Raw genomic sequence first — 45,675 nt, 5'->3', positions numbered from 1 at the left:
GGGCGGGAGCACTCCGATGTGGATGTTTCGATCTTTGCTGCTGATGTGCCGGCGTTTCGGGGGCATGTGGGTGAGCGGTGGCATTTGTGGAATCTTGCGGGCGGGGATATGCGTCCATTGACCGACGAGCATCCGGAGGTGTTCGGGCCGGCGAGTCAGGTGTGGGTGCGCGAGCACGGGGATGCGCCGTGGGCGATTGATGTGCCGCTGACGCCGGATACCGACGGGTTGTGGACCAACAAGTACTTTCCTGAGCACACGGCTCGGCTCGACGACGTCACGTGGGTGGCGGACGACGGGATCCGTTATCTCAATCCCGAGGTAGTGCTGCTGTTCAAGGCGCGTCTGCACCGCAGCAAGGATCGGCACGACCTGGACCGCACCTGGCCGCTGTTGCCGGCTGACAAGCAGCGGTGGCTGCGGGAGGCGGTACGGCGCTATCTCCCGGACTGTCCATGGAAATTCGTGTGACAGGGCTGGCGGTTCGGAGGATCGTGGGGGGTTCTGGTTTCGTGAGAGGGATGGATGCAGGCGGGGATTTCGGTTTCGGCGGGGGAACTGCCGGGGGTATTGCTGCATGTGGCTGTGGTTCGGCCGGTGTTTTTGTGGGGGGCTCCGGGGATTGGGAAGAGCAGTTTGGTGCGGGCTTTTGCGAAGTCGCTCGGGCTGGAGTGTGTGACGCTGCTGGGGACTCAGCTGGCGCCTGAGGACCTGATCGGGGTGCCGCAGATTGTTGATGGGCGGAGCCGGTTCGCTCCCCCGGTGGCTATTGCCCGGGATGAGCCTTATTGCTTGTTCCTGGATGAGCTGAATGCGTCCTCGGCCGAGGTGCAGAAGGCGTTCTACTCGCTGATTCTGGATCGGCGGATCGGTGAGTACGAACTGCCGGAGGGATCGGTGGTGATCGGCGCCGGTAACCGGGCGACCGACAATGCATTGGCGCGGCCGATGGCCAGTGCGCTGATCAACCGGCTGGTGCATGTCCATCTGCGGGCTTCGGCGAGTGACTGGTTGCAGTGGGCCGGTACGGCGGGGATTCACCCGTGGGTGCTCGATTATCTGCGCAACCGGCCGGACCACCTCTGGACTGCGCCGCCGAAGACGGAGGAGCCGTTCTCGACACCGCGGAGCTGGCACATGCTGTCGGACGCACTGCACTCGTACGGTGAAGGTGTCACCGACGAGACGTTGCGAGTGCTTGCCTTCGGCACCTTGTCGGCGGCACACGCTTCCGCGTTCCGGGCGTTCGTGAAGACGGTGCGGAACGCGTTCGGCCTGGAGGCGGTGCTGAAAGGTGAGGCGGGCTGGCCGTCCGCTCCGGAGGACCGCGACCTGCTGTACTTCCTGGCCGAGACCTTCCGGGCCCGACTGGTCAAGGAGCTGCCCGCCGACAAGAACTCCGGCAGCCCAGCTGCGCGTCAGCTCGCGCACCGCGGCAAGGCGCTGCTGGTGGAGCTGGCTGAGATCTCGCTCGAGATCGCGCAGGTGGTGATCGCCTCGGACGACGACGGGCGGCCGGTGCTGCCGACGTGGTTCCTGGTCGAGGTCAGCCGCGACCTGCCGCGGCTGGTCGCCGCACGTGCCTGACCGGCGCAAGACCCGCAAGGACCCGGCCTGGGAGGCGATCCAGGCCGGCTGGGCTGCCGCTGAACACCATCCGCTCTTCGCACCCATGGCGGACCGGATCGCCGACCCAGCCCGCAGCAACTCGGTTCCACGCGACGGCTGGGCCACCATCGACTCCAACGGCCGGATCCTCACGCACTCCTCCCGCCGAGCCACTCCAGCCGAGTGGACGTGGGTATTCGCGCACCTGCTCATCCACCTCGGCCTCGGGCACGCAGAACGCGACAGGCCAGCCCCCGACCACGCTGCGAGTGCCGCCTGCGACACCGCGGTCAACCACTTCCTCCACTCACTCAAACTCGGCACTCCGGTCGTGGAACTCCCCACCGAGTACCCGACCACCGCAGAGGACGAGCTGGCCCGCCGGTGGCGCCGTACCGCCGTACCTGCTGAGTACGCCGGTCTCGGCGTCGCAGGCGGGCAGTCCGACGTACTGATCGAGCGGTGGAACGGTTGGGGCAAGCCACCGGACTGGAGCGAGCTGTTCGCCGCCGGACTGTCAGATGCGGCGGCCGCTGCGGTAGACGTAGCCGGTGGTGCGCGGTCGTCGCTGATGGATCGCGGTGCGAGCCGGAACGAGTGGGACCTCGCCCTGGGTTGGTTCGTCTCGTCGTACCCGTTGCTCGGCGCGCTCGCCGCCACCATGACGATCGTGGCCGAGGCTGAGCTGGCGCGTGGCTGGGACATCCAGGTGGCGGCCGTGAACGCCGCAGCGGGCGAGATCTACGTCAACCCGCTCACCAGCCTGACGCAGAACGAGTGGCGCTTCGTCATGGCGCACGAGATGCTGCACGCCGCACTGCGGCACGGTGAGCGCGTCGGCGGACGCGATCCGTACCTGTGGAATGTCGCGGCCGACCTCGTCATCAACGGCTGGCTGCTGGAGATGGGCGTCGGTGCCATGCCGGACGGTGCGCTACATGACCCAGTGCTGAAGGGCATGTCCGCCGAGGAGGTCTACGACCGCATCGCCACCGACCTCCGCCGCTACCGCAAGCTGGCCACTCTCCGCGGTGCCGGGCTGGGCGACGTACTGGGCCATCCGCTGCCGCACACCGGCGAGGCTGCCCGCGCTGCCGGCCTGGACGACATCTACCGCCGCGCACTGAACACCGGCCTCGCCTACCACGACCAGTCGCGGGGGCTGCTCCCCGCGGGCCTCGTAGAGGAGATCCGCGCACTCGACCACCCACCGCTGAGCTGGGACGCACAGCTGGCGCGCTGGTTCGAAGAGCACGTCCCCGCCGTACAACGCACCCGCACCTACGCCCGAGCCTCCCGCCGCCAGGCCAGTACGCCGGACATCCCGCGGCCCGGCTGGATCCGACCGGTCGAGCTGCAGCAGCTCCCGACGTACGGGGTGGTGCTGGACACCTCCGGTTCGATGGACCGCGTGCTGCTCGGTAAAGCACTCGGCGCCATCGCGTCGTACTCCCGAGCACGTGATGTCCCTGCTGCCCGCGTCATCTACTGCGACGCCGCCGCGTACGACGCCGGCTACGTGCCCGTCGACGACATCGCCGGCCGCGTCCAGGTCCGAGGCCGCGGCGGCACCGTCCTGCAGCCCGGCGTCGACCTCCTCGAACGAGCCGACGACTTCCCCGCCACCGGCCCCATCCTCCTCATCACCGACGGCCAGTGCGACGTAGTCCGCCTCCGCCGCGACCACGCCTGGCTCCTCCCCCGCGGCGCCACCCTCCCCTTCACCCCGCGCGGCCCGGTCTTCCGCGTCGAGTAGTCCGACTAGCCTTGGAGCGTGCCTGACTACCCCTCGCCCATCCGGGATGGCGTGTTCGTGGACCAGGACGGCGTGAGCTGGCGGCTGCGTGGCGGCGAGGTGCGGTGGACGCGTGTACGGCGCCTGATCCAGGACCCAGCTGTGCAGGTGCTGCACGTTTACCTGGACGACCTCCGCACCGTCCCGACCAGTGAACGCAGCGACCTGTTGAGGCAGATCGCGCCGTACGTCGAGAACCCGCGGAAACGCCCCGAGGACCACACCGACTTCCTGCTGGCCGAGTTCAAAGCCGGCACCCGCTCCATGGTCGTAGTCGAGGAGACCTGCTAGTGGACGGTCCTACCGCCCCGGCATCGGCCTCCGCCCCGGCGGCGAGCGCCCCGACCTCGAGCCGCTCGTCGTGACCCTGTACGCCGCCATGTACGACGCGATCGCCGCCCACAGCCGGCTCGGTCTCAATGTGGTCGTCGACGCCGTGCACCACGATTCCTACTCGGCCCCGCTCGGGATCCTCCCTGCCTGCCTGCGCCGGCTCGACGGGTTGCCGGTGCTGATCGTCGGTGTGCATTGCCCGATCGACGTCGTACTGGAACGTCGCCGGGCGACCTGGGGCGGCGTCGGCTACAACCAGGGCGGCACCGTCACCGACCCGGTCGGCCTGTGGCATGAGGCGGTGCACACGCCGGGTCTGTACGACGTCGAGGTCGACACGTCCGTGCACAGTGCCGACGAGTGCGCGGAGATCATTCGGGAGCGACTGGAGAGCCGTTAGGGTCTGCGGGTGGCTCAGATCGGGGACGGTACGACGCGGCTTGTGGTGGTGCGGGGGAATTCGGGGTCGGGGAAGAGCAGTACGGCGCAGGAGATTCGGCGGCGGCTCGGGTACGGCGTGGCGTGGGTGGAGCAGGACTATGTGCGGCGGACCCTCTTGCGTGAGCACGACAAGTTCGGGCAGCCGAATGTCGGGTTGATCGACCTGACGGTGCGGTATGCGCTCGACCACGGGTATCACGTCGTACTGGAAGGCATCCTGAACAACCGCACGTACGGCGAGATGCTGCGGCGGCTCGTGGCGGACCACGCCGGCGTGACAGGGGCGTACTACTTCCAGCTGCCGTTCGACGAGACCATCCGGCGACACTCGACGCGGGAGCTGTCGAAGGTGGTCACGGCGGAGCAGATGCGCGACTGGTACCGCGACATCGACCTACTGGGTGTTTCTGGTGAGCAGGTGATCGGTATCGACAGCACGCTGGACCAGACGGTCGACCGCATCCTCACCGACCTCGACTGGACCTCCGGCGGGGCAATCAACGAGCCGATCCAGTAACCACCTCACGAAGCGCTCTGGCGTGGCCGGCGTGCTGGGCGGTTTCGGTGGCCATCGTGAAGAGCAGGAAGCCCAGTGTGGTCTCGTGATTCTCCCAGTGGGCGACCTGGCCAGGACTGTCCAGGTCCAGCGACAGGATGACCTGATCGGAGTGCGCGGCCAGCTCTCGGTAGACGCCGGTGATGTAGTCAGTGGACTCGTCCGGCTCAGCCCACATGTCGTGCTCTTCGTACGGGTCGTCACGAAACCAGGTCGGCCGCAGCGCTGGTGTGCGACCAAGCGCCTCACCCAAGTACCCGTGCTCTTCACCGGCCAGGTGCTTGACCAGACCAAGCAGATTCGTCCCACTGGGCACCAGAGGACGTCGACGGTCGTACTCCGACAGCCCGTCAACCGCAGCAAGTACCTCCGCACGGCTACGCCGAAGACTCTCCAACAACTCAAGCTTCATCAGTGCACGGTATCGGCGCCCACCGACTAGCCGAGGGTTTTGATGGTGCGGAGGGGTGATAGCGCGGCGATCAGTACCCCGATGAGCATGCCGGCGGTGGAAAGCAGGAGGGTGGGGCGGAGGCCGAGGGCGGTGCCGAGTACACCGGCCAGTGCGGCGCCCAGGGCTTGGCCGCCGATGACTAGAGTGCGCCAGGTGGCTGTGGCTTGGCCTAGTTGGTGCGGTGGGATGCGGGACTGCCGGAGTGTCCGTTGCGGGATGCCGAACAGTGCCATGCCGAGTCCGGAGACCATCTGCCCCAGGTAGATCACGGGTACCAGCCCTGTAGCCAGTGCGGCACCGGACACGACAGACAGGAGCTGTCCGGACAGATACGCGCGACCGATGCCGACGCGGTGGCACCAGGCGGTCGCTAGCAGAGTGCCGACCACGGCTGCGGCTCCGGACGCTGTGAGAGCAATACCGACGTACGCCGGGGACCAGTGCAGCTCGCGGACCAGATACAGCACCACAAGCGGCCCCTGCATGGCGCCGAAGAGCGAGGCGACAGTCGCCGACAGAGTGAGCGGACCGAGCACGCGGTCGGCGAACAGCACCCGCAGCCCGGTCGACAGCCGCACCGGCATCCGCTCCGGCGCCTCGACCCGCGCAGGCTCCCGAATCAGGTACGACGTCACCGCCGACACCACGAACGACAGCGCGTCGACCAAGATCGCGAACGGTGCACTCACCGCCTGCACGAGAAAGCCGGCCGCCGACGGCCCGGTGGTCGACGCCACGTTGGTCGTGAGCAGCGACGCGCTGTTCGCCCGCATCAGCTCCGCACGCGACACCAGCGCCGGCAACAGCGTCTGAGCTGCTGTATCAGCAAGCAGAGTGATCACTCCAGCCAGTACGGCGACGCCGTACAGCTGGCCCATCTCCAGCACCCCCGCAGCAGCCGCAGCCGGAATCGACCCGAGCAGTACGGCGCGCCCGACGTCCGCCCACACCAGGAGCCGTCGCAGCGACACCCTGTCGACCACCAGCCCCGCAGGCAGTCCGAACACGAGATGCGGCAACACAGTCAGCGCGGACAGCAACCCCATCTCCAGCGGCGACGCCTGCAACGTCAACACCGCCACCAGCGGTAGCGCAACCGTCGTGATCGAACTCCCGGCCGCCGACACCATCTGCCCGACCCACAGCTTCCGAACCTCACCCCGCACCAGCCAACCCATGCCGAGCAACCTGTCACCCGGCGCCGTCGTCGACTACCGCTGTTCGCCCGGAGCGCAGCGCGTTCACTCCGCGCGAACTGGGAAGTCGTACATCCTGCGGAGCGGCTGCCTGCACAGCTGCGTCAACGACAGCGCCGCCACCGCCGAGCACAACGCCAGTGCGACCACCATGCTCGGAAACGCATCGGCCACCACCCCACCGAGCACAGCACCGATCGGAATCGTGCTGAGGTTGATTGTCCGGGCTGTTGCCTGCACACGGCCCAGATAGGCCGACGGAGTGAGCTGCTGGCGCAGGGTGATGACCGTGGCGTTCCACACCGGCAGCCACAGCGACGAGACCAGCATCAGACCGACCACCCAGACCACAGCGCCTCCAAACAGACTGAGCGGCACCAGCAGCCAGACTGCGCCCTCGAGCCCAGTCAGCAAGAGTGTTCGACCCACACCGAGCCGACGGAGCAGCCATCCGGTTGCAGCGACGCCGGCAAGTGCGCCGACAGCGCCCACCGTGAACAGCACCCCGACAGCACCAGCTGAGAGGTCCAGGCCGCGGTACAGGAACACGATCAGCACCGTGCGGTTCGCATTCATCCCGAGATTGCGCAGTGCCGCCGAGAGCGTCAGCGGCCGCAGTACCGGGTGTCCCCAGACGAACGCGAGCCCGTCGCGGATATCACGCCAGAGGCGCCGACGCGTGGGTGGAGTGGGCGCCTCCTCCGGTGTGCGGATCGCCGCGATGCCCAGAAGAGACGCCACGAACGAGGCCGCGTTCACACCGAAGCCGACCGCGACCCCGCCGTACTGCAGCAGCAGTCCGCCGAGCGAAGGACCACCGAGCCGCGCAAGTGAGTTCGACAACTCCAGTCGCACGTTCCCCCGCGCCAGCTCAGAGCCTGTCAGCAGGGAAGGCAGGTAGGTCTGGTAGGCGATGTCGAAGAACAGCGTCGCCACACCGGCCAGCGCGGCAACGACGTACAGGAGAGGCAGCGACAACCACCCCAGTGCTGCGCACAACGCCAGTACACCGAAGCAGCCGATCCGGATCGCGCTCGCGGCGAGCAGTACCGGCCGCCGCCGTACCCGGTCCAGAACGGCTCCAGCGACCAGGCCGAGCACCGGGTAGGTGATGCTGCCGACCGCGTTGAGTGCGCCGACCTGCGTCGCGGACGCGCCCAGGACCAGGACTGCGGCCGTCGGGAGGGCCAGCGCCGAGACCTGGTCGCCGAGCAGGCTGACCGACTCGCCGAACCACAGGGAACGGAAGTCGCGACGGCGCTGCACCCGGCTCAGCCTGCCGCAAGGACACACACGGCGTCCCCGAGATTGCAGGAAGGTGCAATCCGAAGGGGGGACCTATCGCGGTTCGTAATGACTGTGACCGCGGTCACCGCTTGGGTCCGGTGACGGCCTATTGCAACAAGCTGTAATTCATCCACGGGGAATGGAATTGGCACGACAAGCGCTTACCTACTGAGCGATACTGGAAAGTGCGCCGTCTTCCGGTTGCGACCCCCCTGCCTAGTTGATGATGGGAAGTGCGCCCGTCCAGATGCCCTCAGAGCACCCTGTCCAAGCTCCCTCGATCCCTGCTCCCTCAATAGCAGCTCCGTCTTCCCGAACACCCGAACGCAGCCGCAACCTCTGGCGACTCCGGCCCTATCTGCGGCCACACCGCTGGCGGCTGGTGTTGATGTTCTCCACGGCCATGCTGGGCGTCGGAGTCAGCCTCTCCGTTCCCCTGGTCACCCGATCCATCATCGACGGGCCGGTCACCCGCCGTGAGCTGGATCTGCTGGTCCCTCTGGCCTTTCTGGCGCTCGGGCTGAGCATCGCCGAGGTCCTGCTGGTCTGGATCCGCCGGATGGCCCAGTCCCGCACCGTCTCCGATCTGGAGGCATCGCTCCGGCACGACCTGTACGTCCGTCTGCAGTCCCTGCCGATGGAGTTCCACACCCGGTGGCAGAGCGGTCAGCTGCTGTCCCGGGTGACCACAGACTTGTCCACCATCCGCCGGTTCATGGGCTTCGGCCTGCTGTTCCTGGTGATGAACATCCTGCAGCTGGCCGTCGTCACGATCCTGCTGCTGCGGCTGTACTGGCCGCTCGGCATCGTCGTGCTCGCGGCCGCCGTACCGATCGTCACGTTGTCCATGCGGTTCGAGAAGAAGTACCTGAAGATCTCCCGTCAGGTCCAGGACCAGCAGGGCGACCTGGCCACCCGGATCGAGGAGTCGGCGCTCGGCTTCCGGGTCGTGAAGGCGTTCGGGCGCCGCCGGCATGTGCAGCAGCAGTTCGACGGCGAGGCGATCAGCCTCTACAACACCACCGTCGACAAGGTCCGGCTCGCCTCCCGGTTCTGGAGCTTCCTCGGCGTCATCCCGAACCTGACCCTCGTGATCGTGCTGCTGCTCGGCGCGCTCGCGGTCGGCCGGGAATCGATCACCCTCGGCACGCTGGTCGCGTTCATCACGCTGATGCTGTCCCTGGTCTGGCCGGTCACCTCGCTCGGCGGGATCCTCGCGATGGCCCAGGAAGCGATGACCGCGGCAGACCGGATCAGCGAGATCCTCGACACCCACTCGGTGATCACGTCCGGCCCGCTCGAGCTGACGAACTCACGCGGTCACCTCCGCTTCGAGCACGTCGGCTTCCAGTTCTCCGACGACTCCTCGGAGATCCTGCACGACATCAACCTCGATCTCACCCCCGGTACGACGCTCGCCCTGGTCGGGGCCACCGGGTCGGGCAAGACCACGCTGACCGCGCTGGTCCCCCGCCTGTACGACGTCACCGCCGGCCGGATCACCATCGACGGGCACGACATCCGGGAGCTCACCCTGAACTCGCTGCGGACGGCGGTCGCCTCGGCGTTCGACGACCCGACGCTGTTCTCGATGAGCGTCCGGGAGAACCTCACCCTCGGCCGCCCGGACGCGACGGACGCTGAGCTCCAGGAGGCACTGCAGGTCGCCCAGGCCGAGTTCGCCAACGACCTCCCCTGGGGCCTGGACACCCGGGTCGGCGAGCAGGGCATGTCGCTGTCGGGCGGCCAACGCCAGCGGCTCGCACTAGCCCGCGCAGTGCTCGCCAGGCCGGCCGTTCTGGTGCTGGACGACACCCTGTCCGCGCTGGACGTCCACACCGAGGCGCTGGTCGAGGAGGCGCTCCGCAGGGTGCTGGCCGACACCACCGGCATCGTGGTCGCCCACCGCGCGTCCACGGTGATGCTGGCCGACCAGGTGGCCCTGCTGCAGGGCGGCACGATCACCCACGTCGGTACCCATCAGGAGCTGCTCGCGACAGTACCGGCGTACCGGCATCTGCTCGCGGCCGAAGAAGAGGAGGTGCACGCATGACGACGACCCAACAGCAGACACCTCCTCAGGAGGACGAACCGGACAAGCCGGAGCAGTCCTGGCGCGGGGTGTACGAGGACGAGGGCAGCAAGGAGTTGTCGAAGGCAACGACCGTGCGGCTGAAGGAGGACTCGCGCAAACTGCTCGGGGAGCTGCTCCGGCCGTACAAGAAGCTGATCTGGATCCTGGTCGCGATCGTCGTGATCGAGAACGCGGCCCGGCTCGCGGTGCCGTACCTGGTCCACCTCGGGATCGACAACGGCATCCCGCCGATCCTCGCCGGGGACGGACCGAGAGCACTGATCACAGTTGTGAGCGCTGTCCTCTTCAGTGCACTGCTGCAGGCGTTCACCCGGCAGATCTTCCTGATGCGCTCGGGCCGGCTCGGGCAGACGATCCTGCTCGGTCTGCGCCGGCGCGTGTTCGACCACTTCCAGCGGTTGAGCCCGGCGTTCCACGACAAGTACACGTCCGGCCGGGTGATCTCCCGCCTGACCTCCGACGTCAGTGTCATCGACGAGCTGCTGGCCAACGGGTTCGACGGTCTGGTGACCGCCGTGCTGACGCTCTTCGGCACGATGATCCTGCTGCTGGTGCTCGACCTCAAGCTCGGTCTGATCGCGCTGCTGTCGTTCCCGATCCTGCTGTTGCTGACAGCGTGGTTCCGGAAGCGGTCGGCGGTCGTCTACCGGCGGACCCGCGAGGCCGTCGTACTCGTCATCGTGCACTTCGTCGAGTCGATGACCGGCATCCGCGCCGTCCAGGCCTTCCGCCGGGAGCCGCGCAACGAGGAGATCTTCGCCGGCGTCAACGAGCAGTACCGGGAGGCGAACTACGAGTCGTTCCGGTTGAACGCGGTCTTCATGCCGTCGATCAAGGGCGTCGGCAACGTGACGATCGTGGCGATCCTCGCGTACGGCGGCTACCAGGCCTACCACGGTCATGTCACCGTCGGCGTCCTGACCGCGTTCCTGCTCTACCTGCGGCAGTTCTTCGAGCCGCTGCAGGACATCTCGCAGTTCTACAACACGTTCCTGTCCGCGAGTGCCGCGCTGGAGAAGCTGTCCGGCGTACTCAACGAGGAGCCGGACGTGCCCGAGCCCGCCAAGCCGGTCAAGCCCGCGAAGGCCCGCGGTCACCTCGAGCTGCGCGGTGTGCAGTTCCAGTACGTCGACGGCGTACCGGTGCTGCCGGGTCTCGACCTGGACGTGCCGGCTGGTCAGACACTGGCACTGGTCGGTACGACGGGAGCCGGGAAGACGACAATCGCCAAGCTGGTCTCGCGTTTCTACGACCCGACCGGTGGCCGCGTACTGCTGGACGGCCAGGACCTGCGTGACCTGACCGAGGACGACCTGCGCGAGCGGGTCGTGATGGTGACCCAGGAGAACTTCCTTTTCACCGGCTCGGTCGCCGACAACATCCGCTTCGGCAAACCGGAAGCCACCCTCGACGAGGTGGTCGAGGCAGCCAAGGTGATCGGTGCGCACGACTTCATCACCGCACTCCCCCAGGGTTACGAAACCCAGGTGGAGAAACGAGGCAGCCGCCTGTCCGCCGGCCAGCGCCAGCTGGTCGCGTTCGCCCGCGCCTTCCTCGCCGACCCGGCCGTCCTGATCCTGGACGAGGCCACCTCCAGCCTCGACATCCCCAGCGAACGCCTCATCCAGCGAGCCCTCCGCACCATCCTCGCCGACCGCACCGCCATCGTCATCGCCCACCGTCTCTCCACCGTGGAAACAGCCGACCGGGTCCTGGTCCTCGAACACGGCCGCATCCTCGAAGACGGCCCACCACACATCCTCATCACCACCGGCGGCAACTACGCCGGCCTCCACCAAGCCTGGGAAGACTCCCTGGCCTAAGCCGGTCGGCGCGTGGCTCACCCCCCACGCGCCGACCACACCCCCGTACGCCGATCAACCCCACGCACGGGCGGTTGGGCCGGACCTCCACCACCGTCCAACGGGCTGCAGAGCGGCCCAGGCAGGGCGTGCCGAGCGTGAACCGCGGGCGCCACGCAGAGTTGGTGGGTGATGGCGGTCCGGCTTCAGGTGTGGGCAGCGGACGCGCAGGCCATCACAAATGCGGATTGCGGGCCGGCGTACGCCTGAAGGTGGTTGCCGAGGTGCAGTTGTGATGGCGTGGCGGTTCGCCCAATGGACGTGAGGGCCGCCGCAGCACCCTCGAGGCTGACGGACGCCGTGGTGCTAGTCGGTCCAGTCGAGTTGGGGTTCGGGGATGGCTAGGGAGCGGCCGTGGGACTGGGCTTTGGCTCGGGTGGGTTGGTCGCCGCGGGGGTAGCGGAAGGTTCGGGCGGGGAAGACGACGAAGATCTCGTGGTCGTTGTGGAAGTCGGCGTACCAGCCGGGTTGTTCGAGGGCTTGCTGTAGGGCCTCGGCCAGGGCGACGGCGTGGTCGTCGTCGACCTCGAACTCCAGCAGCGTCCACACCGCAGGCTGGTCGGGGCTGGCGTTCGAGACTGCCTGGCGGGTCAGTTTGTGCACGACCAGTGGGAGTTGGTGAGGGTGGCTCCGACCTTCAGGCTCTCCAGGATCAGCATGCCGCGGTACATCGGCGTCTCCGTTCTCCGGGTACGACGACGTACGTTACCTAGCTCGTACTGATCGAAGACCGGTCGGCGCGTGGCTCACCCCCACGCGCCGACCACACCAGGCAGTGCGCCGTCCGCGCATCAGCGCCAGGCTGCGATCAGGTCCTCCGGTGTGAAGGCCTGGACGCCCTTGGCAGTGCATCCGCTGCGACTGACTGCGATCAGTGGGGTGTCGTCCGTGGCGCCCGGGAGCTGGGCTCGATGCTTGATCAGGCTCGCAAGATCGCGGGCGTCGAAGGGTTTCCTCTCCAGCCACTTGATCGAACCCACCATGGTGATCTTGTCGGCGACCGGTGAGCGGTCCGCCCCGACGATGTCGATCTCGGGGTCGTTGCTGCGGGTCCAGTAGGCACTGATCACCTGGGTGCCCTGCGGGAGGCGGTCGTCAGCGATGCGCCACAGGGATTCTCGGATGACGGGTTCGATGGCGCGTCCACGCCAGGACGTCCATCCCCGCCGTACCGTCTCGAGAACGAGGTCGCCACGTCCGCGCTCGATCGTCGGGATCGCCGCACCGACGAAGCCGAGCCAGAAGCGAAGATACGGGTCGTCGACCCAGTAGCGCGTCTCCTTGCTGGGCGTTGCCGACAATGGGCGCTCCGCAGCGACGACACGACGGCTGGTGAGCTCTCCCAGCGCTCTCTGCAACGAGGTCGCCTGAAGGCCGCCGGCAGCTCGGCCGATGGAGCTGAAGGTACGCTCGCCACTCCCGATGGTCTGCAACACCCTCTGGGCTTGGACTTCCGTGGGGAACTCCGCCGACAGGACGCGCTCGCCACTGACCAGCAATGCGGACGTCGGCCGTCGCAACGCGTGTTCGAGGTAGCCCCACACGTCGGCTCCACGCGGCCATTCCTCCAGGATCAGCGGGAGTCCCCCGGACACGAGGAAGGCGTCGAAAGCGTCGGCCGGAGCGAGGTCGAGCATCGAAGCGACGTCGGCCGGGCTGAGCGGTGGGACGACCAGTTCGGTGCCGCGTTGATAGAACGGCCGGCCGTAGGTGTTCAGCCGCTCCATCATGGCGATGTCCGAGCCGACCAGGATCAGCAGGACCGGGAGCTTGGACAGCGTCCGGTCGAACGCCTTCTGCAGAGCACCCTCAACGGTCTCGTCCTCACGAATCAGGTACGGCAACTCGTCGATGACGACCACGCTCGGACGATCAGCCGGCAGCGCGGCAGCCAGCAACCCGAACGCAGCGTCCCAGGTCTGCGGCTCGGCGAACCCTTCGGCCTGGGCTGCCCCGGGGAGCGATGAGACCGCGACCTCGTGGGCGAATCCACTCAGGTCGCTCGCCGCCGATCCGCCGACAGCGGTGAAGTAGACGTGCGGTACGTCGGCCCGCTCCAGGAACTCCTCGACCAGCCGCGACTTCCCGACCCGGCGCCGCCCGCGAACCGACACGGCCCGCCCCGGCCGGCCCACTCGCCCACCGTCCCGGACAGCCGTCAGCAACTCCTCGAGGACCCCGAGCTCAACTCGCCGCCCGACAAACCCACTCACCTGGACCACCTGCCGATAACTGACACCAATGACACTATCATTCATGATACTAACATGAATGATAGTGTCCTGGCCTTGCTGGGTGGTCCAGTCGAGTTGGGTTCGCCGCGGGGTCGGCGCGCAGCTCACCCCCACGCGCCGACCACATGGAAGGCGGTCTTACTTCTTGACCCGGTAGCGCAGGTGGGTGACGCCGGTGCCCTCGACGACTGTGATGGGTCCGTCGAACTGGACCGGCGTGGCGCCGAGTTCTGCGAACAGTGGCTTGCCACTGCCCAGCAGGACTGGCACCAGCTCGATGCCGAACTCGTCGAGTAGGCCGGCCTCCAGACACTGCCGGGCCATCTGCCCTCCGTTGACGGCGACGTTCTTGTCGCCGGCCAGCTGCTGTGCCTTCGCCACCGCTGCCTTGATGCCACCGTCGGTGACGAAGACGAAGTTCTCGTCGTCCTCGGGACGGTCCTCGGGACGCTGATGGGTGAGCACGACCGTGGTGACGTCCATCGGGTGCCGCCCGCCCCAGGCGTTCGTCATGTCGTAGAGGTGCCGTCCGACGAGCAGCGCGCCGGTGTTCTCCCATTCCGGCTTGATCAGCTCGGCGCTCGCCGCGGACATCCGGACCGGCGGCACGTTGGGGCTGGCTGACGGGAACTCGACGTCGCCATTGCCGTACCACTGGAACAGCAGGTCGAAGCCGCTTTCCTCCGGTCCGGCGATGTAGCCGTCCAAGGACATGGTGCCGCCGGCGGTGATCTTGCCCATCGATGTCTCCAACTCTGTCGGTGATGTCGTCGATAGGTCGAAGCCGAGGCGATCACTTCGACATCAGGGGCGCCGGCATTGTCGGAGGGGGTCTGTACGTTGGCGGCATGTTGCGGACGTTGGCGGTGGAGAACTATCGGTCGTTGCGGCGGCTGGTGATGCCATTGCGGGAATTGAACGTCGTGACGGGGGCCAACGGGACCGGAAAATCGAGTTTGTACCGCGCTTTGCGGTTGCTCGCGGATGCCTCGCGGAACGGAGCGGTGGCGGCGCTCGCCAAGGAGGGTGGGCTGGGGTCGACGTTGTGGGCCGGGCCGGAGTTCGTGCGGAAGGATCGGCCGGTGCAGGGGACGGCGCGGCGCGGGCCGGTGACGTTGCGGATGGGGTTCGCGGCGGACGACTACGGGTATCTGATGGATCTCGGGTTGCCGCTGCCGGTCGCCTCGATGTTCTCAAAAGATCCGGAGATCAAGCGGGAGTCGTTGTGGGCCGGGCCTTTTCTGCGGCCCGCGTCGTTGCTGGTGGAGCGGGTCAACAGCCAGGTGCGGATCCGGGCCGAGAGCGGCGGGTGGGAGCGTGGCGGGCCCGATCTGCAGACGTTCGACAGCATGCTGAGCCAGTTCGCGGATCCGCAGCGGGCGCCGGAGTTGTTGCAGGTCAGGGAGCGGATGAGATCGTGGCGGTTCTACGACCATCTGCGGACGGATGCGGACGCCCCGGCGCGGCAAGCGCAGGTCGGGACGCGGACGCCGGTGCTCGGGCCGGAAGGGGCCGACCTGGCTGCCGCGTTGCAAACGATCCAGGAGATCGGGTCGGCGGCGGCGATGGCCGAGGCTGTCGATCAGGCGTTTCCGGGGAGCAGTGTCGAGATCCAGGAGAGCGCGGGGCGGTTCGAGCTCGCGTTCCGGCAGTACGGACTGCTCAGGCCGTTGTCCGGAGCTGAGCTCTCGGACGGGACCCTGCGGTACCTGCTGTGGGTAGCGGCATTGCTGACGCCGCGACCACCTGAGCTGCTGGTGCTGAACGAGCCGGAGACGAGTCTGCATCCGGATCTCCTGCCGGCGCTGGCGAATCTCGTGGTCACGGCGGCGAAGGAGACCCAGGTGATCGTGGTGTCCCACTCCAGACCGTTCACCGCATCGCTCCAGGCGCTGGCCGACGACCTGCACACGATCGAGCTGGTCAAGGACCGCGGTGCCACGACGATCGCCGGGCAGGGACCGCTCGACGAGCCGCCCTGGAAGTGGCCATCACGCTAGGCCACTCCCACGGGCAAGGGCTCAGCGGACGACGTCGTACACGAGCTTCTGGATGCCGTTCGAGTACGACGCGTTGTCGACCAACTGAAGGCTCTGCTTGTCCTTGTCGCTGTCGCTGAACAGGCGCTTGCCGGCGCCGAGCAGGACCGGGAAGACGAGCAGGCTGTAGCGGTCGATCAGACCGGCGTCGGCCAGGTTGCGGTTCAGGGTGGCGCTGCCGTGGATGCTGATCGGGCCGCCCTCGGTCTCCTTCAGCGCGGCGACGTCGTCGAGCGACCGCAGGATCGTGATCTCGCCCCAGTTGGTGACCAGGTCGGACTCCTTCAGGGTCGTCGAGACGACGTACTTCGGCATCGCGTTGTACTTCGGGAACTCGGTGATCGTCGGCCAGACGGGCGCGAACGCGTCGTAGCTGACCCGCCCGATGAGCATCGCGGCAGCCTCGTCCTGCTCCTGCCCTTTCAGCTCGTACGCCGCTTCGTCCATCGCGATGTCCTTGAACGTCCAGCCGGAGTTCCGGTAGCCCGGCTCCCCGCCCGGTGCCTCGATGACGCCGTCGAGCGAAACGAACGCGGTGGTGATCAGAGTGCGCATGCGAATTTCTCCTTCAGATGTTTGCTGCTGACATCACAGCGTCGACCGGGGTCCTCAGAACACGACACCACAAAAATGTGACCCCGGTCACAGGACTACTTCACGGATTCGAACCGCACCAGAACCACCGAGCCGGCAGCCGACAGGAGGAACCCGACGATGGCCAGCGGCCACCAGCCGGCCCGAACAGCATCGGACAGTACGACGACGCCCACGACGGCCGGCGTGATGGTCTGCAACGCGATCATCGGGGTGGTGGCGAGCGTGACCGAGCCGCGTTGGAGGGCGAGCGAGTAGAGGATGAAGGCCAGTGCACCACTCAAAGGAAGCGTGTACGCCGTGGGGCTGCGAAGGAGTTCGCCGATCGAACCGTCCTGCAACAGGCGAGCCGAGATCGCGACACCGGCGTACCCAAGTCCCGAAAGCATGCCCAGCAAAGCCGTCGAGATCCCGTGCTGGGAGCGGCTGGCCAGAGCACCAAGCACGGCAACCACAATCAGGCCGGCGACGACACCGATGGTCAGGCCGTGATGCTGAACGTTCGGACCCGCATCACCGGCGGACACCGCGAGCAGACCGAGACCGACCACGACGGCAATCACCGCGGACCACTCGACGATGCTCAACTGGTCGGACATCAGCCGCGTGGCGAGCAACGCGGTGACGACCAGGCTGACCGCAATCCCGGCCTGAGCCAGGTAGAGCGGGAGCAGCCGGAGCGCGACGAAGTGCAGGCCGAAGCCGGCCAGTTGGAGCGCGAGCGCACCCAGGAAAGTGGGCTGCCGGAGCAGCGCGACGACGAAGCCGACGAAGCGCCGCGGATCGAACTCGGACTCCGTCGGCACCTTGCGGGAGCCGACCGCCTGCAGGATCGACGCGATACCGAACAGGACAGCGGCAGCCAGCGCCGAACCGAGACCGAGTACGAGGGTCAAGTCAGGCGACCTTGCGGCGCGGCACCCAGAACGTCAGATACAGACTGAGCGCCCCGTAGTACAGCAGGTAGGCGAGCGAGATCCCGACCACGATCGCGTTCGGGTTCGGCATCTGGGCCAGGAGTACGGCGTACGACGCCATCCAGATCGCGGTCGTCAGCAGGTTCAGCGACCGGAACACCTTGGTCCGCGACGGGTAGACGTACTTGACCGGGACGAAGACCAGGATCGAGCAGATCACCAGGATCAGGCCGGTGGTGGTCGGGCTGAGGCCGAGGACCACCACGTAGAAGGCGACCACGTTCCAGTAACTGGGGAAGCCGAGGAAGAAGTGGTCGTCGGTCTTCGCGTCGGTGCGGCAGAACTGGTAGCTCGAGGCGAGCAGCGGCAGCGCGGCGAGCACCGCACCCCAGCCACCCGATGGCAGATAGTTGCCGGACCACAGCAGCACGATCGGCGCGAACGCGTAGGTCAGGTAGTCGACGATGTTGTCGAGCATCGCCCCGTCGAACCACGGGATCGTCTCCTTGACCCGCAACCGGCGCGCGAGCATGCCGTCGGTCCCGTCGATGACCAGGGCGGCCAGCCCCAGCCAGAGGGCCCGGACGGCGTCGCCGTCGATGGCGGCGATGACGATCAGCAGCGCGAGCACGGTACCGCTCGCGGTATAGGCGTGCAGCGCCAATCCGGCCAGACGCAACCGCGTCGACGCGACGAACGGCTCCTGCACCGCGTCGTGTGTGGTCAGGACAACTCCCAGAACTCAAACGGCGCAACGCGCCGGGTCTGGTCGACACAACCAGACTGCCGCCAGCGTCTCATAGTGCAGGTCCTGACCTTGTCACCGGCTGTGCGCACACGCCGGATCGGGTGTGCGCACGCAGGGAACTACTCGACCGGCTCGAGCACGAAGAACGGCATCTTCCGGGTGGTCTTGGCCTTGTACTCCTCGTACGGCGGGTAGGCGGCGACCGCGATCGGCCACCACTCGTCGTACTCGGCGCCGTCGATCTCGCGGGCGACGTACTGCTTGGTGACCTCGCCGTCCTGCAGGGTGACGTTCGGGTCGGACTTCAGGTTGTAGTACCAGACGGGGTTCTTCGGGGCGCCGCCGAGCGACGCGACCGCGACGTACACACCGTCCCGCTCGACCCGCATCACCGGGACCTTGCGGAGCTTGCCGGACTTGGCGCCGCGCATCGTCAGCAGCACGACCTTCAGGCCCATGATGTCGACGGCTTCGGTGGTGCCGGCCTCGGTGACCTTGTCCACCTGCTCGCGGACCCAGTCGGAGGTACTCGGGGCGTATTCGTCGTTGGTGGTCATGTCACCCATCTTAATGGTGACGTATCAACATCCACAATCACAGCGCGATGTCACGGTGCACACGACTGTAACTGCGTGGCCGTCGCGATCGTTCCCTCGATCCAGCGGCGGCGCAGGAAGTGTGCCTTCAGCAACCGGTGCACGCCGTCCAGCACGACCAGCCGGCCGCGGTACGCGACCAGGTTGATCGGGAAGTCCAGGTCGGCGTCCATCACCCGCTGGTAGTGCGGGCGGTAGTTCATCGGCGTTTCGGCGACCTGGTGCGGCGTGACCTTGAAGCGTTCGCCGTCGAGCTGCCACAACGGCAGCTCGAACATCCAGACCAGGTCCGCGACCTCGATCGGCTCGACCTTGAGATCGAGCGCCCACAGCTTCTCGAGCTGCCACTTGGTCGGCGGGAAGACCGCGCGCAGCTCGTCCGGCATCGACGCGACCAGCCCGTCGAACGAGACGTCCGGCGCACTCCGATCAGCAGCATCCATCACGACGAAGCAGGCTACGCCATCAGCCGCTCAGGAATGTTCGAGCCGGTGGATGATCACGATCGCCGAGTCGTCTCCCGGTCCCCCGGCCGCAGCGACCAGCTCGGCCGCACCGCCCTGGAATCCCTGTGCCACCAGGCGTTCCGCGTGTCCGGCGAGCCGGTCGGTACCGCGCCCGATATCGCGCCGCGGCGTCTCGACCATGCCGTCGCTGTACAGGAACAGCGCGTCGCCCGGCTTCAGCACGCCGTGGTTCGGTGCGAACTCCGGTGCTTCCATCAGCCCGAGCAGCGGCCCGTCCGCATCGCGGGTCCCCCATCGCCCGGACCACGCGTCGAACTGGATCGCCGGCGGATGCCCGGCGGTCCGGACGCAGAAGGCTCCTGTGCCCAGCTGAACCGCGACATGGACGACAGTCGCGAAGTCGTCCTCCCAGTTCTGCCGCCGCAGATAGCGGTTGGCGGCCGGCAGGAAGTCCTCGACCGGTACGACGCCGAGCAGTCCGCCGAAGGCACCGGACAGCAACAGCGCCCGCGTCCCCGCATCGACTCCCTTGCCCGAGACATCGACCAGTGCAACCTCGAGCACGTTGTCGCGTTCGGTCGACACCACGAAGTCCCCGGAGAACTTCGATCTGCCGGCCGAGCGGATCGCGACCTCAGCCCGCCAGCCACTCGGCAGCGGCGGCAGCTCGCCCTGAGCAGTGAGCGTGTCGCGCAACTCCATCAACATCGACTCACCACGGGTACCCGGCACACCGAGCTGGTTGCGGACCTTCGCACCCGCGATGACGATCCAACCGATCGCCCCGAGCACCAGCGCGAAGCCGGTCGTCGGAGTCGGCACCTCCCGGGAGACCAGTACGAACGACGCGATCGCCATCGTCAGCAGGGTCAGGACCACCAGTTGCCGGAAGCCCAGGATCAACCCACCCAGCAACAACGGAATGACGACCCCGGAGAGCGGAACATACGTGGGCCAGGCCGCACTGCCCGCAGCGATCAGCAAGGTCAGCGACAGCAACGCGACAGCCGCCAGCGGGTGCAATCGACGGGCGCGTCTGATCAGCGCGACGACCAGGCGGCCGACTCGTCGTACTAGAGCGCGACTGCGACTCCTGATCATGGTGTGAAGAAGATAACGGCACTCCTTGGTCCGCGCATCAAAAAGCTTGATAACTGTTCAGATTATCTGCGGGTGAGTCCGGTGCGTTGGCACTTCGGGCACCAGAAAAGGTTGCGCTGGGCCAGGATCTCGGTGCGGATCACCGAGTCGCAGACATGGCAGCGCTGACCCTGCCGACGGTAGACGTAGACCTCGCCGCCATGGTCGTCCTGGCGTGGGTCGCGGCCCATCGCCTCGGGAGTGTGGTCGTCGGCAACTGTGTCGATGCGGCCGGTCTCGACGCCGTACTTCATCAGCTCGAGCAGGTCGTCCCACATGCCTTGCCACTCACGCTTCTTCACCACCTGGCCGCGCGTCAGCGGATGCAACTTGGCGCGGAACAGCACCTCCGCGCGGTAGACGTTGCCGACGCCACTCAGCACCTCCTGGTCCATCAGCAACTGTCCGATCGGCTGCTTGCTGCGATGGATCCGCTTCCAGGCGAGCTCCGGGTCGGCGTCGTCGCGCAGTGGGTCCGGACCGAGCCGTCCGATCAGCACCTCGCGTTCGCCATCGGTCAGCAGCTCACAAACGGTCGCACCGCGCAGATCGGCGTACGACGTCTCGTTCTGAAGCCGCAGGCGCACCTGTCCGACCGGTTCGGGCACCGGCGCCGTACCGAAGTCGACCTTGCCGATCAGACCGAGGTGGATGTGCAGCCAGCCGGCCCCGTCGAAGTCGGCGAGGAAGTGCTTACCGTGAGCCTCCGTGTGCCGCAGCACCTGCCCGTCGAGCCGTGCGGCGCCGTCGGCGAACCGGCCCTGCGGACTGGTCGCCCGGACCGGCCGGCCGCCGAACGCATCCCAGACGTCGTTCGCCAGCCGGTGCAGAGTGTGGCCTTCAGGCATGATTCCTCTTATGGGGATTGCAGGTGGTACGCCGAAGGGGCGGTCCGGACCGTCCACCCCGGCCGTGGTCGGCATCGGCCGGTCGATGCGGGCCCGCGACGTCTCCCGGCCACGGGAGCCGTTCAAACGCCGCGGGGTCCAGCCGCCGGAGGACGCCCTAAACGATCAAGTAGAGCCGGATCAGGAGAGCGGCGGGAGCTCGCCAGTCTCTTCGTAGGCACTCAGCATCTCGATCCGGCGGGTGTGCCGCGCCTCGCCGGAGTAGTCGGTGGCCAGGAACGTCTCCACGAACCCGACCGCCTCCTCGGTCGAGTGCATCCGCGCCCCGACACTGACCACGTTGGCGTTGTTGTGCTCGCGGCCCAGCTTGGCGGTGTCGGTACTCCAGGCCAGCACGGCCCGGACACCCTTCACCTTGTTCGCCGCGATCTGCTCCCCGTTGCCGGAGCCGCCGATCACGACCCCCAGGCTGCCCGGGTCCGCCACCACGCCGGCGCCGGCGCGCAGACAGTACGGCGGGTAGTCGTCCACCGCGTCGTACACGGCAGGACCGTGGTCGACGACGTCGTGGCCAGCAGCAATGAGGTGCTGGACCACGTGATTCTTGAGCTCGAAGCCGGCATGGTCAGAGCCGATGTGCACTCGCATGGCCTGCAATCTACTGATACACCGGAACGCCCGGCAGCTTGGGTGCACCCGACCCGACGTACACGGTGGTCACGTAGCCGCCGTATTTGGGCAGATAGGCCCACCAGTCGCTGGATCGCGGTGGTGCGTCGATGAGCTCACCCTGCTTCTGTCCACTGACCAGCACCTCGACCCCGGCCGGCAGCATGCCCAGGATCCCGCAGGAGGTGTTCGGGGCCGTCCGGACCCGCACCCCCACTCCGGTGGTGGCCAGCCAGCTCCCACTGGTCCGCACCCCGCCCGGAACGATCAGCGACCGAGTCAACCGGGTCACATCGGTGTACGCCTTCCCGTACTGCGTCCCCCGCGGATGCAGCGTGTAGACCGACACGATGCACCGGTCGTCCTTCCCGACCGTGCCCGTGGTGTGCAGGGCGTCGCTGACGAGGTCGAGGGTGTCCACCGGCTTGGCGCGGTCGCTGCCGTAGCCACTCGAGCCGAGGAAACCGGACCAGCCCTGCTTGATGCTGAAATCAGGATCGAATACCGAGGCGATCCCGAAGAACTGGTCGAAGCCGTCGGTGCCGTACCGGGTCGGCTCGTGCAGCAGGTCCATCACCAGACTCCGGATCGGTGCCGGAGCGTGATCGAGAATGTATCGATAGATCCGGACCGTGTCGGCGGCGGTGATCGCGACGTAGCCCCAGAAGCCCGGATGCGTGGGCGGCGGACCGTCGGTGTGGGTCAGCCCGAGCCGCCGCACCATCCGCTCGACGATGGCGGCGCCACCGTTGTGATCCCAGTAGTAACTGGCTGCGTCGTCGTCGCTACTGCGCAGCATTACCTCGAGCCTGGCCCGGTCCGCGGCCTCGACGGTGTACGCCGGGCCGCGTTCCCAGAGCAGGTCCAGGACGATCAGCAGCTTCACCACCGAGGCGGAGCGAAACCGGTGGTCGGCGTTCGACTGCTGCACGAACCGCCCGGTGTGGCGGTCGAACACGGCGATACCGGCGGTCACGCCGGCGGGGACGACATCGAGCTCGGTGCGCTCGTCACGTAACGTCATGTGATACCTACTCACCACTTGAAGAATTCCCGTTGGTGAGCAACCTTCACCGGCACGGGGCGCTCAGTTCAACCCTTGAACCACAGACCGAATCTTTCCGGACGGCGCTTAGATCAAACCCATCACTCAAAGACCGGGTCGCGGTCGCGGCTGCGCTTGATCTCGAAGAATCCGTCGGTGCCGGCGACGAGCAGGACGCCGTCCCACAGCTTGCCGGCGGCCTCGCCCTTCGGCGCCGGTGTCACGACCGGTCCGAAGAAGGCGGTGCCCGCGACCGAGATGACCGGCGTACCGACCTCCATCCCGACCTGGTCCATTCCGGCGAAGTGCGATTTGCGCAGGGCCTCGTCGTACCGGCTGTCGCCGAAGGCCTCGAGCAGCGACGCCGGCAGACCGGCCTCGTCGAGAGCTTCGGGCAGGACCTGCTCGTCCTTGGTACCGCGGCCTTCGTTGTGGATCCGGCGGCCGAGCGCTGTGTAGAGCGGCAGCAGGACCTCGTTGCCGTGCGCCTGCTCGGCGGCGATCAGGACCCGGACATAACCGAGCTTGCGATGCCAGTTGGCGTCGTGTTCGTCACGTTCTTCGTTCAGGACGGCCAGGCTCATCACGTGCCAGGTCGTCGTCACGTCGCGGACCTGCTCGACCTCGAGCATCCAGCGGGACGTCATCCAGGCCCAGGGGCAGGCCGGATCGAACCAGAATTCGGCGGAGGCTGTCATGTGTTCGATCATACAAAATTGAAGAACCGCAGGTACCGGCTTGGTATCCATCGCTCGATGTCGCGGGGAAACCCGCGCCTACCGCAGGCGTCAGGTGCATAGGATGCCGATATGCCTGGAACCAACCTGACGCGCGATGAGGCGCGTACCCGTGCCGGTGTGGTCAGCGATGTCAGCTACGCCATCGAGCTGGACCTGACCAACGCCCCGAGTGGAGCGCCGACCTTCCCGTCCGTGACCACGATCACCTTCACGGCGAGCGACGGCGCGAGCACGTTCGCCGATCTGATCGCGGACAAGGTCCGTGAGATCACGCTGAACGGCAGCTCCCTCGACCCGGAGACGGTGTACGACGGTGCCCGCATCCAGCTCGACGGTCTGGCGACCGCCAACGAGCTGCGCGTGGTCGCGGACTGCCTGTACTCGCGGACCGGCGAAGGGCTGCACCGCTCGGTCGACCCGGCCGACAAGGAGACCTACCTCTACACGCAGTTCGAGGTGCCGGACGCCCGCCGGGTGTTCACCACCTTCGAGCAGCCGGACCTCAAGGCCCCTTTCACTTTCACCGTCTCCGCTCCGGCCCGCTGGGTCGTCATCTCGAACTCGCCCACCCCCGAGCCGACGACCTACGCCGGTCCGAGCGGCGAGGAGCTGGCCCGCTGGGAATTCCCGCCGAGCGAGCGGATGTCGACGTACATCACCGCTGTCGTGGCGGGTCCGTACCACGTGGTCACCGACGCCTACGAAGGTCCGCACGGCACCTACCCGATGTCGCTGCTGTGCCGTCCGTCGCTGAAGGACTCGCTCGACACCGAGGACCTGTTCGAGGTGACCAAGCAGGGCTTCGCGCTGTTCGAGGAGGCCTTCGGGACGCCGTACCCGTTCCACAAGTACGACCAGGCGTTCGTTCCGGAGTACAACATGGGCGCGATGGAGAACGCGGGCTGCGTGACCCTTCGCGACGAGTACATCTTCCGCAGCCGCACCACGCACGCCGAGCTCGAGAGCCGCGCCAACACCGTGCTGCACGAGCTGGCGCACATGTGGTTCGGCGACCTGGTCACGATGACCTGGTGGGACGATCTGTGGCTGAACGAGTCCTTCGCCGAGTGGGCCTCGCACTGGGCGCAGGCGACGGCCACCACCAAGTACGCCGGCGCCTGGACGACGTTCTGCAACGCCCGCAAGAACTGGGCGTACCGGCAGGACCAGCTGCCGTCGACGCACCCGATCGCGGCCGACATGGTCGACTTCCACGCGGTCGAGGTGAACTTCGACGGCATCACCTACGCCAAGGGCGCCTCCACGCTGCGGCAGCTGGTCGCGTTCGTCGGTGAGGACACCTTCATCACCGCCCTGAAGGAGTACTTCGCCGATCACGCGTTCGGCAACACCGAGCTGACCGACCTGCTCAAGCCGCTCGAGAAGGCCTCCGGCCGTGACCTCGACGACTGGACCGAGCGCTGGCTGCGGACCGCCGGGGTGAACACCCTGCGCGCCGACTTCACGGTGGACGCGGACGGCAAGTTCACCTCGTTCGCGATCGAGCAGACAGCAGTCGAGGAGTACCCCGTACTGCGTCCGCACCGGCTGGCCATTGGTCTGTACCGGCGGACCGACGAAGGCCTGGTCCGCACCGAGCGGTTCGAGGTGGACATCGACGGCGCCCGCACCGAGCTGGCCGAGCTCGTCGGTGCCACCCAGCCGGATCTCGTGCTGCTGAACGACGACGACCTCACCTACGCGAAGATCCGGCTCGACGAGCGCTCCCGGGCGACTCTGGTCGAGTCGATCGACCAGCTGTCGGAGTCGCTGCCCCGTGCACTCGCCTGGGGTGCGGCCTGGGACATGACCCGGGACGCCGAGATGCCGGCCAGCCAGTACGTCGAGATCGTGCTGCGCGGGATCCGGGCCGAGAGCGATCTGACTGGTGTCCGGTCGCTGCTCTCGCAGGTCACCAGCGCCATCAACCTGTACGCCGCTCCGGATCGGCGGGACGCCCTTCGGATCCAGTTCGAGGAGGCCCTCGCGGGTCTCGTGAACGAGGCCGAGGCCGGTAGCGATCACCAGCTCGCATTCGTCCGCGCCTACACCAGCGCGGTCTTCTCCGCGGCCGGTGCGGACCGGCTGGCCGCTTGGCTGGACGGGCGGGAGCTGCCCGCCGGTCTGGTCGTCGACACCGACCTGCGCTGGACGCTGATCGTCGCACTGGCCCGGCTGGGCCGGATCGGTGCCGACGAGATCGAGGACGAGCTGACCCGCGACACCACCATCACCGGTGGCGAGCGGGCCGCACAGGCCCGCGCTGCGCGGCCGACCGCCGAGGCCAAGGAAGAGGCGTGGCGGATTGCCGTCGAGTCCGGAGACACTCCGAACGAGACGCAGTTCCGGACCATCCTCGGCTTCCAGCAGCCCGGCCAGGAGGACCTGCTCCGCCCGTACGTCGGGAAGTACCTGACCGCGGCCAAGGACGTCTACACCCGGCTCGGCTCGTCCATGGGCGAGAACGTGCTGGTCTACCTGTCGCCGCGCAATCTGGCCGAGCAGCCGACGCTGGACGCGCTCACCGACTGGCTGACCGCAGAGTCGACAGCTGTCGACGCACCGACCCGTCGCTACGTCTCCGAGGCCCAGGCCGACCTGACCCGGGCGATCGCGGCGCAGGTGCGAGACGCGAGCTGAATGACAGAGTCTGAATGACACAGTGCACCCGGCCGGGGTAGAACAGAGCAGATGCCTGCTTCTGACCCCGCCCTGGCCGGTGCAGCCGCTGTCGCGCTGACTGGACTCGCTGAGGCGTACCGCCCGCGCCCTGTCACACCCCTGCTTCCGTGGCGGGACCCCCATCGGCTGGTGAAGCCGTACATCATTACTGCGCGCGGCCGGCAGTGGGACGACCAGATGGTCGAGTTCGCTCGGGCCGGTGCGAGCAGGCAGCTCGACTTCGACGATGCGATGGGCTCGGTCGGCCTGGCTGTCGCCGTACTGCATCTGAGCGACGACGGCGCCTACTTGGTCGTGCACAGCTGGACGAAGGACTACCAGTCCCGGCTGAGCAGGTTCAGCGGTGTCGACGTGGACGACCTGCGCCCGGTGCCCACCGGGGTCGCACCGAGCGTGTGGGAGCTCGAGGTGCTCAGCCACGAACGGACGGCGTTCGTGAAGCACATCCTGAGTGGTGGCGTCGATGTGGACGCCTGGCTGGAGGACGCGCTCGACACGCGCCCCCAGCCTGATCCGCAAGGCATTCCTAGCGGCACATGACGTCGTCGATCAGCTTGGTGGCCGCGTTCTCCTGAGCCAGCACGGCGTCCATCGAGTCGTTCAGCTGGGTGGACATCGAGACCACCACACTGCGCGTCCCGTCGGCACTGACCGCAGTACGCGTCTTGAAGCCGATCTGGTCACCGCTGGGGATCCAGACTCGCCCACCGCAAGACAGCTCTCTCGAGCCGACGCCCAGGCCGTAGCGAGCGTTGCGCCAGATGATGTCAGTACCTTCCATCGCGACGGTGGTGGTCAGCTCACGCAGCTGGGCCGGCTTGAGCAACCGGCCGTCGAAGATGGCCCGGACGATCCGGTCCAGGTCCTTGAGCGTGGAGATGTAGCCCCCTGAGGCGTCCGCGTCGATCAGCTCGGTCGTGTCGGTGTACTCGCCCGCAGTGAACCGCGTGTAGCCGTGCGCATGCGGTCCGCTGATCTTGGGGTTCGGTCCCGGGAAGTACGTGTCCCGCAGGTGCAGCGGACGGACGATCCGGCGGTCGACCTCGTCGTACCAGGTTCGTCCGGTGACGGCCTTGATCATCAGGCCCACCAGGTTGTACCCGGTGTTCGAGTAGTCCCACCCTCCTCCCGGCTGGAACGGCGGCTTGTTGCGCAGCCCGGCCCTCACGACCTCCTCCTCGGTGCGCACGAGGTAGCGGCGCTCGTAGTACTGCTGAGCGTTCTCGATGTTGGGGAAGCTGTCGTCGCTGATGCCGGCCGTGTGCTGCAGCAGGTGGCGGACGGTGATCTTCCGGCCGTCATAACCGTTCCCCTGCACCAGACCGGGCAGCCACTTCTCCACCGAGTCGTCCAGCCGCATGCGGCCTTCGGCGACCAGTTGCAGCACCACGGTCCCCACCAGCACCTTGTTGGTGCTCCCGATCCGGAAGCGACCGTCAGCACGGGGTGCACTGCCACCGAGCACGCGCACTCCACTCACCGCCGTCCGAGAACCATGCGGTGACGTCTCTCGAGCCAGTACGCCGGTCACTCCGGTGGCGACGATTCCGTCGGCGTCTCGTTGCAGTGTGGACCGGCCGGCGTCAGCACTGACCGGTACGGCGGCTGCCGCCAGGGTCATGGCGATAGCGGCGAAAAGTCGTCTTCTCATGTCTGGAAGGCTTTCAAGGCACGATCCGCGCCACCATCGCCTGCAGACCCGGACAGTGGTAGCGCGAACGCGACCTGTAGCCATCAAACGATTGCTCGTCGGCACACTGTGAGGAGTCGTGCGCGGACCGCAATCTTGTTGCCCAGAAGGAGATTCTCACCACGTGAAGAGCACTCACTTCTGGCCCGGATCGGTTTAAGCTCACGCGGAGAGACCTGGGGAGGGGTCCTGTGCCGTGACATCACATCGCCGGAAGAAGACGCAACCGCGCTCACGTACCGCGGTCGGTGCCGCCATTGTGGCGACCGCCGCGATCGTAGGAGTGTCTGCCTTCATCCTCACTCGAGGCGAGTCCACGCCGGCAGCCGGCGACGGCGTCCGCGCGGCCGCCGTACCGGACGCTCCTGCCTCCACACCGACTCCCAGTGCACACCCAACGGTCGCCTCCAAAGCGGACCGCAAGCCTCCGTCCAGCCGTTCGGCCCCCAAGACGACGACGTCCGCGCCGCCTGACACCGGACCGACGTCGCCTCGCTTCAAGCGCGGGCAGTGGATCGTCGTGCTCGACAAGTACTCGTCCGACACTGGGCTGGATGCCGGACAGCTCGCACAGAGCGCGGCGGCCAAGATCATCGCGTCCGGCGTGCCCGCGAAGGCCATGCTGGTCAACGGTCAGTACCCGGGCTTCGCCAACAGCTCAGGCGAGCCGGTGCTCGACACGTGGGTCGTCTACCTCGGCCCTGGTACGTCGTCGGCCCAGATGCTCAACCTGTGTATGGCACCGAAGACGCAGCGCGCCTACAACAACCCTGCCTGCCCGACCTACGAACCGGCGACCGCCGGCAGGTGATCGGTCGCCAGGCGGGCGTGCAGGTGTGAGTCATGCCGCTCGCCGCTCGGCTCGACGTAGTAGTCCCGCATGGTGCCTTCCAGCTGGAACCCTGCTCGCAGAGCGACCCGGCAGGAACCCTCGTTGACCAGTGAGTGGTCGAGAGAGATGCGGTGCAGCCCCAGACCGTCTGGTGCGAAGGCCCAGCGAGCGGCCGCGTCCAGAGCGCGGGCTCCGAGGGCTCGGCCGCGCGCAGCCGGACTGACCCAGTAGGCAGCGACCGCCTGGTCCGGAACCCGGTGTACGTCCCGCAGGGCGACGTTACCGAGCACGTAGTCGGTGGTGCGATCCGCAATCGCGAAGATGGCATCGCCGCGCGACCAGGCGTCCAGGCGTGGCCCCAGCCAGCGCTGCGCCCGCCGGTCCGCGGGAGTGCGGATCACCGCAGTCCCAGCGGTCCAGCGCAGTACGTCAGGGTCCCGCAGCGCCTCGGCCACCGCCTCCTCGTCGGAGGCTACGAACGGACGCAGTACGACGTCATCCAGCTCGATGTGGTGCGGCTGCAGGGCCCGGGTCACTGCTTGTGTGGCTCGTTGGCGTGCAGCAGCGGCGCCTGGTGCGCATTGGTACCCAGCTGCTGCACTCCGGTCACCAGACCACCGGTCAGGTCACCAGTGGCGAACGACGTCTGCATCGTCAGCGCGGCCAGCCCGGCCGCGGTGTCCGACAACTGTCGCTTCGCCTCGGCACCTGTGACGATCTCCAGCCGGCGGCCGGCCGGGTCGACGTACACGAGCACGGTGTGATCCGGGTCGTCGAGCTCGTTCAGCAACTCCACGGCGAACGGACGGGTCTCGGAGTCCGCGCCACCGACGTACACGGAGAAGTGCAGGCCGGAAGCCTCCTCGGCGTGCCGGACCGCGCGCTCGATGTCGTGGAGCTGATCGGGCGTGAACGCGTCACCAACTGGCACTTGCGCCTCCGGTCGTACGGGCGACGCCGGCACCGGCGGTCGCGGGGGTCCCTGGCGCGGCGGGCAGCTCAGGCAGGTTGGCAGGGTCGGGCTTGGTGGCGACCGGTCCGTTGATCCAGACCGGCGGCGCCCACCAGGACAACCCCGGCCGGTACCGCGGGCCGCTCGCGATCGACCCCGCGAACACCAGCAGCGCCAGCACCGCGGCGACCAACACAGGAATCCCGACGAACACCAACACCGTGTGGCCGGACAGCTCAGCAATCACGCCTGCAGCCTAGTACTTCGGCGCCGGCGGCTGCTCCAGGGGCCCTCGGGACACTCCTTGAAATAGGGGCGGTCATTTCAAGGAGTGCGGTACCGAGGAAAATTATTTACCAAATTGGTGCCTGAATCAGAAATTGACGTCCGAACACTGGTAGAAAGCGTTTCCGGTGTCGGCGATGGTCCAGACCGACAGGATCATGTGCCGTCCGGTCTTGCCGCTCGGCAGCTTGCCACTGTGCGCAATGTCGGCCGGCGGCCGGCCGCTGTAGGGAACGGTCAGGAACGGGGTCAGCTCCAGCGCCCCACGGGTCAGCGGGGAATTCTGGCTCCAGCCGTTCTTGGTGATGTAGTACCTGAAATCGGTCGTCGAGTGCGACGCGGTGAAGTGCCACTTGAACGTGTAGGTGGCACCGGAGCTCAGCCAGTTGGTCGGCCAGCTGCCGTTCCGCTGGTCATCCAGTTGAGCGAAGGCACCGATCCCGGCCGAGCAGATCTTGCCGTCCGCCGGGCCACCGTTCGGGAAGCCCTTCGGGCCCTCGACACTCTGCGGCTCCCATTGGATGTTGCCGCAGTTCAGCGAGGGCGTGGCCTGACAGTGCTTGGCTCGGCTGATGGGTGCGTTGGTCCAGCCGTGTGCGCTGGCCATGGGGACCGATGTGCTGAACGTCAGTGCCAGGGCACCGACAGCAACACCGGCCATGCTGACTTTGCGTGATCGCAGCATGGGGTAACTCCTTGCACTGTGGGGCGGAGAGACAGTGAAGGAAGGCGCCTTCGTGTTGACCAATAGAAAACAACTCTTCAAATCTATTGTCAACAACTCGTGACCGGTGAAATACGGAAAGCTAGATTGTCAGGGCACCGATCAACCGTCTGAGCCTCAGATTGTTGGGCAGATCCTCGACCAGAACCGGTTCACCGTCCGGGCCGCCGAGCGGGACCCGCCAGTTCGGATACTCGTCCGTGGTGCCCGGCTGATTCTGCGTCCGCCGTTCTCCGACCGCATCGGTCAGTGCGACACCGACCAGCTTCGACGGAGTGTGAGCGACGTACTGGTGCAGTGCCTCCACGATGCGCTCGACGTCGCCGTCGGTGTAGCGGAGCAGGTGGCGCTCGCGCAGTGCGTTCAGCCACGCATCCCGATCTGCCTCGTCCACGGCCAGCTCTTCGGCCACCGGACGGGTCAGCAGGCCAAGCCGGTTGCGCAGCTCGACGTGGTCGCCGGCCAGGTAGCCCGCGGTCGGCGGCAGGTCGTGCGTGGTGACGGTAGCCAGGCACAGCTCGCGCCAGCGCTCAGGAGCGAGCGGCTTGCCATCTGCATCCCGCTCGAACCACAGCACCGACGTACCGAGGACTCCGCGCTCAGTGAGGTAGTCACGCACCCAGGGCTCGACTGTGCCGAGGTCCTCCCCTACAACCGTCACTCCGGCGCGGGTGGCCTCCAGGACGAGGATGCCGATCAGCGCCTCGTGGTCGTAGCGCACATAGGTGCCCTCGGTCGGTCGCTCCGGTGAGGTCACCCACCACAGGCGGAACATGCCGAGGATGTGGTCGATCCGCAGTCCGCCACCATGGCGCATCACCGCGCGGACCAGGTCCCGCCAGGCGGCGTACCCGGTCTCGGCCAGCGCATTCGGCCGCCAGGGCGGCTGGGACCAGTCCTGTCCCTGCTGGTTGAACGCGTCCGGCGGCGCTCCGACGTGGATGCCCTGTGCCAGCACGTGCTGCAGCGCCCACGCGTCCGCACCGTCCGGATGCACACCGACTGCTAGGTCGTGGACAACGCCCAGCGACATGCCGGCCGACTTGGCCCTGGCCTGTGTGCGGGCAAGCTGCTCGTCCATCTGCCACTGCAGCCAGCAGTGGAACTCCACCGCGTCCGGGTTGTCGTTCCGGAACGCAGTGACCGCCGAGCTGGTCGGGTCCTGCAGTTCCTCCGGCCACTTGCTCCACTCAGGCCCGTGCACGTCGGAGATTGCCGCCCAGGTCGCGAAATCGACCAGACCCTGGTTCTCACGGTCGCAGTACGCGCCGTACTCGGCGATCCGACCGATCGACGGCCGCACGCCGAACAGCAACTGCAGCGCCTCGCGTTTGGCGGCCCAGACCGTGTCACGGTCCAGAGCGTTCGCGTCCTCGCTGAGCGCCCGCGCCTGCAGGCTGAGCGCCCGGACCCGATCCCGCTCAGCCGGCGCCAGATCGCCGTACTCGTCGATGTCCTCGATCCGTAGGTAGATCGGGTTGCCGAAGCGCCGGGAAGCCGGGAGGTACGGCGAGGGCTCCATCCGGCCGGCCAGTTCGGCCGCATGCAGTGGGTTGATCAGCACGAACCCGGCACCCAGATCATTGGCGGACCAGGCGGCCAGGTCGGCGAGGTCGTGCAGGTCACCGATCCCCCACGAGCGCCGGGAGCGGACCGAGTACAGCTGCAGCACCCAGCCCCAGGTGCGGTTCAGCTTCTCCGGCTCCAGCTTGCTAGGGGTGACGATCAGCGACCCGACCGAGATCTCCGGACTGGTGCCGACCCTTGCGCACAGCCGGTGGTAGCCCAGCGGCAGGTCTCCAGGCAGCTGGTACGTCGCCTCACCGATCTGCACGCCGTCGACCCACACCGGCTCGACCCAGTGCTCCTGCTGCGGGATGTCCCGTCGCTGGCCACCGTCCTCCAGATCCACCCACACCTCAGCAGTAGACCCGTGCGGCAGGTGCACGGCGAACCAAGGCGTCCACCCCTCGCGCATCACCACAGTGGCAGGCAACGTACGTCGCCAGCGCGCCAACTGATGTTCGTCCAAGGCCTCAGCAGCCTTGTCCGGTGTGGACGCATCCACACCGAGTGCCGCGAGCACAGTGGAGACAACCTCGCTGGAGACGACCACATGCTCGCCTTGCCAGTTCCAGTACTCCGTCGCCACACCATGGGCAACCGCTAGCTCGACAAGGGCCGGAGTGGGAGCAGTCACCTCAGCGAGTCTGCCGCATCTCGGCCACTCGTGTGTAACCGCAGCGCCGTGTCACTCGGCCGGACGTCGTTTGCTGAGCAGCAGTACGGCGAACAGGAGCGCCACACTGGCCACTACCAGCCCGATCGCTACCCCTGCGACGTTGTCGGTGAGCTGGTAGAGCGCTGTCGGCCAGATGACCAGCAGGATCGAGCAACCGACCACCGCGTACGCCGATGCGCGCCGCCGCCCGTAGGCGACCAGCAGCGCGGCCGGACCGGCCGTTCCGACCGCCAGCGCCATGATCTCGCCACGCTCCTGGATCAGCCAGCAGATCGACGAGCTGAACATCGCCGCACCGGCCAGCGACCAGGCAGTGGGCTGGTCGCGGAACAGTCCGAGCACGGCCAGCACGAACGCGACCAGGATGAACCCGGTCCCGGCGATCCCCGCCGAGTTCGACGACGAGCCGTCGTCCGGGGTCAGCACGTCGGCGGTGATCACCAGCACCCCGACGGCCAGGATGCCGAACGTTGCCACCAGCAACGACGAGCCGGCCAGCCACCACAGCCCGAGGCCGGCCAGCGTGAGCGCGATGGCCACCCCGACGATCCGGCCGGCCTCGCCCTCGATCGCGACGTACGTGGCGAAACCGGCCACACAACAGCCGAGCGAGGCCAGCGCCGAGGCGAGCTGGTCCCGGCGCCGGAAGATCTTCAGTACGGCGGCCGCCCCGAGCAGCACGACCGCGGCGACTGTCCCGGTGCTGATCCGGGCCGCCCGGCCCATCTCACCCCAGTTCGCCAGCGTGAGTAGCGCCACAGCGCCGAGCAGGAGCGCGCCACCGACGTACCCGAGCACCTCGACCAATGCGCTCGAGTGCGCAGCAGCAGGCGGTGTCCGCGGTTTCGGCGGCGGGGCCGCCGGGGGCTCAGGCTTGTGCTGGGCGAGCGCCGCGTCGACCTCGGCATCGGCGGCCGCACGCAGCGCCTCGGCCTGGTACTGGCGCAGCACGCCCGCGCTCACGAGCCGGAGTAGCTCGTCGTCCAAGCGGCTGGGCATGCGATTCGTCTCCCTGGTCGAGGTCACTGAGAGGGTGTCTGGGGACTCCACGCCGTAGCGAGCAAGTGCTCGGTGCGGTAGCTCGGTGTGCTGGGGCGGGAGCCTCGATGCTTTTCCATCGTGGCTTTCGCACCAGTGCGCCGAGGTGCCGTGCCGGGTGCTGCGCAGTAGGCGTGGAGTTCCCAGACGCCCTCTAACATGGGCGGCGATATGGCTATTCTGACCAGCTACCTTGTGTCCGCGTTCAGTCACCCCCTGTTTTCCCGTCCGCTGGAGCTCCCAACCTTCTTCCGGTGGGGTAACGACGGCAAGCTCGAGGTGACCGACCAGATCATCGCCGTGCCCGCGCGCATCCTCGCGCTGGTGATCGGTTTCTTCGTGCTCCGCTGGATCCTGCACAAAGCCATCCGCCGGTTCGCCCGCCGGACCGGCAACGGCGCGGTCGCCGGCGTACTGTCGAAATCGAAGCTCGGCCTGGACTTCGTCGAGAACAACCTGGCCACCGAGCGGCGGACCCAGCGTGCCGAAACGATCGCTTCACTGCTGAGCAGCGTGGTGACGATCGTGCTCACCGCGGTCCTGGTGGTGATGCTGCTGGCCGAGCTCGGCTTCGACATCATGCCGGTGCTCGCCACCGGAAGCATTCTCGGCGTCGCGCTCGGCTTCGGCGCCCAGACGCTGGTCAAGGACTTCCTGGCCGGTGTCTTCATGATCTTCGAGGACCAGTACGGCGTCGGCGACCTGATCGACATGGAGAAGGCGACCGGCACCGTGCTGGCGGTCGGCCTGCGGATCACCACGCTCCGCGGCGAGGACGGCACCACCTGGTACGTCCGGAACGGCGAGGTCCTGCGGATCGGCAACCTGACCACCCGCGACCCCGCCTCCACCGCCTCCTCCGGCGTCGGCAGCGGCACCGAGAAGGCCGAGGAAGAAACCCACCCGCCGGCCGAATAGCAAAGCGCCCGGTGCGATCCACACCGGGCGCCTCGGTACGTCGGAGGTCAGGCGGTGAAGGTGACGTCCAGCGTGATCGGGGTGGCGGCCAGCGCCTGCGAGACCGGGCAGTTCTTCTTCGCGTCCTCGGCGAACTCCGCGAACTGGTCCGCGGTCAGGCCTGGCACCTTGCCGTTGACCGACAGCACGATCCCGGTGATGCCCTCACCCGGCTGGAAGGTGACGTCGGCGGAGGTGTCCAGCGACTCCGGGGCGTTGCCGCCCTGGGCCAGCGCGTGCGACAGCGCCATCGAGAAGCAGGCCGAGTGCGCGGCCGCGATCAGTTCTTCCGGGCTGGTCTTGCCGTTCGCCTCATTGGCGCGCGACGCCCACGAAACGTCGAAGGTGCCGACACCGGAGGACTCCAGGGCGACCTGCCCCGCACCCTCCAGCAACGAGCCTTCCCAGTGCGCCTTGGCCGTACGAGTGGTTGCCATGCTCGTTTGTTCTCCTCGCGAAGCTCTTAGTTTCCGGACACGTCGATCGCGCCGGGATAGTGCGGTTCGTCGGTGTTCACCATGCTGTGCGCGGCCATCACCATGTAGCGCCAGATCTCCTCGTCCCGATCGGGAGGCAGGGCGATCTCGTCGAGGGCGGCCCGCATGTGGCCCAGCCAGCGGTCCCGGGAGCTCGGGGTGACGGCGAACGGTGCGTGCCGCATCCGCAGCCGAGGGTGACCGCGCTCGTCGGAGTAGGTCTTCGGCCCACCCCAGTACTGCTCCAGGAACATCCGGAAACGCACCTCGGCCGGGCCGAGGTCCTCCTCCGGGTACATCGGGCGTAGTTCGGGGTCGGCGGCGACGCCACGGTAGAACGCTGCCACCAGCCGGTGGAAGGTGTCCGCCCCACCGACGGCGTCGTAGAAGCTCTCTGCGTCACTCATGTCGGTACCAGTGTCTCAAGTCACCCGAAGCTGCTGTTCGAGGGCTGCCCGTTCGGGCGCGAACAGCTCGCGCTTGGCGTGCGTCACACCGTCCACAGCCACCAGCACCGACACCGCCTTCGCGTACACGTCCTCGGTCCCACCACTGCGGTCGACGATCCGTGAACCCATCGTGTACGACGTCGTTCCGACCGACTCGATCCACACATCCACGTCGTACGGCGGGTGCCGCAGCAGGATCGGCCGCAGGTAGTCGACGGTCTGGCTGACCAGCACCACCGGGTACTCGGCGAAGTAGTCCCGCGAGCCGGCCAGGTGGCTCAGGAAGGCGATTCGTGCTTCCTGCAGATAGTCGAAGTACCGGACGTTGTTGACGTGGTCGTAGGAGTCGATATCCGACCAGCGGACCAGGACTGGATGGGTGAAGGTCATCTGCCTACCAGCCTCGACAGGATTTCGCGTTCTTCCGGGGTGATCCGGCGCAGGCGGTTGGCCTTGAAGTCGAACGGGACCAGCTTGGTCCGGGCCTCGACGTACGTCGTCCGGGCCGGTTCGACGTCCAGGATCTCGTAGTCGACGGTGAACTGGGCCCCTCTGATCTCGCTGATCCACAACTCGATCCGGACCGGCTCGGCCCGGAACCGCAGCGGTGCCCGGTACTGAACCTCGTGGCGGGCCACCAGCAGCCCCGTCTCCAGCGTGTCGACGCCGAGGTCGGCCGCGGTCCGGAACAGGAAGTCGACGCGAGCGTCCTGGAGGTAGTCGACGTACTTGCCGTTGTTCACGTGGCCGAGCGCGTCCATGTCTCCCCACCGCAAGGGACAGTGGTACACGTGGCGGTTGTGATGATCCACACGGCGATCATCGCATCCTGGGTGGTCCCGGCATGACGCAGCGTGGGTAATGTCATCCCCGGCAAGAGATACCTACCGGTAGGGAGCGGCAATGGCGCAGCGAGTGGCGATTGTGACCGGGGCAGCCCGGGGAATCGGCGCGGCCGTCGCGCTCCGGCTGGCCAAGGACGGGAACGCGGTCGCGGTCCTCGACCTGGACGAGGGTGCCTGCGCGGGCACCGTCAAGACGATCACCGACGCCGGTGGCAAGGCCGTGGCGATCGGCGCCGACGTCAGCAAGTCCGACCAGGTCGCCGCCGCGATCGAGCGGGTGGTGGCCGAGCTCGGCGCCCCGACCATCCTGGTGAACAACGCCGGCGTGCTGCGCGACAACCTGCTCTTCAAGATGTCCGAGGACGACTGGGACACGGTCATGTCCGTGCACCTCAAGGGCAGCTTCCTGATGTCGAAGGGCGTCCAGGCGCACATGGTTGAGGCCGGCTACGGCCGGATGGTGTTCCTGTCGTCGACCTCCGCGCTGGGTAACCGCGGCCAGGCGAACTACGCCTCCGCGAAGGCCGGCCTGCAGGGTCTGGCCAAGACGCTGGCGATCGAGCTGGGCAAGTTCGGCGTCACCGCGAACGCGATCGCCCCGGGGTTCATCGAGACCGACATGACGGCGGCCACCGCGGCCCGGGTCGGCGTGGACTTCGAGGAGTTCAAAAAGGCGACCGCCGCCACCATCCCGGTGAACCGCACCGGTACCCCCGACGACATCGCCGCCGCCGCGTCGTTCTTCTGCAGCGAGGAGGCCGGGTTCGTCTCCGGCCAGGTCCTGTACGTCGCCGGCGGACCTCGTAACTAGCAGAGCGCTGAGGATTCGATCATGCCCAAGTCCTTCACCGGTGTCGACGAGGTCGTCAACGCAGTCGGCACCTCGCTCGGCGAGACCGAGTGGCTCGAGATCACCCAGGAGCAGGTGAACCAGTTCGCCGAGGCGACCGGTGACCACCAGTGGATCCACGTCGACGTCGAGCGCGCCGCCAAGGGCCCGTACGGCGGCACGATCGCCCACGGCTATCTGACCCTGAGCCTGATCGCGCGCTTCGGTGACGAGCTGTTCTCGATCTCCGGCGTCACCGCGAAACTCAACTACGGCGTGAACAAGGTCCGCTTCCCGACGCCGGTCCCGGTCGGCGCCCGGGTCCGGGCCGGAGCCTCGATCGCGAACACGGCCGAGACCCCGGCCGGCGTCCAGGTGTCGCTGAACTGGGTGATCGAGCTGGAGAACTCAACGAAGCCCGCTTGCGTGGCGGAGACCGTCGTACTGCTCGTTCCTTAGAGGGGGCAGAGCAGGACCGAGTGAGTGGCGACGCGGTAGTAGCCGAGCCACTCGTTCACAGCAAGCATCGGCGCGTTGCCGTCGTAGTTGGCGGTGTAGCAGTTCTGCACCCCAACCGCGGCGGCACGCTTCAGCGCAGCCGTCTTGACCAGCTTGGCCAGCCCGCGCCCCCGGTAGTCCGGCATCGTCGCGGTCATCTGGGACCACACCTTCGTGTGATCGCCGTTGCCCAGCGTGAACCCGGCGACCTCGCCACCGTAGATCGCGGCCACACTCAGGTCGAGTGCCATCACCGGCGACTCCCAGATCGCCCGTAGCCAGTCGGCGTACGGCCGGGCGACGATCTTGGCGTCCCCCGGTTTGGTGCGCTGGGCAATCACATCGGCCGCGTAGAGCTTGTGCGGGTCCACCTGGTTCAGCGGGACCAGGTCGACACCCGACGGGACCTCCGGAAGCTCCGGTGCTTTCTGCGGATCGATCCCCGCGTAGTGGACCTGGCGGGTCTGCCGATAACCCCAGCGCCCGGCCCAGTCTGCGGTGGACGGCTCCGCGAACACCCGCGCACTGGTCGCTCCGGCGGAGCGCAGTACGTCGTGCGCTGCGTCCAGCAACTGCGCACCGATGCCCTGGCCCCGGTACTCGGGCCGGACCAGCACTCGCAGCTGTCCGTCCAGCGGATCGGAGCCGGCGATCAGCCCGGTCGTCGCCCACCCGACCACCTGCTCACCGTCGACCGCGGCGAACGTCGCCTGCCCAGGTCCCGCCGGCATCGTCAGTCGAAGCCGCAGCCCGACCTCGGTCACCACAAGGTACGGCGCGAGCTGGTCGTGCAATGCCAGTGCGCCGTCGAGATCCCCCGCTTCAGCAGCTCTGATCTCCACGAGAACTCCTTCACCGAAGTTCTCCGAAAGATAGCCCGCAACCCAGCGGATCTTGCATACATTTTCACGTTACAGATCGGACTCAACACTCCACGTAACCGCGGACGCCGACTCAGAGCGTACGCATCAGGCCGTACTCGGTGGCGACGCGGCGATAGCCGAGCCAGTTGTTGATGGCAAGCATCGGGCCGTTGACGTCGTCGTTGGACGTGTACGCCGAGGTGATGCCCGCGGCGGCGCACCGACGCAGGGCGACCGACTTGACCAGCTTGGCCAGACCACGACCGCGGTACGCCGGAATCGTGCCGGTCATGCCTGACCAGGCGCGGTCGCTCGCCGTCTCGACCGCGGTGAAGCACACCACCTCGTCACCGGCCACTGCGGCGACACTCAGCGACTTGTCGAGAGCCGGGGCCGTCCAGGTCTCGTTGAACCAGTCGTCGTAGTCGACAGCGTCCATCGGAGCGTCGCTGGGCTCGTCGAGTGAGGCTGCGGCGTCGGCAGCGAACGCCTGCCGCGGATCCACCTGGTCCATCGTCACCAGTTCGATGTCCGCGGGTGTCGGCGGCTGCTCCGGCAGGTCCGCCGTACCGGCCCCGGCGAAGTGCATCTGCCGAGTCCCGTCGTACCCACGCTTGCGCGCGAACTCCAGCCCCTCGGGCCGTACGAACACACCGACCCTGGTCGCACCGACCTCAGTGAGGTGCTGGTGCAGCCGGTCGATGAGTGTGCTGCCGATGCCCTGCTTGCGGTGCTCCGGATGCACGTAGAGCGAGATGTTGCTCCGCCCGGCCTCACTGGTCCAGGTGTTGAGCCCGGCCGACCCCCACGCGACCAGCTCACCGTCGGCCTCGGCCACCAGCGCCAGGAAGCGTTCGGCCGGCGAGAACACCGTCATCATGTGCCGTGCCGCCGCCGGCGACATCACCTTGTACTCGTAGACCGCCCGGCGCAAGGCCGCGACCGCCTCGGCATCGTCACCGCTCGCCGGCCGGATCCGCACCCCTGTCGTCATGCCCGGACCATAGCCAGCCGCACTCCCGCCACGCCACGGATTAATGGTCCGTACCGAACAGCAACGTGATCGCAACCAGTGCGCGCGGACTGTGATTCGGTCGTGCAGCTCGGGGGCATTAGAGTTACCCAGTGCTGTTGGACTACGCCCCGACCGCCGGAAGTGCCATCGTGCTGGGACACGACGGGGTCACCGGCGGCGGGGAGTCCACAGGGACTAGCTGTAGAGCTCCACGGCCCTCTGAGCCAGCTCCAGCAACTGAGCCCGCAGGTCGAGCGGCTCGAGTACTTCGACGTCCGGCCCGAAGGCGATCAGCATTCCGCACGCGGCCTCACGGATCCGGAAGTCGAGCCACAGATGTGGCCAGGAGTCGTCACTAGGCCGCTCCTGCGGGACTGCGCCTTTGGCAAGCATCGAGGTGACCACGCGGCGGAAGAGCTCGGCCCGATCGGGATGCACCCGGACCTCAACCTGCACGCCCTTCGGTCCGCCACCCGGCTGTTCCAGATTGGACCGGAGCCGCTCCCACTCGGCCCGGAGATCCAGTCCGGCCGGTCTGTCCGCCGCCTCTTCCAGTACGTCGACCTGCTCGATCCGCGACACCCGATACATCCGTGCTGCACCCCGATGCGCCGCCACCAAGTACCAACGCCCGGCCTGCTCGACCAGACCCCACGGATCGACGGTACGGCGCTGGAGTCCACTGCTCGCCGATGCGTACCGCAGTCGCACCCGATGCTCGGCCACCACGGCCTGACGCAGTACCGGCAAGGCACCGTGGTCCTCAGCCTCGGCGAACCAGCGCCGACGGTCCACCACGATCGCACCGGACAGCGCAGCGGCATCACTCTGCAGCTCCTCCGGCAGAGTCGCCGAGAGCTTGCCCATGGCCGACTTGAGGCTCCCCCGGAGACCCAGCTCGTCCGACAGTTCGGAGCGCCCGGACCAGGCGAACAACGCCTGCGCCTCGCGCGGCGTCAGCCCACTCACGTCAGCGCGGTATCCCGGCAGCAACACACAACCACCATTGCGCCCGCGTTCGGCGTACACAGGCACTCCCGCCGCGGACAGCGCCTCCATGTCTCGCAGCACCGTGCGCTTCGACACCTCGAGACGCTCGGCCAAGTCCCGCGTGCTCAACCGCGCATGCTGTTGCAGCAACAGGATGATCTGCAACAACCGGTCGGCTCGCATACCTCGAGAATAGGCGACAGAAGATGTCACCTATAGAGCGCGAGGGTGGACCCATGACGAATCCTGATCCACGCCCGATGTTCCTCCGCGCACTCGACCAGACCCAGCAGCTCATCGACAGCGTCGGCCCCGGTCAACTCGGGCTGCCGACACCTTGCCCGGAGTACGACGTGCGCACGCTGCTCGGTCATCTGCTCTCGGTCGTGCACCGCATCGACCTTGCGCTGACCGGCGGCGACCCGCTGACGATTCCGAAGGTGACCGACAGCCCGGACATCGCCGGCACCTGGAAGGAACACCGGACGGCACTCGACGCGACGCTGACCGACGACAGCATCCTCGGCCGGATCTGCAAGCTGCCCTTCGGAACCCTGCCCGGGGCCGCAGCCATCGGCGCCTATACCGGCGAGCTCACCACGCACTCCTGGGATCTGGCCAAGGCCACCGGCCGCCTCGACCAGCTCGACGACGAGCTGGCGATCCAGGTGCTGGGCATGGTTCGCCAGTTCCTTCCGGCCGAACCGCGGGGTGGCGACATCCCGTTCGGCCCCGTCGTACCGGTCGCCGACGACGCATCGCCGTACGACCGGTTGGCAGCCTGGCAAGGACGTCAGCCTTAGCCGACCATGCCGCCTTTGAGGGTGAGACCGCCGTCGATCGTGATCGTCTGACCGGTGATCCAGGACGCCTCGTCGGACAACAGGAACCACACCAGCGAGGCGACATCCTCAGGGCGACCGAGGCGGGCCAGCGGGTACGTCCCCGCGACCTCTTCCTCACGCCCTTCGTAGAGGGCTCCGGCGAACTTGGTCTTGACCACCGCCGGAGCCACGGCGTTGACCCGGATCTCCGGCGAGAGCTCAAGCGCGAGCTCGGCCGTGACGCGGGACAGCATCGCCTTGGTCGCGCCGTACCAGCCGATCCCCGGCGACGGAGACTGACCAGCCAGCGAGGACACGTTCACCACAGCACCGCCGTGGTTACCCATCCACGCGTCCCGGCAGGCCTTCACCCAGGAGATCGTCGCCAGCACGTTCGTGTCGACCATCTTGGCCGCGACACCGGCCTCGATGTTGAGCAGGTCGCCGTAGATCGGGTTGATCCCGGTGTTGTTCACCAGCAGATCAAGCGATCCGTACGTCGCCACCGCCGCCGCGACTGTGGACCCGCGATGCGCGCCGTCGGCCGCATTACCCGCGATACCCAGCGCGTGCTCGCGGCCACCCAGCGACTTGACGGCCTCGTCGAGTGCGTCCTGATTGCGGCCGGTGATGACGACGCGGGCGCCGTCGGCAACCAGCCGGTGGGCGATCGCCAGCCCGATACCGCGGGATGCTCCGGTGACGATCGCCGTACGGTTCTCCAGACTCATCAGCTGAGGCGCTCCAGGATGATGGCCATCCCCTGACCGCCACCGACACACATGGTCTCGAGCCCGAACTGCTTGTCCTCGAACTGCAGACCGTTCACCAGCGTGGTCATGATCCGGGCGCCGGTCGAACCGAACGGGTGGCCGAGCGCGATCGCACCGCCGTGCACGTTCAGCCGGTCTTCGGAGATGCCGAGCTCACGCGCCGAGCCGATCACCTGGACCGCGAAGGCCTCGTTGATCTCGACCAGATCGATGTCGTTGATGCTCATCCCGGCCCGGAACAGCGCCTGCTGCGACGCCTCCACCGGACCGAGGCCCATGATCTCCGGCGACAGGCCGCTCACGCCGGTCGAGACGATCCGGGCCAGCGGGGTCAGACCGAGCTCGCGGGCCCTGGTGTCACTCATGATCACGACTGCGGCGGCGCCGTCGTTCAGCGGGCAGCAGTTGCCGGCCGTCACGGTGCCGTCGGGGCGGAACACAGGCTTCAGGCCGCTGACCCCCTCGAGCGTCGTACCGGCCCGCGGGCCGTCGTCCTTGCTCACGACGGTGCCGTCCGGCAGTGTCACCGGGACGATCTCGCGCTCGAAGAAGCCGTTGTTGATCGCCTTCTCAGCCAGGTTCTGCGAGCGGACGCCGAACGCGTCCTGGTCGGCGCGGGTGATCCCCTTGAGGGTCGCCACGTTCTCCGCGGTCTGGCCCATCGAGATGTAGATGTCCGGCAGGTAACCGTCCTGCCGCGGGTCGTGCCAGGTCTCGTTGGTCTCCGCGTACTTCGCGGTCCGGGCGACCGCGTCGCTGAACTGCTCGTTGAACGAGCTCGGGTCGCCGACGCCGGCCGAACCGAAGTTCTTGTACCGCGAGACGCACTCGACCCCGGCGCTGACGAAGATGTCGCCCTCACCGGACTTGATCGCATGGAACGCCATCCGCGCGGTCTGGGTCGACGACGCGCAGAACCGGTTGACCGTGGTCGCCGGAGCGTGGTCCCAGCCGAGCTGCACCGCAACCCGGCGGGCCATGTTGCCGCCGTGCTCGTCGTGCGGCTCCGCACAGCCGAGCATCAGGTCCTCGATCTGATCACCGGTCAGACCGATCTTGTCGGTCGCCGCCTTGATCATCTGTACGGCTAGGTCGTCCGGCCGGATCGTCGTCAGCGATCCCTTGTTCGCACGGCCGATCGGCGAGCGGGCCGTCGAGACGATGACTGCTTCAGGCATTTCGCGGTTCTCCTTCTACAGGCCCAGATCGCGGCCGATGAGTTCCTTCATGATCTCGTTCGATCCCGCCCAGATCTTGGTGACGCGCGCATCGCGCCAGGCGCGGGCCACGCGGTACTCGTTCATGTAGCCGTAGCCACCGTGCAGCTGGACGCAGGCGTCGAGCACCTCGTTCTGCACGTGGGCGCTCCACCACTTGGTCTTGGCGGCGTCCACCGCGGTCAGCCGGTCCTCGTCGTGCGCGACCACGCCGTTGTCGACGTACGCCTGGGTGACCTCGACCTTGGTGACGAGCTCGGCGATCAGGAACTTGTTGTACTGGAACGATCCGACCGACTGCCCGAAGGCCTTGCGCTGCTTCACGTACTCGATCGTCTCGTCGAGGATCTGGGTGGCGTGCGCGATATTGGAGACCGCGGCGCCGATCCGCTCCTGGGCGAGGCGCTCCATCATGTGGATGAAACCGCGGTCGAGCTCACCGAGAACGTTGTCATCGGCAACGAACAGGTCCTCGAAGAACAGCTCCGACGTACCGGACTCGGTCTGCCCGACCTTGTCCAGCTTGCGGCCGCGGGCGAAGCCCTCCATGCCTTCCTCGACGACGAACAGCGTTATGCCCTTCGCGCCCTTCTCCGGTGTGGTCCGGGCGGCCACGATGACGAGGTCGGCCATGTCGCCGTTGGTGATGAAGGTCTTGGACCCGTTCAGCACCCAGCCGCCGTCGGCCTTCTTCGCGGTCGTCTTCAGCGCGGCCAGGTCGGAACCACCCGACGGCTCGGTCATGCCGATCGCGGCGACGTACTCACCGGAGCAGAACTTCGGCAGCCAGCGCTGCTTCTGCTCCTCGGTGCCGAGGTCGACGAAGTACGGCGCGGCGCAGTCGTAGTGGATGCCGAAACAGCTCGACAGCGCGGCGGAGACCTTCGAGACCTCCTCGGCGAACACCTGGTTGAACCGGTAGTCGCCGACGCTGGAGCCGCCGTACTCCTCGGGTACGTCGAGACCGAGGAAACCCTGCTTACCGGCCTCGAGCCAGGCCGCCCGGTCGATCGTCTTCTCCTCGAGGAACTGCTCCATCCGCGGCACCAGCGACCGGTCGCAGTACTCCTTGGCACTGGCCCGGAAGGCGTGGTGATCCTCGTTGAAAATGACGCGATCCATCGTGCCCTCCGTCGTTTCGAGACTTATGGCTAAGCGCTTGCTTAGCTTCACGCTTTTGGTGCAGGGTGTCAACGTGTCCGCAGTCACCGATCCCCTGGAGTGGGACCACGTCGAGCCGGCCGCAGCCCGCCGGCTGCTGACCGGCGCCATCGAGGCGTTCGCCGAGCGCGGCTTCCAGGCGACAACGACCCGCGACATCGCCTCCCGCGCCGGCATGAGCCCCGCGGCGCTGTACGTCCACTACCCGTCGAAGGAACGCCTGCTCTTCGAGATCAGCCTGTACGGCCACAACGCCGCGCTCGCGATCCTTCGCTCGGCGAACGTCGGCGACACCCCCGCCGACCGCCTCCGCTCCCTGGTCGCCGCCTTCACCGCCTGGCACGCCCGCCACCACACGATCGCCCACGTCGTCCAGTACGAGCTAGGCGCCCTCTCCCCCGACCACCTGACCGAGGTAGCCACGATCCGCCGAGCCATCTCCACGGAAATCGAGCAGGTCCTCGCGGACGGCGTACAGGACGGAACGTTCGCCGTACCGGACCTACCCGGTACGACGCTCGCCGTACTGTCCCTGTCGATCGACGTAGCCCGCTGGTACACCCCCCACCGAGGCGACCCCGACGCCCTAGGCAAGCTCTACGCCGACCTAGCCCACCGAATGGTCCAGTCCTGAGCGCCCCCCGCCCCACCAACCAGCCCGCACAATGT

General features: G+C 67.4%; 50 protein-coding genes. 17 read left to right on the top strand and 33 right to left on the bottom strand.

The genetic code is table 11. The annotated features are described in order from the left end of the window. From E1261_RS11700 to E1261_RS11675, 6 genes are all read left to right on the top strand, one after another. A partial coding sequence (locus E1261_RS11700; RefSeq protein ID WP_238176153.1) for a hypothetical protein occupies positions 1-471 on the top strand: 471 nt, incomplete at its 5' end. A 54-nt stretch (positions 472-525) separates the two neighbouring features. After that, on the top strand, positions 526-1,587 hold the full coding sequence (locus E1261_RS11695; RefSeq protein WP_132405733.1) for an ATP-binding protein: 1,062 nt from the start codon (positions 526-528) through the stop codon (positions 1,585-1,587). Next, positions 1,580-3,364, top strand: coding sequence for a vWA domain-containing protein (locus E1261_RS11690; RefSeq protein WP_238176151.1), 1,785 nt, complete (start codon positions 1,580-1,582; stop codon positions 3,362-3,364). Before E1261_RS11695 ends, E1261_RS11690 begins: the two co-directional genes overlap by 8 nt. An 18-nt stretch (positions 3,365-3,382) precedes the next feature. Then, positions 3,383-3,694, top strand: coding sequence for a hypothetical protein (locus tag E1261_RS11685; RefSeq protein WP_132405731.1), 312 nt, complete (start codon positions 3,383-3,385; stop codon positions 3,692-3,694). Positions 3,695-3,716: 22 nt separating this feature from the next. Then, positions 3,717-4,136 (top strand): phosphotransferase-like protein, encoded by a 420-nt coding sequence (locus E1261_RS11680; RefSeq protein WP_132405729.1) that lies wholly within the window; start codon positions 3,717-3,719, stop codon positions 4,134-4,136. A gap of 9 nt (positions 4,137-4,145) precedes the next feature. Further along, a complete protein-coding gene (locus E1261_RS11675; RefSeq protein ID WP_238176149.1) occupies positions 4,146-4,694 on the top strand; it encodes a kinase in 549 nt (182 codons plus the stop codon). Here the strand turns inward: E1261_RS11675 and E1261_RS11670 are convergent. The 3 genes from E1261_RS11670 to E1261_RS11660 all read right to left on the bottom strand — a co-directional run bounded on the left by E1261_RS11670 (position 4,675) and on the right by E1261_RS11660 (position 7,649). Continuing rightward, positions 4,675-5,145, bottom strand: a complete 471-nt coding sequence (locus E1261_RS11670; RefSeq protein WP_132405725.1) for a DinB family protein — start codon at positions 5,143-5,145, stop codon at positions 4,675-4,677. The genes E1261_RS11675 and E1261_RS11670 overlap by 20 nt on opposite strands. A 26-nt stretch (positions 5,146-5,171) precedes the next feature. Continuing rightward, positions 5,172-6,365, bottom strand: a complete 1,194-nt coding sequence (locus E1261_RS11665) for an MFS transporter (RefSeq protein WP_132405723.1) — start codon at positions 6,363-6,365, stop codon at positions 5,172-5,174. A gap of 63 nt (positions 6,366-6,428) precedes the next feature. Then, on the bottom strand, positions 6,429-7,649 hold the full coding sequence (locus E1261_RS11660) for an MFS transporter (protein WP_165952455.1): 1,221 nt from the start codon (positions 7,647-7,649) through the stop codon (positions 6,429-6,431). A 409-nt stretch (positions 7,650-8,058) separates the two neighbouring features. Here E1261_RS11660 and E1261_RS11655 point away from each other — a divergent pair, with 409 nt between their 5' ends. Both E1261_RS11655 and E1261_RS11650 read left to right on the top strand, forming a co-directional pair. Beyond that, positions 8,059-9,723, top strand: coding sequence for an ABC transporter ATP-binding protein (locus E1261_RS11655; RefSeq protein WP_238176148.1), 1,665 nt, complete (start codon positions 8,059-8,061; stop codon positions 9,721-9,723). Then, positions 9,720-11,588, top strand: a complete 1,869-nt coding sequence (locus tag E1261_RS11650; RefSeq protein WP_132405717.1) for an ABC transporter ATP-binding protein — start codon at positions 9,720-9,722, stop codon at positions 11,586-11,588. The genes E1261_RS11655 and E1261_RS11650 overlap by 4 nt, the downstream gene beginning before the upstream one ends. A 345-nt stretch (positions 11,589-11,933) precedes the next feature. Here the strand turns inward: E1261_RS11650 and E1261_RS11645 are convergent, their stop codons facing one another. From E1261_RS11645 to E1261_RS11635, 3 genes are all read right to left on the bottom strand, one after another. Continuing rightward, positions 11,934-12,230 (bottom strand): hypothetical protein, encoded by a 297-nt coding sequence (locus tag E1261_RS11645; RefSeq protein ID WP_202874633.1) that lies wholly within the window; start codon positions 12,228-12,230, stop codon positions 11,934-11,936. 188 nt (positions 12,231-12,418) lie between these two features. Beyond that, on the bottom strand, positions 12,419-13,885 hold the full coding sequence (locus E1261_RS11640) for an ATP-binding protein (protein ID WP_238176147.1): 1,467 nt from the start codon (positions 13,883-13,885) through the stop codon (positions 12,419-12,421). Between the two features lie 114 nt (positions 13,886-13,999). Continuing rightward, the gene (locus E1261_RS11635) at positions 14,000-14,602 is read right to left on the bottom strand and encodes a dihydrofolate reductase family protein (protein WP_132405715.1); all 603 of its coding nucleotides are present in this window, start codon (positions 14,600-14,602) and stop codon (positions 14,000-14,002) included. A gap of 107 nt (positions 14,603-14,709) precedes the next feature. On the opposite strand from E1261_RS11635, the gene E1261_RS11630 reads away from it, so the two are divergent. Next, positions 14,710-15,861: an AAA family ATPase gene (locus E1261_RS11630; protein ID WP_132405713.1), complete on the top strand. Its 1,152-nt coding sequence runs from the start codon at positions 14,710-14,712 to the stop codon at positions 15,859-15,861. 21 nt (positions 15,862-15,882) lie between these two features. Here E1261_RS11630 and E1261_RS11625 read toward each other — a convergent pair whose 3' ends face one another. The 10 genes from E1261_RS11625 to E1261_RS11580 form a co-directional block, all read right to left on the bottom strand. Then, entirely contained in the window at positions 15,883-16,455 is a 573-nt protein-coding gene (locus tag E1261_RS11625; RefSeq protein ID WP_132405711.1) for a dihydrofolate reductase family protein, read from the bottom strand. Positions 16,456-16,550: 95 nt separating this feature from the next. After that, positions 16,551-17,390: a DMT family protein gene (locus E1261_RS11620; protein ID WP_132405709.1), complete on the bottom strand. Its 840-nt coding sequence runs from the start codon at positions 17,388-17,390 to the stop codon at positions 16,551-16,553. A gap of 1 nt (position 17,391) precedes the next feature. Beyond that, positions 17,392-18,120, bottom strand: coding sequence for a CDP-alcohol phosphatidyltransferase family protein (locus tag E1261_RS11615; protein WP_132405707.1), 729 nt, complete (start codon positions 18,118-18,120; stop codon positions 17,392-17,394). Positions 18,121-18,278: 158 nt separating this feature from the next. Then, positions 18,279-18,716, bottom strand: a complete 438-nt coding sequence (locus E1261_RS11610) for a nitroreductase family deazaflavin-dependent oxidoreductase (RefSeq protein ID WP_132405705.1) — start codon at positions 18,714-18,716, stop codon at positions 18,279-18,281. 50 nt (positions 18,717-18,766) lie between these two features. Further along, complete coding sequence (locus E1261_RS11605; protein WP_132405743.1) at positions 18,767-19,198, bottom strand: hypothetical protein; 432 nt, start codon at positions 19,196-19,198, stop codon at positions 18,767-18,769. A 30-nt stretch (positions 19,199-19,228) separates the two neighbouring features. Further along, the gene (locus tag E1261_RS11600) at positions 19,229-20,323 is read right to left on the bottom strand and encodes a PP2C family protein-serine/threonine phosphatase (protein WP_132405703.1); all 1,095 of its coding nucleotides are present in this window, start codon (positions 20,321-20,323) and stop codon (positions 19,229-19,231) included. Positions 20,324-20,385: 62 nt separating this feature from the next. Continuing rightward, positions 20,386-21,210 carry an Fpg/Nei family DNA glycosylase gene (locus E1261_RS11595; protein ID WP_132405701.1) on the bottom strand — a complete coding sequence of 275 codons (825 nt, stop codon included), beginning with the start codon at positions 21,208-21,210 and terminating at the stop codon, positions 20,386-20,388. Positions 21,211-21,390: 180 nt separating this feature from the next. Then, positions 21,391-21,858: a ribose-5-phosphate isomerase gene (locus E1261_RS11590; protein WP_132405699.1), complete on the bottom strand. Its 468-nt coding sequence runs from the start codon at positions 21,856-21,858 to the stop codon at positions 21,391-21,393. 10 nt (positions 21,859-21,868) lie between these two features. After that, positions 21,869-22,903 (bottom strand): D-alanyl-D-alanine carboxypeptidase family protein, encoded by a 1,035-nt coding sequence (locus E1261_RS11585; protein WP_132405697.1) that lies wholly within the window; start codon positions 22,901-22,903, stop codon positions 21,869-21,871. 122 nt (positions 22,904-23,025) lie between these two features. After that, positions 23,026-23,622: a mycothiol-dependent nitroreductase Rv2466c family protein gene (locus tag E1261_RS11580; RefSeq protein ID WP_272948573.1), complete on the bottom strand. Its 597-nt coding sequence runs from the start codon at positions 23,620-23,622 to the stop codon at positions 23,026-23,028. A gap of 111 nt (positions 23,623-23,733) precedes the next feature. Between E1261_RS11580 and pepN the strand changes: the two genes are divergently transcribed. Both pepN and E1261_RS11570 read left to right on the top strand, forming a co-directional pair. Beyond that, positions 23,734-26,304 (top strand): aminopeptidase N, encoded by a 2,571-nt coding sequence (gene pepN / locus E1261_RS11575; protein WP_132405693.1) that lies wholly within the window; start codon positions 23,734-23,736, stop codon positions 26,302-26,304. A 51-nt stretch (positions 26,305-26,355) separates the two neighbouring features. Next, positions 26,356-26,886: a hypothetical protein gene (locus E1261_RS11570; RefSeq protein ID WP_132405691.1), complete on the top strand. Its 531-nt coding sequence runs from the start codon at positions 26,356-26,358 to the stop codon at positions 26,884-26,886. On the opposite strand, the gene E1261_RS11565 is transcribed toward E1261_RS11570, so the two are convergent. Further along, on the bottom strand, positions 26,873-27,997 hold the full coding sequence (locus tag E1261_RS11565; protein WP_132405689.1) for a serine hydrolase domain-containing protein: 1,125 nt from the start codon (positions 27,995-27,997) through the stop codon (positions 26,873-26,875). The genes E1261_RS11570 and E1261_RS11565 overlap by 14 nt on opposite strands. A gap of 322 nt (positions 27,998-28,319) precedes the next feature. Here E1261_RS11565 and E1261_RS11560 point away from each other — a divergent pair, with 322 nt between their 5' ends. Next, the gene (locus E1261_RS11560; protein ID WP_132405687.1) at positions 28,320-28,847 is read left to right on the top strand and encodes a hypothetical protein; all 528 of its coding nucleotides are present in this window, start codon (positions 28,320-28,322) and stop codon (positions 28,845-28,847) included. On the opposite strand, the gene E1261_RS11555 is transcribed toward E1261_RS11560, so the two are convergent. The 6 genes from E1261_RS11555 to E1261_RS11530 all read right to left on the bottom strand — a co-directional run bounded on the left by E1261_RS11555 (position 28,820) and on the right by E1261_RS11530 (position 34,070). Next, a complete protein-coding gene (locus E1261_RS11555; protein WP_132405685.1) occupies positions 28,820-29,404 on the bottom strand; it encodes a GNAT family N-acetyltransferase in 585 nt (194 codons plus the stop codon). The genes E1261_RS11560 and E1261_RS11555 overlap by 28 nt on opposite strands. Further along, positions 29,401-29,799: a DUF5130 family protein gene (locus E1261_RS11550; protein WP_238176146.1), complete on the bottom strand. Its 399-nt coding sequence runs from the start codon at positions 29,797-29,799 to the stop codon at positions 29,401-29,403. Before E1261_RS11550 ends, E1261_RS11555 begins: the two co-directional genes overlap by 4 nt. Further along, on the bottom strand, positions 29,786-30,067 hold the full coding sequence (ctaJ, locus tag E1261_RS11545; protein WP_132405681.1) for an aa3-type cytochrome oxidase subunit CtaJ: 282 nt from the start codon (positions 30,065-30,067) through the stop codon (positions 29,786-29,788). The genes E1261_RS11550 and ctaJ overlap by 14 nt, the downstream gene beginning before the upstream one ends. A gap of 126 nt (positions 30,068-30,193) precedes the next feature. After that, a complete protein-coding gene (locus E1261_RS11540; protein ID WP_202874631.1) occupies positions 30,194-30,790 on the bottom strand; it encodes a lytic polysaccharide monooxygenase auxiliary activity family 9 protein in 597 nt (198 codons plus the stop codon). A 121-nt stretch (positions 30,791-30,911) separates the two neighbouring features. Next, complete coding sequence (malQ, locus tag E1261_RS11535; protein WP_132405679.1) at positions 30,912-33,029, bottom strand: 4-alpha-glucanotransferase; 2,118 nt, start codon at positions 33,027-33,029, stop codon at positions 30,912-30,914. 51 nt (positions 33,030-33,080) lie between these two features. Beyond that, positions 33,081-34,070, bottom strand: coding sequence for a DUF2157 domain-containing protein (locus tag E1261_RS11530; protein ID WP_132405677.1), 990 nt, complete (start codon positions 34,068-34,070; stop codon positions 33,081-33,083). A gap of 210 nt (positions 34,071-34,280) precedes the next feature. On the opposite strand from E1261_RS11530, the gene E1261_RS11525 reads away from it, so the two are divergent. Next, positions 34,281-35,027, top strand: coding sequence for a mechanosensitive ion channel family protein (locus E1261_RS11525; RefSeq protein ID WP_132405675.1), 747 nt, complete (start codon positions 34,281-34,283; stop codon positions 35,025-35,027). A 47-nt stretch (positions 35,028-35,074) separates the two neighbouring features. On the opposite strand, the gene E1261_RS11520 is transcribed toward E1261_RS11525, so the two are convergent. From E1261_RS11520 to E1261_RS11505, 4 genes are read right to left on the bottom strand one after another with little or no spacing between them, the layout of a single operon-like run. Beyond that, positions 35,075-35,503 (bottom strand): OsmC family protein, encoded by a 429-nt coding sequence (locus E1261_RS11520; protein WP_132405673.1) that lies wholly within the window; start codon positions 35,501-35,503, stop codon positions 35,075-35,077. A gap of 26 nt (positions 35,504-35,529) precedes the next feature. Next, positions 35,530-35,949, bottom strand: a complete 420-nt coding sequence (locus tag E1261_RS11515; RefSeq protein WP_132405671.1) for a globin — start codon at positions 35,947-35,949, stop codon at positions 35,530-35,532. A gap of 15 nt (positions 35,950-35,964) precedes the next feature. Then, the gene (locus E1261_RS11510; protein ID WP_132405669.1) at positions 35,965-36,381 is read right to left on the bottom strand and encodes an acyl-CoA thioesterase; all 417 of its coding nucleotides are present in this window, start codon (positions 36,379-36,381) and stop codon (positions 35,965-35,967) included. Beyond that, on the bottom strand, positions 36,378-36,782 hold the full coding sequence (locus tag E1261_RS11505; protein ID WP_338033922.1) for an acyl-CoA thioesterase: 405 nt from the start codon (positions 36,780-36,782) through the stop codon (positions 36,378-36,380). Before E1261_RS11505 ends, E1261_RS11510 begins: the two co-directional genes overlap by 4 nt. Before the next feature lie 112 nt (positions 36,783-36,894). Between E1261_RS11505 and E1261_RS11500 the strand changes: the two genes are divergently transcribed. Both E1261_RS11500 and E1261_RS11495 read left to right on the top strand, forming a co-directional pair. After that, positions 36,895-37,647 (top strand): SDR family oxidoreductase, encoded by a 753-nt coding sequence (locus E1261_RS11500; RefSeq protein ID WP_132405665.1) that lies wholly within the window; start codon positions 36,895-36,897, stop codon positions 37,645-37,647. A 21-nt stretch (positions 37,648-37,668) separates the two neighbouring features. Then, a complete protein-coding gene (locus E1261_RS11495; protein ID WP_132405663.1) occupies positions 37,669-38,124 on the top strand; it encodes a MaoC family dehydratase in 456 nt (151 codons plus the stop codon). Here the strand turns inward: E1261_RS11495 and E1261_RS11490 are convergent. The 3 genes from E1261_RS11490 to E1261_RS11480 form a co-directional block, all read right to left on the bottom strand. Continuing rightward, on the bottom strand, positions 38,121-39,005 hold the full coding sequence (locus E1261_RS11490) for a GNAT family N-acetyltransferase (protein ID WP_132405661.1): 885 nt from the start codon (positions 39,003-39,005) through the stop codon (positions 38,121-38,123). The genes E1261_RS11495 and E1261_RS11490 overlap by 4 nt on opposite strands. Positions 39,006-39,117: 112 nt before the next feature. Beyond that, positions 39,118-40,020 (bottom strand): GNAT family N-acetyltransferase, encoded by a 903-nt coding sequence (locus E1261_RS11485; protein ID WP_238176145.1) that lies wholly within the window; start codon positions 40,018-40,020, stop codon positions 39,118-39,120. A 216-nt stretch (positions 40,021-40,236) separates the two neighbouring features. Next, complete coding sequence (locus tag E1261_RS11480) at positions 40,237-41,214, bottom strand: helix-turn-helix transcriptional regulator (RefSeq protein WP_132405659.1); 978 nt, start codon at positions 41,212-41,214, stop codon at positions 40,237-40,239. Positions 41,215-41,267: 53 nt separating this feature from the next. Between E1261_RS11480 and E1261_RS11475 the strand changes: the two genes are divergently transcribed. Next, positions 41,268-41,834, top strand: a complete 567-nt coding sequence (locus E1261_RS11475) for a TIGR03086 family metal-binding protein (protein WP_165952454.1) — start codon at positions 41,268-41,270, stop codon at positions 41,832-41,834. Here the strand turns inward: E1261_RS11475 and E1261_RS11470 are convergent. From E1261_RS11470 to E1261_RS11460, 3 genes are read right to left on the bottom strand one after another with little or no spacing between them, the layout of a single operon-like run. After that, the gene (locus E1261_RS11470; protein ID WP_132405657.1) at positions 41,831-42,586 is read right to left on the bottom strand and encodes an SDR family oxidoreductase; all 756 of its coding nucleotides are present in this window, start codon (positions 42,584-42,586) and stop codon (positions 41,831-41,833) included. The two genes, E1261_RS11475 and E1261_RS11470, sit on opposite strands and share 4 nt — an antisense overlap. After that, entirely contained in the window at positions 42,586-43,806 is a 1,221-nt protein-coding gene (locus E1261_RS11465) for an acetyl-CoA C-acetyltransferase (protein WP_132405655.1), read from the bottom strand. Before E1261_RS11465 ends, E1261_RS11470 begins: the two co-directional genes overlap by 1 nt. Before the next feature lie 15 nt (positions 43,807-43,821). Continuing rightward, positions 43,822-44,967: an acyl-CoA dehydrogenase family protein gene (locus E1261_RS11460; RefSeq protein WP_132405653.1), complete on the bottom strand. Its 1,146-nt coding sequence runs from the start codon at positions 44,965-44,967 to the stop codon at positions 43,822-43,824. 73 nt (positions 44,968-45,040) lie between these two features. Here E1261_RS11460 and E1261_RS11455 point away from each other — a divergent pair, with 73 nt between their 5' ends. Next, positions 45,041-45,640: a TetR/AcrR family transcriptional regulator gene (locus E1261_RS11455; RefSeq protein ID WP_202874629.1), complete on the top strand. Its 600-nt coding sequence runs from the start codon at positions 45,041-45,043 to the stop codon at positions 45,638-45,640. The last annotated feature ends 35 nt before the right edge of the window (positions 45,641-45,675 follow it).

This window comes from Kribbella albertanoniae (assembly GCF_004348455.1).
In the GTDB taxonomy this organism is placed as follows: domain Bacteria; phylum Actinomycetota; class Actinomycetes; order Propionibacteriales; family Kribbellaceae; genus Kribbella; species Kribbella albertanoniae.
The sequence above is the reverse complement of the archived record's forward strand: the minus strand, read 5'-3'. Positions and strand labels throughout refer to the sequence as shown.

Excerpts from the sequence above, each read along its gene's own strand:
- E1261_RS11480 (WP_132405659.1), bottom strand. The coding sequence starts at position 41,214 with ATGCGAGCCGACCGGTTGTTGCAGATCATCCTGTTGCTGCAACAGCAT.
- E1261_RS11465 (WP_132405655.1), bottom strand. The coding sequence starts at position 43,806 with ATGCCTGAAGCAGTCATCGTCTCGACGGCCCGCTCGCCGATCGGCCGT.
- E1261_RS11470 (WP_132405657.1), bottom strand. The coding sequence starts at position 42,586 with ATGAGTCTGGAGAACCGTACGGCGATCGTCACCGGAGCATCCCGCGGT.
- E1261_RS11630 (WP_132405713.1), top strand. The coding sequence starts at position 14,710 with ATGTTGCGGACGTTGGCGGTGGAGAACTATCGGTCGTTGCGGCGGCTG.
- E1261_RS11460 (WP_132405653.1), bottom strand. The coding sequence starts at position 44,967 with ATGGATCGCGTCATTTTCAACGAGGATCACCACGCCTTCCGGGCCAGT.
- E1261_RS11530 (WP_132405677.1), bottom strand. The coding sequence starts at position 34,070 with ATGCCCAGCCGCTTGGACGACGAGCTACTCCGGCTCGTGAGCGCGGGC.
- E1261_RS11570 (WP_132405691.1), top strand. The coding sequence starts at position 26,356 with ATGCCTGCTTCTGACCCCGCCCTGGCCGGTGCAGCCGCTGTCGCGCTG.
- E1261_RS11500 (WP_132405665.1), top strand. The coding sequence starts at position 36,895 with ATGGCGCAGCGAGTGGCGATTGTGACCGGGGCAGCCCGGGGAATCGGC.
- E1261_RS11655 (WP_238176148.1), top strand. The coding sequence starts at position 8,059 with ATGTTCTCCACGGCCATGCTGGGCGTCGGAGTCAGCCTCTCCGTTCCC.
- pepN (WP_132405693.1), top strand. The coding sequence starts at position 23,734 with ATGCCTGGAACCAACCTGACGCGCGATGAGGCGCGTACCCGTGCCGGT.
- E1261_RS11585 (WP_132405697.1), bottom strand. The coding sequence starts at position 22,903 with ATGACGTTACGTGACGAGCGCACCGAGCTCGATGTCGTCCCCGCCGGC.
- E1261_RS11580 (WP_272948573.1), bottom strand. The coding sequence starts at position 23,622 with ATGACAGCCTCCGCCGAATTCTGGTTCGATCCGGCCTGCCCCTGGGCC.
- E1261_RS11625 (WP_132405711.1), bottom strand. The coding sequence starts at position 16,455 with ATGCGCACTCTGATCACCACCGCGTTCGTTTCGCTCGACGGCGTCATC.
- E1261_RS11605 (WP_132405743.1), bottom strand. The coding sequence starts at position 19,198 with ATGGATGCTGCTGATCGGAGTGCGCCGGACGTCTCGTTCGACGGGCTG.
- E1261_RS11565 (WP_132405689.1), bottom strand. The coding sequence starts at position 27,997 with ATGAGAAGACGACTTTTCGCCGCTATCGCCATGACCCTGGCGGCAGCC.
- E1261_RS11610 (WP_132405705.1), bottom strand. The coding sequence starts at position 18,716 with ATGACCACCAACGACGAATACGCCCCGAGTACCTCCGACTGGGTCCGC.
- E1261_RS11670 (WP_132405725.1), bottom strand. The coding sequence starts at position 5,145 with ATGAAGCTTGAGTTGTTGGAGAGTCTTCGGCGTAGCCGTGCGGAGGTA.
- E1261_RS11485 (WP_238176145.1), bottom strand. The coding sequence starts at position 40,020 with ATGACGACAGGGGTGCGGATCCGGCCGGCGAGCGGTGACGATGCCGAG.
- E1261_RS11510 (WP_132405669.1), bottom strand. The coding sequence starts at position 36,381 with ATGACCTTCACCCATCCAGTCCTGGTCCGCTGGTCGGATATCGACTCC.
- E1261_RS11695 (WP_132405733.1), top strand. The coding sequence starts at position 526 with ATGCAGGCGGGGATTTCGGTTTCGGCGGGGGAACTGCCGGGGGTATTG.
- E1261_RS11665 (WP_132405723.1), bottom strand. The coding sequence starts at position 6,365 with ATGGGTTGGCTGGTGCGGGGTGAGGTTCGGAAGCTGTGGGTCGGGCAG.
- E1261_RS11595 (WP_132405701.1), bottom strand. The coding sequence starts at position 21,210 with ATGCCTGAAGGCCACACTCTGCACCGGCTGGCGAACGACGTCTGGGAT.
- E1261_RS11515 (WP_132405671.1), bottom strand. The coding sequence starts at position 35,949 with ATGAGTGACGCAGAGAGCTTCTACGACGCCGTCGGTGGGGCGGACACC.
- E1261_RS11525 (WP_132405675.1), top strand. The coding sequence starts at position 34,281 with ATGGCTATTCTGACCAGCTACCTTGTGTCCGCGTTCAGTCACCCCCTG.
- E1261_RS11590 (WP_132405699.1), bottom strand. The coding sequence starts at position 21,858 with ATGCGAGTGCACATCGGCTCTGACCATGCCGGCTTCGAGCTCAAGAAT.
- E1261_RS11495 (WP_132405663.1), top strand. The coding sequence starts at position 37,669 with ATGCCCAAGTCCTTCACCGGTGTCGACGAGGTCGTCAACGCAGTCGGC.
- E1261_RS11635 (WP_132405715.1), bottom strand. The coding sequence starts at position 14,602 with ATGGGCAAGATCACCGCCGGCGGCACCATGTCCTTGGACGGCTACATC.
- E1261_RS11520 (WP_132405673.1), bottom strand. The coding sequence starts at position 35,503 with ATGGCAACCACTCGTACGGCCAAGGCGCACTGGGAAGGCTCGTTGCTG.
- E1261_RS11650 (WP_132405717.1), top strand. The coding sequence starts at position 9,720 with ATGACGACGACCCAACAGCAGACACCTCCTCAGGAGGACGAACCGGAC.
- E1261_RS11475 (WP_165952454.1), top strand. The coding sequence starts at position 41,268 with ATGACGAATCCTGATCCACGCCCGATGTTCCTCCGCGCACTCGACCAG.
- E1261_RS11540 (WP_202874631.1), bottom strand. The coding sequence starts at position 30,790 with ATGCTGCGATCACGCAAAGTCAGCATGGCCGGTGTTGCTGTCGGTGCC.
- E1261_RS11600 (WP_132405703.1), bottom strand. The coding sequence starts at position 20,323 with ATGATCAGGAGTCGCAGTCGCGCTCTAGTACGACGAGTCGGCCGCCTG.
- E1261_RS11640 (WP_238176147.1), bottom strand. The coding sequence starts at position 13,885 with ATGAATGATAGTGTCATTGGTGTCAGTTATCGGCAGGTGGTCCAGGTG.